The sequence below is a fragment of the Bacillus sp. Root131 genome, assembly GCF_001429475.1.
Lineage (GTDB): Bacteria > Bacillota > Bacilli > Bacillales > Bacillaceae_G > Bacillus_A > Bacillus_A thuringiensis_S.
Genome location: NZ_LMJQ01000001.1, coordinates 649,242 through 706,912 on the forward strand (window position 1 = coordinate 649,242; position 57,671 = coordinate 706,912).

Below are 57,671 nucleotides of genomic sequence, written 5' to 3' on the forward strand. Positions count from 1 at the left end.
AGTGACGAACTTTTCCTTCTTGTTTTAATTGTGAAAATGCCTTTGCCACTTCATTTGGATCCATAAAAGGGTCGGGACGATGAATAAGTAATACGTCAATATAATTTGTATGTAAATTTTTTAGTGATGCTTCTGCACTTTGAATAATGTGCTCTGCACTAGTATTGTAGTGAGCAACATATCGCTCTGGAAATTTTGGTGATGGGGGAGCGATTCCACACTTTGTAATAATTTGCATGTTTTCTCGTAAGGAAGGCTTTAATTGTAAAGCTTCGCCAAATAACCCTTCACACGTATATCCGCCGTAAATGTCAGCGTGATCAAAAGTAGTAATTCCCATATCCATACAATCTTCAATGAAAGAAAGTAATTCTTGTTTCGTCATATTCCATTCTGCTAAACGCCAAAATCCTTGAATAATACGAGAGAATTCGAGCGTTTCATTCATTTGAACTCGTTCCATTATAAGTACCCCCTTGATGAATGATTATTATTTTGAAAAGGCTTTCTTACTACGTATTATTATATAGTTTGGGGGGCGTACATACAATAAATATGTTTTGCTAAAAAAATGATTTTCTCTATATGCTATAATGTAGAAACATATAGCTATAAGGAGATGTAAGGAATGATTCCAGTAACAATATTAACTGGTTTTCTTGGATCAGGGAAAACGACTTTATTAAATCGTATTTTATCAGAAAATCACGGTAAGAAATTAGCGGTGATTGTAAATGAAATAGGGCAAATTGGCATTGATAATCAGTTGATTATGAATGTAGAAGAAGAAATTATGGAAATGACAAATGGCTGTTTATGCTGTACTGTACGTGAAGATTTACTTGTTGCTTTAAAACAGTTACTGGACGTAAAAGCAGAAGGGAAAATGGATTTTGATGGTTTAGTAATTGAAACGACTGGACTTGCAAATCCAGGGCCGATTATTCAAACATTCTTTTTAGATCCAGTCATTCAATCTGCATACCAAATTAACGGTGTTGTAACGGTGGTAGATAGTTATCATATACATAAACATTTTGAAAAAGGATTAGAGGCAAAAGAGCAAATTGCGTTTGCGGATGTCGTTTTAGTAAATAAATTAGATTTAATTGAAGAGAGTGAGAAAGAAAATCTCTTGCATGAAATTCAAGGAATTAACCCGACTGCAAAGTTAATTGAGGCGACTAACTGTGAGGTAGATATACCATCTTTATTACAAATCCAAACGTTTAAAACGAAAGATACGTTGCAAATTTACCCTCATAAAGAACATAATCACTTAGAAGGTGTGAAATCATTTGTATTACGTGAAGAACGTCCGCTGGATTTACAAAAGCTTAATGAGTGGATGTCAGCTGTCGTTCAAGAGCTAGGGGAATATTTATATCGTTACAAAGGAATTTTATCGATAGATGGAGTAGATAAACGTATCGTTTTCCAAGGTGTACATACTTTATTTGCCGCTTCGTACGATAGAGAGTGGCAAGAGGGTGAAGAGCGAGTAAGTGAAGTAGTTTTCATCGGAAGAGATATTAATAAAGAGTGGTTCCAAGAACATTTTCAGGAGTGTGTGAAATAAGTCTGCGTAAATTGCAGGCTTATTTTTTATGAACATTCTATTAGATTGCAAAACAGAATTAAATAAGGGAAAGAAATTAAAAATTGATAAATGTATAATAAAAAGCCTGTTTTCACAGGCTTGTATTTTCGTCTATTAGTAACTCCATTACAACACCTACAACTGGACCTTCATCATCAATATCACCATTTAAGCGGAAACCAAATGATTCATACAGTCCCATTGCAAGTTTGTTGTCTGGATGTAAACTTAAGTAAATTATTTTGCATTCAAATTTTTCTTGTAAGAATTGAATGAGTAAGCGAAGGAAACGTTTTGCGTATCCTTTTCCTTGATATTGTTGGTCAATCATAAAGCGATCGAGCCATACACTTTTATGTTTTACTGAATACCATCCATACATTGCATAACCTACAAGTGTTTCTCCATCATATAAACCTACTGACGTTCCGTTTCCTTCATATAATGATTCTGCTAAAGAAAACGCGTTACTTTCAATAAATTGTTGCTGATCTTTTGTGACGTTTAAAGCAACTACTGAACGCCAATTTTTTGCTGTTACTTCACAAATGTGAAGATTCATAATTCCAACTCACCTTCTAAATTAATATAGCTTTAAAGCTAATATGGATAATTTTACTTGTTATTTTGGTCAAGTCAAGGATAAATACATAAAAAGGCAGCTGAATACCAGATTCAGCTGCCTAGAAAATATAATGGATTAGTTTGTTGCTTCTTTCAATGTGTTTACGTTTTCTTCCATTAAAGTGAAGTAATCTTTATTATTTTTCGCATCATCTTCAGAAATAGTAGCTAAGTGATTTAAGCGTAAAACTTTTGTACCAGTTTCTTTTTGAATTACGGATGCTACTTTTGGAGTAGAGAACGTTTCGAATAAAATATATTTTAGACTATGTTCTTTTACTGTTTTTGTAATGTCAGCAAGCTGCTTTTGAGATGGTTCATCAGAAGCTGAAATTCCAGCGATAGGAATTTGTTTTAGGCCGTATCGTTGTTCCCAGTAACCATAGGCAGCATGAGAAACTAAAATTTCTTTCGTTTTTGCGTTCGCTACAGCTGCCTTAAATTGATCGTCTAAATCAGTAAATTTAGTTTGAAGTGCGGCGAAGTTTTTTTCGAATTCTTGTTTATGTTCAGGTTGTAATTCTACAAGTGCATTTTTAATTTTTTCCGCCTGTTTCATTGCTAGAGTAGGATCTAACCAAACATGCGGGTCTTTATCGTGATGATGTTCATCTTCTTTATGGCCATCTCCATGATCATGATGCTCTTCTTCAGTAGAAGCACGAAGCTCAATACCTTTAGATGCATTTACAATTTTAACATTTTCTTTTTGTAATGTTTTTTCCATTTTTTCAGCAAATGGTTCTAATTCAGCGCCGTTATAAACGAATAAATTAGCTTTTGCAACTTGTACTGTTTGTTTTTGACTTGGTTCAAATGTATGTGAATCTGCACCAGGTGGGTAAATTGCTTCAACATTTACATAGTCGCCACCGATTTTCTTTGCGAAATCAGCAAGTGGGAAAATCGTTGTATAAACTGTTAGCTTTCCATCTTTCTTGGCATTACTTTCTTTTTTATTTGAGCAGCCAGCGAAAATTAAGGTAAAAATAAGTAAGAATGAAAATATAGTCAATCTTTTAGGCATGAAGTTTTCCTCTTTTCTTTTTTACGGATATATTTTCCCCAATTATAGAAGAAAAATATCATTTTAATACAAAACGGAATAATTACGTTTTAGTTTGCGAACTTAGTATAATACATCTTTAATAAAGTTGCAATAAATAATAATCATTCCGATTTGTTTTTGTTATAAAGTTGTCAAATATAAGTGTATTATTTTTGCAAATGCATGCATATGTGACAACGCTGTTTTCATATATTGAAAAGGAGGTTAAAGAGGGGGGTGAGCGTTTGGGTTACTTAATGGAAGCTATTTTATTAATATTAGCGGTAGTATTGCCATTATCTTTTGTATTAATTTTTTTAAGAAGATTAATAAGTAATTTAGGGGACGCTACAACAATAACGAAATTACAAGAGAGAGATGAGAAAAAAGAGTAAGTAAAACACTATGCGTACGCATAGTGTTTTACTTGTGGTAAAATAAGATCAGGAAACTCCTAAAGGTTGTATTTTACTGAAGGAGAGAAAAGTAAAATAAGAGGTATATGCATATATGAATAAGCGAACAGCGTTAATACTTGGTGCAAGTGGTTTAGTTGGACAAGAGATAACGCGTCTATTACTTGAATCAGATTACTATGATTCGGTTACTATTTTTGTAAGAGATCCAATGCAATGGCAACATGAAAAGTTACAGCAGAAACAAGTTGATTTTTCGGTATTAGAGGAATATAAAGAGTTCTTTGCTGTGGATGATGTTTTTAGTTGCTTAGGAACAACAATAAAAAAAGCAAAAACAAAAGCAAATTTTAAAAAAGTAGATTATGAATATACGTTACGAGCTGCTTGTTTAGCTGAAAAACAAGGGGTACAAAATTTCCTTGTTGTGTCTTCTATGGGAGCGAATCCTAAATCATTTTTCTTTTATTCACAAGTGAAAGGAAAAATGGAAGAAGAATTGCAAAAGTTAGTGATCGGTGGTATTCACATTTTTAGACCATCATTATTAGTAGGAAATCGACAAGAATTTCGTTTCGGTGAACGAATGGCTGAAAAGTTATCTCGTATTATTCCTTTTATCTTTAAAGGGGCTTTCAAAAAGTATAAACCAATTTCAGCTAAAGATGTGGCGAAAGGGATGTATATAACCGCGCTGCGAGAAGAATCGGGTATCCATACTTATAATTCAAATGAAATTACAACGATAGAATAAATAAAGCCGAGAAGAATGACTTCTCGGTTTTATTTATTCGTATGAATTTTTCCTGGTGCTCGCTTATATTGGTGAGGTTCTTGCAATTCAAAGCCAAGTTCATTGGCTGCTATTCTCGGGAAGTACGGGTTGCGAAGTAACTCACGTCCGATGAAAATTAAATCTGCTTCGTTATCATTTAAAATTTGCTCTGCTTGAGATCCAGTCGTAATCAATCCAACTGCACCAGTTGCAATCTTAGTATACTCTTTAATATGTTTGGCGTATTGTACTTGGTAACCAGGATACACATCAATATGTGCTGGTACAACTGCACCAGAACTACAATCGATTAAATCTATTCCCTGTTCTTTCATCCACTTTGTATACTGAACATAATCTTGAACTGTTAGTCCGTCAGGGTGATAATCATTTGCTGAAATACGAACGAATATTGGTCCGTCCCAAACTTTATTTACAGAGTCGATGATTTCGCGTAAGAAGCGATAGCGGTTTTCAGGTGAGCCGCCGTATTCATCCGTTCGTTTATTAGTAAGTGGTGATAGGAATTCATTGATAAGGTAACCGTGAGCGCCATGTAGTTCGATAACATCAAATCCGGCTTGTTTTGAACGTAACGCGGCCCTCTGAAAAGCTAATATAGTCTCTTTGATTTGCTGTATATTCATTTCTACTGGTATTTTCATCGTATCACTAAAAGGAATTGCAGAAGGAGCGAAAGCATTCGTACCTAATTCAGCTTTTCTTCCGGCGTGAGCGAGTTGAATGGCAGCTTTTGCACCGTTATCATGTATAAAAGTAGTCGTTTTATGTAAGCCTTCAATTAGGTTGTCATCCCAAATGCCTAAGTCTTTGTTAGAAATTCGTCCTTCAGCTAAAACGGCAGTTGCTTCAACCATAACTAAACCTACTTGGCCAGCAGCGCGAGTTCCATAATGAATGAGATGGAAATTCGTAACGCGGCCATCTTCATTCCCCGATGAATACATACACATAGGCGACATAACGATACGATTTTTTAGTGTAACGTTCTTAATTGTATAAGGTGAAAAAAGCTTGGAATTCATCAAATAGCCTCCTTGATTGAATTTTCTTATATTTTACCATTCTCTTTTTTGTTTCTCTAATAAAACGCTTATACGAAAAATTTTGTTTATTCGTGTTACAATGACTAATATGAACTGAATTGGAGGATGACATATGTACCAGGCTTATTATGAAAGCGAAGTAGGTTTGCTAGAAATTACAGCAAATCAAGAAGGCATTACGTCTGTTATATTTGTTGATGAACGACAAGAAGAGAATAAAAATGAAATGATAGAACAATGTATAAATGAGTTAGATGAATATTTTAAAGGGAAAAGAAAAGAGTTTACGGTCCCGCTGTCTGCGGAGGGAACCGCATTTCAAAAAAATGTATGGGATGCTCTTTATACTATTCCGTACGGCGTAAGTGCTTCATATTTAGATATTGCAGAGAAGGTTGGAAATACAAAAGCTGTACGGGCAATAGGAGGGGCAAATAGTCGGAATCCAATTTCAATAATCGTTCCATGTCACCGTGTAATAGGAAAGAGTGGAAAGCTTGTTGGATATGCAGGTGGTTTATGGAGGAAAGAGTGGTTATTAAAACACGAAGGTATTTTGAAATGACGTATGTATGGGAAGAGGGATTGTTTTGAAATGTATAAATTGTGGGCAACCTTGCGAGGAGGAACAGTTAAATTGTGCAAGTTGTCAGCGAAACTTGGATAATGAACAAGATGAAGGCAGCTCGTTAATAGATAAAGAACTAGAAGTATATGTAGGGAGACAATATCCGTATTACAAAAGGAAATGGGAGCTTGAGAATAAGCGGATTGCTAGGTGGAGCTGGAATGGTTGGGCTGCTATTTTCAATATAGGCTGGCTAGGATATCGTAAGTATTATGTACCAGCTGCTTTATTTATGTTGTTATTAGTAGCGTGTGATGCATTTTCGTATTATATGGGATTTAATGTAGCGTTGCCAATCATTAATATGGTACCTCTTACGTTTTTATTACTCATTTTTATTCTGTTTGGAATGGGGATTTTTGCAAATGGATTATACTATCAATTTGCGGAAAGACGTATATACCGAATAAAAGCAAGAGAAATAAAAGATAAATCAGTTGAAAACTATCTAATCAATGATAGCGGCGGAACGAGCAAAATGGGAGCGACAATTGTTACTATTTTAGCAGTTGCTAGCATATTTTTTAGTCATTTCTTTTTTCCGACTGATCGAGACGTTATTCAAAAGGTTCGTACAAGCTCGCTTTATGAATATCCTTTCTTTTCAATAGGTGAATCTTTCGAAAATTATTTTCAAAATTCAGGTTGGATATATTATCGTGGAACGGAAGGGTTAGAATTAGTAGAATTCCAAGGATATAACGCCGGAACGCCAAGACAAAAGGTGAAGATTCAATTTGTTGTCGATTATAAATTAGGTGAAGTGGAACCATACTCACTTATGGTTAATGGTGAATCTAAAACTGAAGAAGAGTTTTTGAAGCTGATGGAAGAAATATTTAAAGTTCAAAATCCATTTGATATAGAGGATGGATTACAAGTAAATGCTATTCAAGGAAGCGACTGGAAAGAAATTTCCGATCGCTTTTTTCTATGTATGTTAAAATAAATATTTAAAATAATCAGAATTTTTTGTATAATAAAATATATTATATAGGATTTAACTTATACATATAGATTGGGGGAAGGAAGAATGAAGAGAAAGACAACAACAATTGCTGCACTTGCGTTAACGACGAGTGTATTGGTTGCAGGATGTGGGAATGGTGAGAAGGCTTCGACAACGAAGAAAGAATCGAATAAGGGAATGGCCGATAAACAAGTTTTAAATTTGCTAGAAACAGCTGAAATTCCTTCAATGGATACATCTAAATCAACGGATTCTGTATCTTTCCGTGTATTTGTAAATGCAATGGAAGGTTTATATCGTCTAGATAAAGATAATAAACCAACACCAGGTATGGCAAAAGATGTGAAGATTAGTGAAGATAAAAAGACATATACATTTGAATTACGTGATGCGAAATGGTCAAATGGTGATCCAGTTCGAGCACAAGATTTTGTATATGCATGGCAACGTACATTAGATAAAGCAATAGCGGCAGAATATGCATTCATTTTATTTGATGTGAAAAATGCACAGAAAGTAAATAAAGGTGAATTACCAGCAGATCAATTGGGTGTTAAAGCGAAGGATGATAAAACGTTGGTAGTAGAATTAGAGCAACCAGCACCTTATTTTCTTGAGCTTACGTCGTTCCCTACATTTTTCCCATTAAATGAAAAATATGTGAAAGAGCAAGGAGATAAATATGGATTAGAAGCAGATAAATTATTATATAATGGACCATTTACAATGAGTCAATGGAAACATGAACAAAATTATCAGTTAAAGAAAAATCCTAATTATTGGGATAAAGATACTGTAAAGTTAGACGAAATTAATGTAAGTATTGTGAAGGAAACAAGCACGGGAGTAAATTTATATGATAGTGATCAAGCAGATCGAGTTATTTTAACTTCTGAATTTGTTGATAAATATAAAAAGAATAAACCAGATGAATTTAAAACGAAGTTAGATCCACGCATATATTTCTTGCGTTTTAACCAAAAAAATGCAACATTTAAAAACCAAAAAGTACGTGAAGCAATTGATTTGGCATATGATAAAAAAGGAATTGCTGATGTCATTTTAAATGACGGTTCATTGCCAGCATATTTCTTAGTACCTGAAAAATTCACGACAGGTCCGGATGGAAAAGACTTCCGCTCTGTAAATAAAAACTTCCGTGATAGTAAAGATAATGCAGAGAAAGCAAAAAAATTATGGGAAGAAGCGAAGAAAGAGCTTGGTCAAGATACAATTACGGTTGAATTACTAAACGATGATAACGGTAGCCGTAAAAAAGTAGGCGACTTTATTAAAGAAGAACTAGAGAAAAACTTGCCTGGTATTAAAGTGAATTTGAAACAGCAACCATACAAGCAGAAGCTAGATTTAGAAAAGAAATTCCAATATGAATTCTCATTATCTGCATGGAGCCCTGATTATCCGGATCCAATGACTTATATTGATATGTTTGTTACTGGAAGCTCATTTAATGAAATGGATTATTCTAATCCGAAGTATGATGATTTAGTAGCGAAATCAAAAGGAGAGCTATTAAAAGATGATAAAGCACGCTGGAATGCACTTGCGGAAGCTGAAAAAATCTTAATTGGTCAAGACGCAGCAATTTCTCCTACGTACCAACAAAGTACAGCTTATTTAGAGAAGCCGTTTGTAAAAGGCATTGCTAACCATACGTTTGGCGGGGACTTCAGTTATAAATGGGCATATGTTACAAAAAAATAGTACAATAAAAGGTGAGTGAATTTTCGCTCATCTTTTATTTGTATAAGGAGGAATTATAGTTGTTAAGGGGAATCAATCATATTTGTTTTTCGGTATCTAATTTAGAAAACTCTATTATGTTTTATGAAAAAGTATTAGAAGGAGAATTATTAGTTAAAGGGAGGAAATTGGCGTATTTTAACATATGTGGAGTATGGATAGCGCTTAATGAAGAGACACATATTCCGAGAAATGAGATTCATCAATCTTATACGCACATTGCATTTTCTGTTGAACAAGAAGACTTTGAATATCTAATACAGCGATTAGAAGAAAATGATGTTCATATTTTAAAAGGAAGAGAACGTGATGTCAGAGATTGCGAATCTATATACTTTGTTGATCCTGACGGTCATAAATTTGAGTTTCACTCAGGGACACTGCAAGATCGTTTAAATTATTATAGAGATGAGAAACCTCATATGACATTTTATTAGGGAGGGATAGCATTTGCATGCACTTGTAATTGGTGGAACAGGAATGCTAAAGAGAGTTTCTATGTGGCTTTGTGAGCAAGGGTTTCATGTTTCTATTATCGGGCGAGATGAAGTGAAATTAGAAAATGTTAAGCGGATGAGTTCTACACTAGAAAATATTACATGCCTTTCGTTAGATTATCATAATGATGAAGATGTAAAGCTAGCTATTAAAAGTACAGTTGAGAAAAATGGCCCGATCACATTAGCTGTTGCATGGGTACACTCAAGTGCAAAGCATGCACTATCAAATATTTGTAAAGAACTAGATTTATCGTCTAAAACATATAGTTTATTTCATATTTTAGGTAGTAAAGCATCACGTATGACTGCACAAAAAATAGGGAGTACGCGATGTAGTTATCATAGAATTATTTTAGGTTTTATTTTAGAAGATACATATGGAAGATGGCTTACTCATGAAGAGATAGCTGATGGAGTTATAAAAGGGATTGAAAGTAAACGAGCGGAGTGGATTGTAGGGAGAGTTGAACCGTGGGAATTACGACCAACATGGTGAGGGGGAGTAAGAAATGAAAACAACTATATATGTAACAAGGCATGGTGAAACAGAGTGGAATGTAGTGAAGCGAATGCAAGGACGGAAAAATTCTGCTTTAACTGAAAATGGTATAGTTCAGGCGAAACAATTAGGGAATCGAATGAAAGATTTACCAATCCATGCGATCTATAGTAGTCCGAGCGAAAGAACACTTCATACGGCAGAGTTAATAAAGGGGGAACGTGATATACCCATTATAGCGGATGAGCATTTCTATGAAATCAACATGGGTATATGGGAAGGACAAACAATCGCGGATATAGAAAAGCAATTTCCAGAAGAAGTACATCTGTTTTGGAATGAGCCACATCTTTTTCAGTCAACATCAGGCGAAAATTTTGAGGCCGTTTATGAAAGAGTAATTGAAGGGATGCAGCTTCTTTTAGAGAAGCATAAGGGACAAAGCATATTGATTGTTTCTCATGCGGCAGCAGCAAAATTACTTGTAGGGCATTTCGCGGGAATTGAAATAGAAAATGTGTGGGATGATCCATTTATGCATAGTGCTAGTTTGAGCATAATAGAATTTGAAGAGGGTATTGGTAAAGTGAAACAATTTGCAGATATAAGTCACTTTCAATAAATGTAAAAAAGGCCGCAAAACGGCCTTTTTTTGGTGGTATAAAAACTAGCAGTTACGTTTTTTATACCAGAAGTGATCAAATTTCTTATTTTTGCAAGATGGGAATTTATGTCCGCCTTTGCAATCATTCCATTTGTGCCCATCATCGTGACAGTCTTTACCATGATCACATGAATCATCGCAAGAGCCGCCGTGTCCGTGAGGGAAGAATTCGCATTTTTTACAGTAACATCGTTTAGTCCAGTAAAATTTCTTTTCAAAACGTACACATTTTGTAACGAAAGTACAATGTTTTCTACGCGTACGTTTTGTAACTAAAACGCATTCTTTTCTACGTGTTACTTTCGTAACGAACGTCCATTTTTGAACGCGTACACGAGTACATTTCGTAACAAATGTCCACTTTTTAACGTGAGTACATTTTGTAACAAATGTACAATGTTTCACACGAGTACATCTTGTTCTTGGGCATTTACAATCGTCGCTACACTCAATTTTTGAAGAGCAATCGTCATCACATTCGAATGTGCTTGGATCTTGGTGTAAGAAATCCTCCATCCCAGCACTTTTGATTTCTTCAACAGCTTTTCTAATATCACGTTTCATAGAAATCCTCCTTATCATGTATTAAGTTGAAAAGGTATTCTTTTTCCTTAACATGATATGAGAGATGACGTCTTTCTGAACAGGACAAGAGTGTAATTTTCTATAAATAGATGATAGCGGATGTATGGACAAGACAAGGCGCATACATTGAATGAAGAGAACTGAGAAGGGATGAGAAAATATGTTACCTTCATATGATTTTTTTGTTCATCCAATGTACTTAGTGGAATTGAAAAAAGACATTTGGTCAGATAGTCCAGTGCCAGCAAAATTAACTTATGGAAAAAAGAAATATGACATTGATATCGTATACCGAGGAGCTCATATTCGTGAGTTTGAGAAAAAATCTTATCATGTTATGTTTTATAAACCAAAAAAATTTCAAGGTGCGAAAGAGTTTCATTTGAATTCTGAGTTTATGGATCCGTCTCTCATACGAAATAAACTATCGCTAGACTTTTTTCATAACATTGGTGTACTTTCGCCAAAATCACAACATGTATTTATAAAAATTAATGGTCAAATTCAAGGTGTGTATTTACAGTTAGAATCGGTTGATGAAAACTTTTTGAAAAATAGAGGATTACCGAGTGGTTCTATTTATTATGCGATAGATGATGATGCGAATTTTTCATTAATGAGTGAACGAGATAAAGATGTTAAGACGGAGCTCTTTGCGGGTTATGAATTTAAATATTCGAATGAAAATAGTGAAGAACAACTGAGTGAATTTGTATTTCAAGCGAATACTTTGACGAGGGAAGCCTATGAAAAAGAGATTGGGAAGTTTCTACATGTAGATAAATATTTACGATGGTTAGCAGGAGTTATTTTTACGCAAAACTTTGATGGTTTTGTCCATAACTATGCACTATATCATAACGATGAAACAAATTTATTTGAAGTTATACCGTGGGATTATGATGCGACTTGGGGGCGAGATGTACAAGGGAGACCGCTTAATCATGAATATATCCGCATTCAAGGGTATAACACGCTAAGTGCAAGATTGTTAGACATACCTGTGTTTAGAAAGCAGTATCGAAGTATTTTAGAAGAAATATTAGAAGACCAATTTACAGTTTCGTTTATGAGGCCGAAAGTAGAAGGATTGTGTGAATTGATTCGTCCATATTTACTACAAGATCCATATATGAAAGAAAAATTAGAAACATTTGATCAAGAGGCTGATATGATTTATGAATATATAAATAAAAGAAGAAAATATATACAAGACCACTTATATGAATTGGATTAATTTTGAAAGAGATTGAAACGTTATCAATCTCTTTTTTTTGTATAATAAAGATGTATCAATAAAAGTGAAGTAATATATTTGAAAGAGAATGGGGATGCGGATATATGACGATTAAATGGATTGATTGGGTAAAACAAATACAATCTATAACCCAAGCAGGTTTAACGTATTCTAAGGATGTGTACGATATAGAACGCTTCCAACAATTACGAGACATTTCGATTTCGATGATGTCACATTACACAAAAACTGATTGGGAAGTTGTAGAGAAATTATTTGCAAGTGAGACAGGCTATCAAACACCTAAAGTTGATATAAGAGCAGTTGTTTTTCAAAATGAAAAGTTATTATTTGTGAAAGAAAAAAGCGATGGGAAATGGGCATTGCCAGGTGGATGGGCTGATGTCGGTTATACGCCAACCGAAGTTGCAGCAAAAGAGGTTGTCGAAGAGACGGGTTATGAGGTAGATCATTTTAAGTTACTAGCTATATTTGATAAAGAAAAACATCAACCATCTCCATCGGCGACGCATGTATATAAGATTTTCATTGGATGCGAGATTATTGGTGGAGAAAAGAAAACTAGCATTGAAACAGAAGAGGTGGAGTTTTTTGGTGAAAATGAATTGCCTAATTTATCAATTGCTAGAAATACAGAAGACCAAATTAAAGAGATGTTTGCCTACATGAAAGACCCGCAGAAAGAGAAATTAATAGATTAATCCTGCTTGAATTGTACATATTGTTAAAATGAAGATATTGGCAGATTGCAGCCTTTATGTAATAATGGGATGGTATGTGAAGAAAAAAGGAGATAAAAAAGAACATGTTAGCAAACATAATAGATCAGTTATTGCAATTTTTTGCAAGCTTAGGTTACTTTGGAGTAGCTCTTGCTTTAATGATTGAAGTAATCCCAAGTGAAATTGTACTTTCGTATGCTGGCTTTTTAGTAGCGGATGGTAAAATTAGTTTTGTGGGTGCAGTTATCGCCGGAACGATTGGTGGTACTTTAGCCCAAATCTTTTTATACTGGCTTGGATACTACGGAGGGCGTCCGGTTGTAGAGAAATATGGGAAATATCTGCTTATTAATAAACACCATTTAGACATAGCGGAAGGTTGGTTTAAGCGTTATGGAGCTGGCGTAATATTTTCTGCGCGCTTTATCCCAGTAGTACGTCATGCAATCTCTATTCCAGCAGGACTAGCTAAGATGCCATTAAAACTATTTACGCTTTATACGGTTGTAGCGATCATTCCATGGTCAATTCTATTTATATACTTAGGTGAAAAACTTGGTGGGAATTGGCGACAAATTAAAGAGTATGCATCTGATTACACACATTACATAATTATAGGAGCTGTTCTTTTTATTGCTCTATACTTCGGTTTAAAATATTTGAAAAAGAAAAAAACAACACGCTAAAGTCAATGATAATTCATTGGCTTTTTTTATTTGTTTCGGTTCGGTTCTAAAAAAAAAGAGTTGTCCATAATGTATAATAATAAAGCGTAGCGGAGGAATGTGATGAAAGGGTCACCGTTTATACGTGGAACGATATTTTTAACGATGGCAACGATGATATCAAAAATGTTAGGGTTTATATATGTTATACCATTTACAGCAATGGTCGGTACGAGTGGGTACGTTTTATATACGTATGCATATCGCCCCTATACAATTATGCTCAGCATTGCGACAATGGGATTACCACTTGCAGTTTCAAAAATGGTATCAAAATATGATCAACTGAATGATTATCATACGGTTAAGAGAGTGTTGAAAAGTGGAATCGTGTTTATGTTTATAATGGGAGTCATTTCGTGTTTTACGTTATATATGCTAGCTCCGCATTTAGCTAAGCTTGTCATCGATGGAAATGATCAAACGGGGAATAGTGTAGGAGCGGTTACTACTAATATTCGAATTGTAAGTTTTGCGTTAATACTTGTGCCAGTAATGAGTTTATTAAGGGGCTTCTTTCAAGGATTCCAATCGATGGGGCCTTCTGCATTAAGTGTAGTTGTAGAGCAATTTTTTCGGGTTTTAACCATTTTAATAGGAAGCTTTGTCGTTTTATATGTTTTAAAAGCGTCTGTTTCATTAGCGGTTGGTATTTCAACGTTCGGTGCATTTATGGGAGCTGTAGGTGGATTAACTGTTTTAAGTGCATATTATATAAGAAGGAGAAGGCACTTAAAGAAAAAAGAGATGGCAAGTATACCACAAACAACAAAATCCTTTTTCTCATTGTATAAGGAGCTCTTTACATATTCTATTCCTTTTGTTGTGGTGGGCTTAGCAATTCCGTTGTATCAGACTATTGATACATTTACAATTAATAAACTACTTATACAAATAGGGTATATGCAAGGAGAAGCGGAAAAAATTAATGCGATAATTGGTCTTGTTCAAATGGTTGTGCTCATCCCGGTATCCGTTGCGACAGCTTTTAGTATGTCTCTCGTACCAGAGATGACGAAAGCTTACACAGCAGGAAATACGAAGCTATTGTACAAACATTTTACGAGAACAAATGTATTAGTAGTAGCGATTACGGTGCCGGCTGCAATTGGAATGATTGTGTTAGCCAAGCCTGTATATACTCTTTTATTCGGTGCTGGAAATGATCCAGAGATGGGGAGAATCATTTTACAGTATTATGCTCCTGCTTGCATACTATTTTCTCTTTTTACAGTAACGGCTGCTATGCTACAAGGAATCAATCAACAGCAGAAGACGGTGCTAGGACTAGTGATTGGAATTATTGTGAAAATAGTTTTAAATATTGTATTGCTTCCGTATTTCGATTATGTAAGTTTTATTATTTCAACATACGCGGGCTATACGATTTCAGTTGGGTTTAACTTGTGGATGCTTTCTAAATATGTTATAAAGGCAACATAAGCTTTTAAGGCAGAGAGCACTCTGTCTTTTTCTATGTTTATAATATTTTTCTTATAAAAACGTTTTCAAAATAATTTTTCTATTGAAATTTAAACGTATGTTTCATATGCTGAGAATGGCGGTTTAAAAACTGTGATTTAAGAGAGGTAGATTCCTACATGTAAAAAGAATCGGGGTGATAGTATGTTAAATATATATTTAACAGACCGAAACGGAAAACTACAAGAGATTGAGGAAATGCAAAAGGGGTGCTGGATTAATGTACTTCATCCAACAGAAGAAGAAATTCAATATCTAGTACAAACTTTAAATGTAGACTTAGATTTCATTAAAGACCCTTTGGATGATGAAGAACGCTCTCGTATTGAAAAGGAAGACAATAATACTTTAATTATCGTGGATATTCCGACAGTTAGACATGACGAAGAAGGAAATTCGATTTATGACACGATTCCAATAGGTATGATTGTGATGCCAGATTGCTTTGTGACAATTTGTTTAGAAGAAAACCCAATTTTTGAACGTTTTATTAATCAACGTATTAAAGAATTTTATACGTTTAAGAAGACGCGCTTTGCACTTCAGCTCTTATATACGATTTCTACTTATTATTTAAGATACTTAAAGCAAATAAATCGAAAAACAATTGATTTAGAGCATCAATTAAATCAGTCAATGAAAAATAAAGAGATTTTCACATTATTAGGCCTTGAGAAAAGTTTAGTATACTTTACAACGTCATTAAAGGCTAATAAAATTGTGATTCAAAAGTTAATGCGTAATAGTACATTTTTAAAAATGTATGAAGACGATCAAGATTTATTAGAAGATGTATTAATTGAAAATAAACAGGCTATTGAAATGGCGGAAATATATAGTCACATTTTAAGTGGAATGATGAATACTTTTAGCTCCGTTATATCAAATAATTTAAATAGTGTTATGAAACTGTTAACGTCAATTACGATCATTTTATCTTTACCGACGATGGTTTCTAGTTTCTTTGGAATGAACGTAAAGGTTCCGTTTGAAGGGGAAGCCCACGGTTTTGTAATTGTACTCATCATATGTGTAACACTATCTTTCACGTTAGCTTTTGTTTTTTGGAAGAAACGTTACTTTTAACGATAAAAAAGCTGCTCTAGCATAGTTATATAACTACGCTAGAGCAGCTTTTTTGCTATGAAATCTCAAATTTTGAATAGAATATAACTTGTACAATGTAATGTATATAAAGGGTATGTATTCCATATAAACCTTGTCCAATTAATGAAATGGGGTTAAAATTACATATTGTTAATGAAAAGTTGGAGGAAATACATCATGGAATTGTTTCAATTACCGAAAGCATTCCTGCAAATGAATACAATTTTTATCTCCATATTGATCGAAGCACTTCCTTTCGTGCTCATTGGTGTATTTATTTCAGGATTCATTCAAATGTTCGTGACAGAAGATATGGTAGCAAAATGGATGCCGAAAAACCGATTTCTGTCTGTTTTAGTAGCTACTTTTTTAGGGATGTTGTTTCCAGGTTGTGAATGTGGAATTGTTCCGATTGTAAGACGATTAATCGGAAAAGGGGTTCCGCCATATGCGGGGATTGCATTTATGTTAACTGGGCCAATTATTAATCCAGTTGTTTTATTTGCAACATACGTTGCCTTTGGAAGTAGTATGCACATGGTATGGTATCGTTCTATTGTAGCGATTATCGTAGCAATTATCGTTGGAATTATATTATCATTTATGTTTAGAGAACATCAATTAAGAGATGATCACTTCCCAGAAGTGAATCATAAGCGTCCATTACGTAAAAAAATGTGGGATGTATGTACGCATGCTGTTGAGGAATTTTTCTCGATGGGAAAATATTTAGTATTAGGTGCGTTAATTGCAGCTGCAGTTCAAACGTTCGTACAAACTTCAACACTTCTTGCTATAGGACAAGGGCCGTTCTCTTCACCAGCTGTTATGATGGGACTTGCTTACATATTATCACTTTGTTCAGAAGCGGATGCGTTTATTGCTTCATCATTCCAAAGTACATTTTCAACAGCATCACTTGTCGCGTTCCTTGTTTACGGACCGATGGTGGATATTAAAAATATGTTTATGATGCTTGCGACATTTAAAACGAAATTTGTAATTGTCGTTACAGTTACAGTTACACTTGTTGTTTATGCAAGCTCACTACTCATTTATGCGATGGGGTGGTAGGTTATGTTTCGAGCGTATATATTATTAGGTTTTACAATATTAATTGCGCAGCTTCATATTTCGGGTAACATTACGAAGTATATCAATATGAAGTATGCTTATTTATCAACAACAGCAGCAATTATTTTAGGTTTCTTAACGATTGTACAAATTATCGTCGTTTTCCAAAAAGAGCACCAAAAGGAAAAAGAGAAAAATGATTGCAGTTGTGACCATAGCCATTGCGGGCATGATCATTCAAAAGATGAGAATACATGGTGGAAAAAAGCATTTTCGTACTCATTGTTTTGTTTTCCGATTATCTCAGGCTTATTTTTCCCGATTGCAACGTTAGATTCAGATATTGTTAAGGCGAAAGGATTTCATTTTCCTGTTGCACAAGCAGAAAGTAAGGATCCATTTATGACAAGACAATTTCTAAGACCTGATACGAGCATTTATTACGGGAAAGAAGGATACCGCGGTGTAATGGAAAAAGGGAAGAAAGAGTTTGTTACGAAAGACAATATTAATTTGAAAGATGAAGACTTCCTAAAGGGTATGGAAACAATTTACAATTATCCTGGCGAGTTTACTGGGAAAAAATTATCTTTTAAAGGGTTTGTTTTTAGAGATGATTCTTCTAAAAAAGAACAATACTTCTTATTCCGTTTCGGTATTATACATTGTGTAGCAGATTCTGGTGTGTATGGTATGTTAGTGAAAAAACCAGAAGGTGTAGAATGGAAAAATGATGATTGGATTCAAATAGAGGGAGAAATTTCTACTGAATTTTATCAGCCGTTTCATGCGAATATTCCTGTATTAGAAGTAACGAAATGGAATAAAGTTGAACAGCCGAAAGAACAATATGTATTTAGAGGGGCCGATTGATAAGATCGGTTCTTTTTTGTGGACTAAAAGTTCTGAATGTTGTTAATATTAAACGTGTAGTTCATTTCGTATAGTGATTATTGAAATATTAGGGATAAATCATTAAAGGGGTGATAACAATGACAGAAGTAAAGGGGAAAACAGCCAATGAGTCAAGGGTGTTCAAAACGAGCCGAGTATTCCCAACAGATTTAAATGATCATAACACGCTATTTGGTGGGAAGATATTAGCGGAGATGGATATGGTTGCTTCTATTTCAGCATCCAGACATTCGAGAAAGGAATGTGTCACAGCATCTATGGACTGGGTCGATTTCTTACATCCTGTTCGTTCTTCAGATTGTGTTAGTTATGAATCTTTCGTAATTTGGACGGGAAGAACTTCAATGGAAGTGTTTGTGAAGGTAGTGGCTGAAGATTTAATCTCAGGTGAGAAGCGTATAGCGGCAACGTCATTCGTTACTTTTGTGGCACTTAGTAAGGAAAATAATCCAGTTCCTGTACCGCGTGTTATCCCTGAAACAGAAGAAGAGAAAGAATTACATCGTATTGCTGTGTTACGTGCAGAACAGCGTCATATACGTAAGGCAGAGAGTAAGAAAGTAGCCACATTGTTAACCTTTTGAGATGAATATTTAGCCATTTAATTTACTATAGTAGGCGGAAATGGTTTTAAAATGAAAAGCGGACACCTAAAAATAGGTGTCCGCTTTTATAGTTTTTTCATCCACATATCATATGACAGTAGCTACTTAGCAGAAGCAAGCAGCACCGACGATGATTAAGAGGATAAATAATACGACTAGTAGCGCAAATCCATTACCATGTGCGAAGCCCATTGTTATTTCCTCCTTTTATTTTAAGATACAACATACAATATGCAAATGAGCTATTGTTTGATATGGACATATATCATGCAATGACATATTTTCTTGAATGATAATGTAATAAAAAAGGGAAGATATAGAAATAACAGTAAGTGGAGAAAGGAATTTATCCATGAAGCACTTTTTCGCTATAATTCTTTGTTTAATAGGTGTATTCATTTGGATGAACATCGATGTGGAAATGGGGAAGGAAATGGCTAGTGAATATGAATTAGGACAAGTTCGATTAGGTGAATTTCAACTATATACGAACGGTGAAGAGTTATATAGAAAATTATTTGACGATATAAACGATGCAGAAAAGTATATATATATCCATTTTTATATTGTAGGAAAAGATGAAATAAGCCAAGAGTTTTTACAGTTATTAGAGAAAAAAGCATCTAGCGGAGTAGAAGTGAAATTGTCAGTCGATCGGATAGGCGGATATAAGTTGAAGAAAAAGGTAATTAGCCGATTAAAGGAAAACGGTGTGAAGTTTACATTTAGTAAAAAACTGAAACTGAAAAATGTGTTCTATTCTTTGCATCAACGGAATCATAGACGCATTGTTACCATAGATGGAAAGATATCATACGTCGGTGGCTTTAATATCGGAAAGGAGTACCTTGGACAAGATCCGAAGTTTGGGCCATGGCGTGATTATCACGTGCGCATCCATGGTGATGGTGCAGCGGATATGGAAAGAAAGTTCGCCGAAGATTGGAAAGAAGATACAGGAGAAAAAATGCCTATACATGAAAGTATACCTACATTAGGGAATGTGAAATATCAATATTTATTTTCAAATGGAAAAGGCTTATGGGAAAAGTATGGGACACTTTTAAAAAAGGCTAAAAAGTCTTTAATTATCGCTACACCATATTTTGTACCAAGTAAAGAAATGGTGAAAGAGTTAAAAGCTGCATTAAATCGTGGTGTTAATGTAAAAATTCTCGTGCCATTTAAAAGTGATGCCATATTGTTAAAACAAGCTGCCTATCCATATTTGAAAGATATGTTACATGCTGGAGCGGAGATTTATCAATATCGAAATGGATTCTTTCATGGGAAAGTAACAATCATTGATGGAGAAATTGTTGATATTGGGACAGCGAATTTTGATAATAGAAGTTTTTATTTAAATTGCGAGTCTAACTGTATCATATATGATAAAACAGTTGTTGATGAAGTATGGAGTCGATTACAGGTAGACTTTCATAAATCAAAACGATTTTCTGAAGAAGATTTTGAGAAAATTAGTGGATGGGATTGGTTTTTAGCAAGAATAGCGAATGTTTTAGCATCATATTTATAGCATATGGACAAAAGAGAAGGGAGGCGCTTTAATGGACTGTATGAAAGAATTAATGAGATATAGTTATATACTAATATACAAGGTTGGAGAGTATGCTGGAAAGGTCAGAGACGAAGAATTAAAAAATCTATTACAGCACCATTTACCATATATGTTACAAGCATATAATGAACAAGTAAATTTTCAAGAAGGAGAGAATGTGCAGCATATAACCTGTGAAACAACGGAGTTTGGTTTGCATGAAATGGAAAAGGAAACAGTTAGTAAATATACAGGGGATATTCATATTGCAACCTGTTATATTGCGCACTTGAAACGATTAGCTTTAAAGTTTGCTCAAGTTGCAGTGGAAGTTGCTAATCCGGAGTTTCGCTCATTTTTGGAAAATTGTTTCTTGAAAATGAACCGTTACGCTTATAGTGTGTGGCAATATGTTATGAAGAAGGAATATAAGATTACACATCTATATGAAAATGAAAAGTTTGCATGAGAAACTAAGGCGGAATGGTATGCGCCTTAGTTTTTTTACGTCCATTGAGAGGGGAAAACTAGTTTTATTGTGTATCAATTGGAAATGAAATATATAAATTTAAATTAGGTTTTGTTATCAGAAAATTTACAAAAATTTACCGTATATTTACTGTTTTTCAATCTCTTCTTTAAAAATAGAGAGTAATATGAGGTTGTACATATTCTATCACAAGGGGGAAACGCAAATGAATAAATGGGTTAAATCATTAACTGCTATGGCACTTGCAAGTTCTTTATTAATGGTAGGTTGTAGTAAAGGTGAGGACAAGAAGAAAGAAGACGAAACAACAACACAACAAGAGGACAAAAAGGATAAAGAAACAAGCGGAACTGAGAAGTCTACGGATTCTAAAGAAAAGAAATAATGTAATAATAGAGCTTCCTCTTTTATATGAGGAAGCTTTTTTGTTGTAAATTGATTGAGATTATTGAAAAATAGAAAGAGAATGAAAGAGGGGGAAAACAAATGAAAGTATGTATATTGGGAGCAACAGGACGAGTAGGTTCAAATATAATTAATTTAGCATTAAAGGATTCAGCTGAAGTGACTGCATTAGCGCGTGATTTAAATAGAATAGAAATACAACATGAAAGGTTACGAGTTATAGAAGGTAATGTATTGAACGAAGAGGATATAAAGAAAGCGATAGAAGGAAGTGATATAGTAATTAGTGCACTTGGAACGGATCAAAATAGAACATTAGCGAAGAGTATGCCACAAATTATAAAGCAAATGGAAGAAGCAGGGGTTCATAAAATTATTACAGTAGGAACAGCCGGTATTTTACAAGCAAGAACAAATCCAAATTTATATCGTTTCCAATCAACGGAATCCAAAAGGAAAACGACAACAGCAGCAGAAGATCATTTGGCTGCATATAAGGTACTAAGTAATAGTAATAATTTATGTTGGACAGTTGTTTGTCCGACACATTTAATAGACGGTGAGGCGACAGAGGTATATCGAACTGAAAAAGATATATTGCCAGAAGGTGGATCAAAAATTACAGTGGGTGATACGGCACACTTTGCATGGGATCTATGTAAGAAAAACATATATGAAAATAGCCGAGTAGGTATTGCATATTAAAAAACCATCCCGAAGTCGGGATGGTTAAAAGATGATATAACATACGAAGATGATAATCATAATGATTTGGAGAATTGCTTTCGCTACTGTACTGCTTAAAAAACCAACTACAGTAGCGACTCCAACTAGAAAGGCATCTTTTGGCGCTTTTTTATGCACTAGTTCTGTTATAAATACTGATAAGAACGGTATGATAATAAGTCCGAATGGTGGGAAGAAAAACGATCCAACAATGATAGAAATCATTCCGACACGTTCGCCCCATTTAGAACTACCGTATTTTTTTAAGAAATATCCATTTGCAATAAAATCAGCAACGAAAATGAAAAGAGTGAAAATGACTTGAATAATCCAAAAAGAAGTTGTTAATTCTCCTCCATTTATACCGAAATGGTAAATCAAATATCCAGCCCAGACAGCTAGTATGCCAGGGATAATGGGATAAATAAAGGCGAGAAATGAAACAATGAAACAGGCAATGATACAAATTGTTAATAAAACAGTCACTTTATAGCTCCTTTTTAATATCTAGTTTATGTACAGCAACTTTTTTGACTTGATGTCCATCAAGTTCTAATACTTTAAATTGAAAACCAGCATATTCAATGGAATAGCCAGCTTCAATATTTAAGTCAACTGCTTGAGAGAGAATCCACCCTCCGATTGTATCTAAATCACTATCATCAATATGTAGGCCAAACATATCATTTACTTCAGAAATAAGTACCTTTCCATCTACAACAGTAAGCTTAGGTGTACGTTTTTCAATCATAGGTGGTTCATCCGCATCGAATTCATCTTGAATTTCTCCAATGATTTCTTCAAGAATATCTTCCATCGTTAAAAGTCCGGCAGTGCCACCATATTCATCCATAACGATTGCCATCTGAACGCGATTTTTTTGAAGGTGGACTAACGTTTTACGAATTGGAACTGTTTCAAATACAGTTAGAACAGGATGTATATAAGATTCAAGTGGTTTATAAATACCTTTCGTTTGATCATGGAATACTTCTTTCGTATTGATCATCCCAATGATATCATCTTTATCTTTTTCAATGATTGGATAGCGTGTATATTTCTCAGTAGCGACGATATCCATATTTTCTTCTAACGTATTTTCAGTAGATAAGCAAATCATTTCGGTACGAGGAACCATAATTTCTTTCGCAACTCGATCATCAAATTCAAAAATGTTATTTACATATTTATATTCGGTTTGGTTTATTTCACCGCTTTTAAAACTTTCACCTAAAATGAGTCGCAATTCCTCTTCAGAATGAGCAAGTTCATTTTCTTTCGCAGGTTCTAATCCGAGTAGTTTTGTGAAAAATATAGCTGCACTATTTAGTAGCCAAATGAATGGATACATAATTTTATCAAATAAAATAAGTGGTCTTGCAAATTTGAGTGTGATTGCTTCTGCTTTTTGAATTGCGAAAGACTTTGGAACTAACTCACCTAATACAACGTGGAAAAATGTAATAACACTAAAAGCAATAACAAAAGATAAAGTGTTAGCCATTGTTCCAGTAATATTAATTTTTTCAAAGAGCGGTCGTAGTATATGCTCCACAGTCGGTTCACCAAGCCAACCAAGCCCTAAAGAAGTGATCGTAATGCCGAGTTGACAAGCTGATAAATAAACATCTAAATTAGATAGGACACTTCTTGCAGCTAAAGCTTGTTTATTACCTTCATTTGCAAGTTGGTCAATTCGACTTTTACGTACTTTTACAACAGCGAATTCTGATGCGACGAAAAAGCCAGAAATAAGAATAAGTACAAATATGAGAAAAATATTTAATATGTCCAAGTGTGTTCTCTATTCCAAGGTTTGGAATAAAGATGTCACCTCCTGCAATTATGTTATACTTTTATAATAAATCCAAATGAAAAGAATAGTCAAAGGAAAAGGGTAAATATTGGTATGTTTCTGTAATAGTTTTTGAATTTGCTGTTATTTTGTCCGCTATACAAAAGGAATAACCCCTTACTTTTAGATTATAGAGGGTAATTTCAAATTAAGGTTTTGGAACACTTCTTGTTAAAGTATATGACTGTTGCTTGGAGTAGTTTGTGGTCCATAGTGTTTGAAGAAAAGAAAGTATGCTATATGGGATATAGAGTAGTAATAAGCCTATTGTAACAATTATGGGTGAATTTCCGCCAAATTGAACGATAAATTGTAACAGTCCACTTGTATGAAAAACGCATTCCATAAAAACGAATGAAAGAATAATGGAACCTAAAATTGATTTATGATTCGAAGTAAGCGCCAAAAACAATGTATCCACAAGAAAAGAATCATGTTTTATTTCATATTCATTTGTGTTTTTCAAGAAAGGAATCCATTTTTTTATTGCTTGCATAACGATAATCATGGAAGTACTACATACGATGATAAAAGATGAGTAGTAAGGAAGGTTTATAAATTGTGCGACGTATAGAAGTAGTAATAAGACTGAACATTGTAATACTACAGTGCAAAAAGAGTAAGGTATCCAATTCAATACAGTAGTAAACTTTTTAAACGAGTTAGGTACTTTGAAAAATAAATGGCCGATACCCAAACTTATGAAAAATCCGATCGCAAGGGTAAAAGTAAAACGAACAATCGATATAAAATATATTTCCCATATGTAAGGGAATAATGGTGTTGAATGATTAGAAGTATGTATCATTTGATTTGCTGAGAAAAAGATAGATTCATGCATCCAATCAACCTTTGGAATTGATATAGAAGAAAGCTGTGCGAAGTTTTGAAAAATGCTAATAAATCCATTTTGATAAGAGTAATTGTGTGTAATAAAAAGAGCTGGAATTGGACTTATGGCAAAAATAACAATAACACCAATTATTAATTTGTATATATGTGAGCGTAATAAGGACATATAACCACCTACTCTTGGAATATTCAGAAAATTCTTATTCTTATTTTAGCCGTTTTTGGAGCAAGTTACAATATATTTTTCTTCATGTATGGGCATATGGATAATTTTAAATTGTATTTAGAAATCTATTTTATGTGTGGAATATAAAGCAGAAACTGGTATGTAACAGTACAAATACAAAAAGCGTGAACAGTTTTGCATTTTCACGCTTTTTGTGTGGAATGAAGAGAATGTAGGGAAATGTTGAAAGGATTAAATAGATTTTTAAAATTGGAAAGTGATACCATAAAATTAAACGATGTTTAACTGATACATTCTAGAGGGGGGAGATAAATTGGGGGGAAATGAAAACGTATCAACGAAAGAAAAGATTTTAAATACAACATTGGAATTAATTAAAAAAGAAGGTTTTGAAAGGGTAACGATAAGAAAAATTGCAGCATTGTCAGATGTAAATATCGCGCTTGTAAATTACCATTTTGGTTCAAAAGAAAAGTTGATTAGTGAGACGATTAGAGTCTTATTAATTAGCTTTCAAGGCACTTTTTCTATTTTAGATAATATTACAGTGCCAGCAAAAGAAAGATTAAAAATATTTTTATTGGATTATGTACTAGTAATTCGGCAATATCCGAAGTTAGTTAGGAAGATTATTGCAATGGGAACTACGGCATTTACATCTCAATACGAATATGGGGATTTTTTGAAGAGGCTAGGTTTTAGTAAAGTGAAGAATATTTTGAGCGAAATAACGAATGAAACGGATCAGGAAATTTTAATGATGATGACAGTACAAATATTTGGATCTATTTTTCTTCCCACATTAATGATGCCAATTCTCGAATCAGGGGCAGATATAAAAGTACCATCTGTAGAAAAACAGATTGATTTCCTATTTGAACGCTATTTTTATAAAAATTGAGATAGTGGGTGATAGAGATGGCTAGTTTCTTTAGAAAGCATTGGTGTGATATAGGATTAGTGGTCGCTATTGTTGTCGTAGTTTGTTTAGTCGCGAATTTGGGAGAAATGAGTGAAATGAAAGTACTGTTATGGTTAAGTTTTGTGGCCATTTTAGTGCATCAATTTGAAGAGTATCGTTGGCCAGGTTATTTTGCTGGTCTATTTAATGTAGTTATATTTAAAAGTGATATACCAGATCGCTATCCATTAAATACGCAATCTGCTATGGTAATAAATATTTTGATTACGTATGTTTTTTATTTACTCCCGGTTTTCTTTCAAAATATAATATGGCTTGGGTTGGCACCTATTTTAATGGGATTTTTTCAATTCATATGGCATGGTATTTTTGCGAATATAAAAGCTAAAACAATATATAATCCGGGATTAGGTGCGGTTGTATTACTACATGTTCCAATTGGTTATGTATATATGAGATATATTCTTTTACACAATCTGGCTACAAATTTGGATTGGTTATTTGGGGTGATCTACTTTCTAATAGCTACCTATTTTTTAATTATAAAAGGAAATATATTAATGAAAAGTAAGGAGACAAATCATTACTTTTCTAAAAAGCAACTAGGTCCGTACAAATGATACATTGAAGTGATTCAGAATTCAGAGGAAGGGTTTTAGATGCTGAAGAAAGTGCAAGTGAAGGATTCATGAATAAATTATGACAAGAAAATGGAAAATTTTCAGAAAAATAAAATAAATTATTTATTTTTTTCTGAAAATATAATATAGTTATGGCACAGAAAGTATTTTAACATAAGGAGGCTTTTTATGAGGATTAAAGGGAATTACGTGCCGAAAAGGGAAGTTTTACTGTGCTCAAGTTCGATTACGATAGGGGAAGCGTTAGAGCATTTAAATAAAACGGGGTATCGTTGTGTACCAGTTTTAGATGAAAAAAAAGAGAAATTTTTAGGGAATATATATAAAGTAGATATTTTAGAATATAAAGGATCGCTTGATGAGAGTGTAATACAATTATTAAACGATAAAGAAGGATTTGTGAGAGAAGATTCATCTTTCTTTAAAGTATTTTTTACAATAAAAAAATTGCCATATTTATCAGTAGTTGACGAAAAAGGGATTTTCCTTGGAATTTTAACGCATAAAAAAGTTTTTGAGTTATTAGAGGATGCATGGGGCGTTCACTCTAGTAAATACTCTGTCATGATTGGAACGCAAGACTATAATGGAGCAATTCAAAAGTTATCGACAGTTTTAAAGAAATACACTGGTATTCAAAGTTTGATGACTTTTGATAATGATGCCTTATTAGTTCGGAGAATTATGTTTACATTAGGAGAAGAGTTTAACGACGGTGAATTAGAGACATTATTGAAAGATTTAGAAGATCACGGATTTAGAGTTGTGTATGTGGAAGAGATGAAAAATCCACGTGAAGTTGAAACGATAGAGTAACATACAAAAGCCATCTAATTATCTTGGATGGCTTTTGTTATGTTACGTGTGTAAAGTTATTTGAAAATAACGATAGGATAATAGGAGAGATTGTAACAATATTTGTGTAAGAGAATAAAAATTGTAGATAATTTCGATTTTCAAAAAAATCAATTTGAAAATATGTTTTTATTTTGCAACTAAATATGTTACTATATGTGTGATAAAAACAAAGAGGTCTGACAACTATACTCCACGTAATAACACTCTAATGATGTAAAAATTCAAAAAAATCAAAATTCGAAAATAACAATTGTATTAATGATTAGAGTAAAAATAAGGGGAATGGAGAAATTATGGAGAAAGACACTGCTTTGTAAGGGGCATATTTTATCATCTTGAGCAGAGAGGAGGATGCATAGCATATTGTAAAATATAGAGATAAACAATGGAAAAGTGCTATGCAAATGAAGAGCATGAAGGGACGTTTAAGGCCAGGTGATACGGTAGCAATTGGTTTAATGCTATTTGCATTATTTTTAGGAGCAGGAAATTTAATTTTTCCGCCAGTTTTAGGTCAACAAGCAGGAGAGAATGTTTGGATTGCTACAATAGGATTCCTTGTAACGGGAGTCGGATTACCCCTACTAGCTGTAACAGCTGTCGCGTTTGTAGAGGGGGACTTGAAAGCGCTGTCTTCTAGAGTCCACCCTATATTTGCGTTTATTTTCCCATTGATTAGTTATTTAGCAATTGGACCATTTTTCGCAATCCCGCGTACTGGAGCTGTTTCGTTTGAAATGGGTATGAAGCCGTTTTTATCAGAGGCAATGGTTTCAGAGTGGTACATGCTATTTCTTTTCACGATAGTTTTCTTCGGAATAACGTGGTATTTATCATTAAATCCATCTAAATTAGTGGATTGGTTCGGAAAGTTTCTTACGCCACTATTGGTATTAATTGTCGCTGTTATTGTCGGAAAGGCAATTATTGATCCAATTGGAGAGCCGGCTGCGCCGTTAGCTGCTTACAAAGAAAATGCTTTCTTTGGTGGATTTATTCAAGGATATTTAACGATGGATGCAATTAGTGCTCTCGTATTTGGAATTGTCGTTGTACAAGTTATTCGCTCTAAAGGGATAAAAGAGAGTAGTCAAATTGCAAAAATAACAGTCGTATCAGGTATTATTGCTGTACTTGGTTTAACGTTAATTTATTTATCACTTGCTTATCTTGGTTCAACAAGTACATCACTTGGTGTCTCAGAAAACGGTGGTCTTATTTTAACGAATGTTGTAAATGAGCTATATGGGACGAGTGGTAAAATTTTATTGGGGCTTGTTATTATACTCGCTTGTTTAACAACTTCTGTTGGGTTAACATCTGCGTGTGCGGGTTTCTTTACAAACTTATTCCCAAAACTTTCACATAAAACGATTGTAACAATGGTATGTGTATTTAGTTTAATTGTATCTAACCTAGGTTTAACACAATTAATCGCCGTAACATTACCTGTGTTAATGATCATTTATCCAGTTGCAATTGTATTAATCGTACTTTCGTATTTCCATAAGTGGATTGGGAAGCGTAATACAATTTATATTGGAGCTATTTTAGGTGCATTGTTAATTAGTTTCTTTAACGGTTTAGAAAGTGCGAACATTAAAATTGACGTGATTTCTAATGTACTACAAATGTTACCGTTATATAACGAAGGAATCGGATGGTTAATTCCATCATGTATTGGCGGGATTCTCGGTTTCTTCCTCTATAAATCAAATGAATCAAGTAAATTACAAAAGAAAGGTGCTTAGGCACCTTTCTTTTTTTGAAGGGGATTTTTATATTTTGTCTAAGTAATAATTGGGAGGAATGATAAAATGGCTAATTTTGAAGATTTTTTAAATTTGGATTTGCGAATTGGAACTGTAATACATGCAGAGGAATTTAAAGAAGCGAGAGTTCCAGCGATTAAACTAGAAATTGATTTTGGAGAAATTGGGATAAAGCAGTCAAGTGCTCAAATTACGAAAAGGTATAGCCCAGAAGGTTTAGTCGGTCAACAAATTGTTGCTGTTGTAAATTTCCCGCCAAAGCGTGTAGCTGGATTTAAATCGGAAGTGCTTGTGCTTGGCGGCGTTCCTGAAGCTGATGATGTTGTGTTGCTTCAGCCTAATATGGAATTGCCAAATGGAACAAAAATTAGCTAGGGTGAAGGCAGGGGCTAATATGGGTATCGGACGAGAATATTTACAATGTGCGATTTCGAACTTTAAAGCAACAAAGAAGCAAGGGGAACGGGCACTTTCTCAATTATCATACGAACAAATACAATGGTCTTCTCATGAAGAAACAAATAGTATAGCGATTATTATAAAGCATCTGCATGGTAATATGCGTTCTAGATGGACGGATTTTTTAACATCTGATGGTGAAAAAGTTGATCGTGACCGAGATGGTGAATTTGAAGGAGGCTATTCTTCAAAGAAGGAAGCCCTTGCAGCGTGGCAAGAAGGATGGGAATACGTTTTTAATACGATGAATACGATATTGCCGGAACATCTATTGAAGACGGTATACATTCGTGGTGAAGCTCATACGGTCCTGCAAGCAATTGAAAGGCAAATTTCTCATTATGCATTGCATATTGGACAGATTATTTACATCGGTAAAATGTTAAAAGAAAATGAGTGGCTATGTTTAAGCATTCCTAAAGGACAGTCAACTCGTTATGTAGAGAAAAAACGTTCAACATAATAATAAGAAAGAAACCGATAAAAAATGGGGAAAAAGAAAGTCAGCCAAATAATAGATGGTTCTGTAATCATAAGAATACTGCCAAAAATAAGTCCATATACAATAAGAAAGAAATTGAAAAGTGTATTCACAGGGAGAAACCGTGAGATGAACACTTGCTGTCGTTTAAAACAATCACTGTGAAATAAATAAAAGCGGAAGCACCATGTGGCTGTAATAAGATCTTTCTTTCTTACAATTCTTTTTTTGCATGTATGACAGATAAATGGTGGTTGCATTTCATTACGCTCCATTTTTTATTTTCATAATAATGTGAGACAAAAGTAGGTACAAAGTGTAAGTTCCTATATACGCTCCTGCAATAAGGAAAAATGGATTCAGTAAAATTCCATGAATGCTTGTCATGAAAACTAAATCTTGTATTAAAACATCGTATATATTAATGGAAATAATTGTACCGAGTACATACAGTGCCAAGTACGCAGAAATATGTAGCACAATAGAGACTTTTGGATGCTTAGCGGACAAATAAAAAATGAATGATAGAGCGATTGGTAATATTCCTATTAATAGCTTCAATTCATTTCACCTCATTAACAATATAGCCGAAATTTTAACGGTCTATTCTCTAGGGCTTGTACATAACTTGAAATAGAGAGGTGATAGTATGAATCGGGGCTTTTTTTTTATGAAGTTTACAAGCATGCGTAAGTTAGTTTTATTTGTTATTACTACAGTGCTAGCGACTTTTTTTCTTATTAGTATGATGGTAACCTCTATGAAAGAGACGAAGTCAACGTATTTATATAATTGGTTAAATGAGTTATCGATGAATGGTTACATGTATGTACTTGGAAAAGAGAATCATTATTTTACACAGGAGTATCGAAATTTGAATCAAGATTTTTCAATTTCTTCTTTTCTCTTTTCTATGGCTACAAATATTCGCTTTAATGATGTACGCAGTTTTGTCGGGAAAGAGCTCCCTGGGTTTGGTAAGTACGATACAGAAATTGTTATTGCGGGTGAGGGTACAAATTATTCTAACTTACCGATAGAGTCGAGTGTCCCTCTTGAAGAAGTAGTGAAGGAACGGACTAGTGGAACTGGACAAGCACCTAAACAAGATACGAGTAAAGAGAAAAAACAGCCGTCCCAAACGACCGGGAAAAGACAAGTTGCGTTTATTTATCATACACATAGCTGGGAATCCTATTTACCTTTACTTAACTTAACGAATGACCCGAATCCGAATAAAGCAACGAGTTCTGTATCGAATATTTCTATATTAGGAGACCGTTTCCGTGAACAACTAGAAGGTGAAGGAATTGGCGCCACTAACGATAAGAGTGATGTTGGTCAAAAGTTAATAAGTAAAGGTTTAAACAGTAATAGTTCGTATAAGATGTCACGAGAAATTGTGCAGCAAGCTATGGCTGGAAATAAAGATCTTCAATACTTTTTTGATTTGCATCGTGATAGTGCCCGAAAGAATGTAACGACAAAAACAATTGGAGATAAATCATATGCAAAGCTTGCATTTGTAGTAGGGAAAGGAAATAAAAACTATGAAAAAAACTTACAATTAGCGACAGCTTTACATGAGGCGATTAATAAGAAATATCCAGGAGTGAGTCGTGGGGTCATTCAAAAAGGGTTCCAGACAGGAAATGGAATCTATAATCAAGACCTATCAGGACAAGCGATATTAATAGAAGTTGGCGGTGTAGATAATACAGAGGAAGAATTGAATCGATCAATTGATGCACTTGCTAAAGCATTTGGTGAATATTTTTGGCAGGCAGAAAAAGTGAATGGATAAAGTGAAATTTAAATTGGTGAGAGACCTCACCTGATGAAGATGAGTTCACAGTATTTTTGAAAAAACGTAAGTGTAATGCTTGCGTTTTTTCTTTGTAATGATGAGACGTCACAGAATAGACATAATTTGTCGTTGTTATAGTAATATCGAAATTTGTCAATTTATAGTAGGAGATTTACAAAGGGATTTTCGGGAAAGTAGAGAAAATCTTTTTATAAGGAAAACTTTTTATTATGAAACTGGTAGGGTGATTGAAGTGATTAGGGAAATCAAAATAGAAGATGCAGCATCATTTTTGCAATTAAGTAAGCAATTAGATGAAGAAACGAAGTTTATGTTATATGAACCAGGAGAAAGAAAAACTACAGCTGAGCAACAAGAAAAAATGATCCATCGCTTTATAGAAAATGAATATGCAACAATATTTGTAGCAGTTGAAGATGAGAGGATAGTAGGTTTTATATTAGTGAATGGAAATAACATTCAAAGAAAGAGGCATGTAGCAACCATTGTAATTGGTATTTTGCAAGAGTATAACGGGCGAGGTATTGGGACGAGATTGTTTAAAGAGGTTGAGAAGTGGGCAAAATTACATGATGTATGGCGTTTAGAATTAACAGTAATGGCCCACAATACAAGAGCTCAGGCACTATATAAAAAAGCTGGATTTGAGAAAGAAGGTGTCAAAAAAGCTGCTCTTATTATCGATGGAAAGGGCATCGATGAGTATGAAATGGCCAAATTATTAAAATAAGAGGTCGTTATATGAAAAAAAGATGGGCACTACTTGGTATCATAGCTGCAATAATTATTGTTGGAGTAGCAGGAATCAATTATAAAATGTATAAGGATAAGCAGGCGCGGGAAGTAAGTGTAAATAGCATATTTCCGAAAGCAAAAGAAACGATTGCTAATATGGATGGGGATATTGCGGTAATTAATAATCCGAATTCAATGCTTGTACTTGTGAATAAAAGTAGGCGTTTACCAGATGGGTATAGACCGCCAGATTTAGTTATTCCGAAAGTGCGCTACTCTAGTGAAGGTGATCAAGAAAAGAAAAAGATGAGAAAAGAGGCAGCGAGGGCGCTTGAGGATATGTTTCAGCAGGCTGACAACGAGCGTATTTTCCTGTTTGCAGTTTCTGGATTTAGATCTTTTGATCGACAAAAAGCATTAAATACGATGTATAAAAAACAAGATGGAGAAGCAAAAACAGCAATGTCTAGCGCGGTTCCTGGTACAAGTGAGCATCAAACTGGACTAGCTATGGATATTACGTCTCAATCTGCTAAATTTCAGTTAGAGACGGTTTTTGGGGAAACGAAAGAAGGTCAGTGGCTTTCTGAAAATGCCCATAAATTTGGTTTTGTGATTCGATACACAAAAGCGAAAGAGACGATTACGGGCTATCGGTATGAACCATGGCACGTAAGGTATGTGGGAAATCCACAAGCTACATATTTGTATGATAATCAACTGACGCTTGAAGAAGTAACAGAGTGAACAATTGAGGGGAGAGGCGTACAATGACGATGTTATATAAGAAAAAAGTACATGCATATATTACAAGAGAAAAAGAGGGGGTTATGCAATTACTTGTTTTTAAACATCGTGATATACATGAAGCTGGTATTCAAGTGCCAGGGGGAACGGTTGATGAAGGTGAAACGTTAGAAGCGGCTATATTGCGTGAAGTACAGGAAGAATCCGGATTGCGTCATTTATGCATAGAGCGTTTTTTAGCAGATTACATTATACATATGAAAGAAAAACAGGAATATGAAAAACGCCACTTTTTCCATGTAACTTTACTAACAGATGTAAAGGATACTTGGGAACATATTGTAAGTGCTGGTGAGGAAGATAAAGGATTAGTATTTTGCTACGAATGGATTAATATTGCAAAATGCCCTGAATTAGCTGGGAAACAAGGTGAGTTTTTAAATTTGTTAGATGAAGTATACGCACAGTAATGTAAGAGTCTGAAGCGAAGGTTAATCCGTTTCAGACTTTTTTTATTTTTCGGGAAATTAAAGGTGTTTAAATAAGGAAATTGAATTTCTTTAAAGGGATATTAATTTAGGATGTGTTGAGGTGAAAAAATGAAAAAGTAAGGGGTATACGCTAAAAAAGTTCATATAAGGGAGAATATAAATGGAAATTCAGTTTAATCCAATCTTAAAAACGGAACTAACAATTCAAGATATTCAAAATGAAATGGAATCTGGAAAGTTAACTTCAAAAGAGCTAGTGATGTATTATCTCTATAGAATCGCAAAGTATGATCAAGACGGACCGAAAATCAATTCAATTTTAGAAATCAATCCAGATGCTATTTTTATTGCAGAAGCGTTAGATCATGAAAGAAAGACAAAGGGTGTAAGGGGTCCGCTACATGGTATACCTGTTTTGGTTAAGGATAATATTGAAACGAATGACTCCATGCATACAAGTGCAGGTACGATTGCTCTAGAACAAAATATAAGTAGTGAAGATGCATTTCTCGTTACTAAACTGCGAGAAGCAGGGGCCGTGATAATAGGAAAAACGAATATGACAGAATTAGCAAATGCAATGTCTTTTAAAATGTGGGCTGGATATAGTGCAAGAGGTGGTCAAACACTTAATCCATACGGAACGGGTAAGGATGGTATGTTTGTTGGGGGCTCAAGTACAGGCTCTGCGATAGCAGTTGCCGCTAACTTTACAGTAGTATCTATTGGGACAGAAACCGATGCTTCTATTTTGAGCCCCGCTGTTCAAAACTCTGTAGTTGGCATTAAACCGACTGTCGGTCTAATTAGTCGTAGAGGAATTATTCCATTCACTTATTCGCAAGATACAGCTGGACCATTTGCTAGAACAGTAACAGATGCCGCTATTTTACTAGGGAGCTTAACTGGAGTGGATGAGAAAGATGTAGCAACTCGTAAAAGTGAAGGTAGGGCATATCCGGATTATACATCTTACCTTGATGCTAATGGTTTAAATGGAGCGAAAATTGGTGTGTTTAACGACGCACCAAAAGATTATTACGAAAATGGTGAGTATGATGAAAAATTGTTTAAAGAAACGATCCAAGTATTACGTAATGAAGGAGCGGCAGTAGTAGAGAATATTGATATTCATTCTTTTCATAGAGAATGGAGTTGGGGAGTTCCGCTTTATGAACTGAAGCATAGTTTAGATAACTATCTTTCTAAATTACCTTCTACTATTCCGGTACATTCTATTTCGGAGTTAATGGAGTTTAATAAAAACATGGCAGAAAGAGCTTTAAAATATGGACAAACTAAGTTAGAGAGAAGAAAAGATTTTCCTAATACGTTACGAAATCCAGAATATTTAAATGCGAGATTAGAAGATATATATTTTTCTCAAGAACAAGGCATTGATTTTGCATTGGAAAAATATAATCTTGATGCGATACTGTTTCCTTCCTATATAGGTTCTACTATATGTGCGAAAGCGGGTTATCCGTCTATAGCAATACCAGCAGGGTATATGGAAAGCGGGAGACCTTTTGGAATTACGATTGCAAGTACTGCCTTTAGTGAAGGGATATTAATTAAGCTAGCTTACGGTTTTGAACAGGCGACAAAACATAGAAAAATCCCGAACTTGTCATGAACAGAATAAACAAAAAGGACAGGGAATTCCTGTCCTTTTTGCTGTGTTGACTACAGTGATAGATTATTCTACTCTGGTTTATAATATTTTAATAAACTGAAAGATAAACAAGCGGAACATAAAATAAGAATAGAAGCGATTATATAAATTGTACGGACACCGAACATATCAGTAATAATGCCAACGCTAAGCATAGAAAGACCAGAAGTTGTTGAAAGAAGGGCGCCATGTGCTGTATACATTTTTGATAATAAAGAAGGGGCGACACTTGATTGTAAAACTGTCGTTTGAGAAATATCTCTAATTTGATAACATGGTCCCATTAGAACACATAGAAAAAGCGCAATAAATCCGCTGCTCGTCATACCATATAAAAATGTAAGAATGCTAAACATAAGAGAGCCAATCGACATGGAGCGTATTAAATTGTTTTGAATATAGGAACTCATTTTCCATGCTAATAGACCACCGATTAACGTACCAACATAATAACTTGTATTAATATATCCCCACCATTCTTCGCTTTTATGAAGAATAGACGTAACATATGCCATTGTAATAGCACCAATCCATATTGTCCCTGCGAAAGTTTCAATTAAGTCCATATATGTAACGGTACGGAGAGAAGGATTTTGAAATAAGAGTTTCCAACCTTCCGATAAAGCAGTACTTTTTGAAGAGGGAGGGTCTGCTATTCGTTCAGTATGTATGGTATGTAATGAAAAGTGTAATGCAATGCATCCAAAAATCATCAACATGTTATTAATCATGAGTGTAGATGTAGCGCCAATGAGAAGAACGATAACACTCGTAAATGAATAAGCGGCGGCTTGCGCAATTTGTGTTGAAAAGGAAAAGATACTATTTACTTTTACTAATTTTTCTTTTGGTGTAAGGCGCGGAAGAATGCTGTATAGTAATGGAGCACTCCATCCACTACATAATGAAATGAAAAAAATAAAAGTTAATAGAGCTATAATATTTGTGGATAAGACCGGAAATAAAATCATTAATAATAGTAAAAAGACTGTTTTTAGCCATTGTAGCGTATATAACAACGTATAAGGTGGAAAACGATTTACTATAAGAGGTGCAGAGATGTTAGCAATTAGATTTGTGATAACTTGTAATAGTGGAAAAAGAGCAGTAATAGTAGCTGATTTAGTTGCTATATAAATATGAGTTGTAATAATCATTACATATACGATGTCAGCAAGAGTAATGCATATTTTGGAACCTAAGTAGTAAGTTAGTGACTGGTTTTTCAATAAGAATACCACCTCTAAAAAATAGTATTTAGTAATTAGAATAATTGTAGTTTAAAAATTAAAATTTTTAAAGAATTTCATTTTTTGTCACTTTTTGAAAGGAATTTTCATGTATAATGAAGAATATATTGATATAGTATTATATTAATAATCATTGTAACAGTGAGTATGTACAATAGCTTGTAGCAAACGCCCAAGTGTAAGAAAGGGCGGATAAACCATTCTTTTCTTCATATACATATAGAAAATGAGAAAGAAAGTGAGGGTTGCATATGGCTGCTTGGGTAATTTGGTTTATAATAGCTGGTATTTTATTTATCGCAGAAATGTTGTCGATTACATTTTACATGCTTTGGCTTGGAATTGGGGCTGTTGTCGGAGGTCTTATTGCTTTGTTTGCTCCTGATGCACTACTGTTACAAGTTACTGTTGGTGCAATTGTAAGTTTAACTTTGACATTCTTTACGAAAAGAATTTCAAAAAACTTTCGAGAAGCAAAAGGTTTTACTGATACAGTAGATATGCTTGTTGGTAAAAAAGGGATTATTATGCAAGCGATTACAAATGAAGCGAATGGTATTGTAAAGGTGGATGGAGATACTTGGACAGCTATTGCAGATTCTTCAATTGATGCTGGAGAAAAAGTCGTTGTTATAAAGAGGCATAGTACTATATTACAAGTGAAAAAGGAGAGTGAATAAATATGGTAGCATTAACGTTAACGATTATATTCGCACTAATTGTAGTTACATTTATCGCATTAACAATTAAAATTATTCCTCAGCAAAAAGTTGGGGTTGTTGAAAGATTTGGTAAGTTTCAACGTATCATGCACCCTGGGTTAAATATTTTAATACCAATTGTAGATCGTGTCCGTGTATATCATGACTTACGTATTCAACAAACGAATGTACCACCGCAAAAGGTAATTACGAAAGATAATGTTCAAGTAGAAATTGATACAATTATTTTCTATCAAATTGTTGAACCAGAACTTGCGACATATGGTATTTCAAACTATGAATATGGTGTTCGTAATATTACTTCAGCAACGATGCGTCAAATCATCGGTAAAATGGAACTAGATGAAACGTTATCTGGTCGTGAAAAAATTTCAACAGAAATCCGCTTAGCGCTTGATGAAGCAACAGAAAAATGGGGCGTACGTATTGAACGTGTCGAAGTTGTTGATATTAACCCGCCAAAAGATGTGCAAGCATCAATGGAAAAACAAATGAAGGCTGAGCGTAATAAACGTGCGATTATTTTAGAAGCTGAAGCAGCAAAACAAGATAAAGTTCTTCGCGCTGAAGGGGAAAAGCAAAGTAAAATCTTGATGGCTGAAGGGGATAAAGAAGCGCGTATTCGCGAAGCTGAAGGTTTAAAAGAAGCGAAAGAATTAGAAGCGCAAGGGGAAGCAAGAGCAATTGAAGAAATCGCAAAAGCAGAACAAAACCGTATTGAATTGCTTCGTGAAGCGAATATAGATGAACGTATACTTGCTTATAAATCATTTGAATCATTAGAAGAAGTTGCAAAAGGACCAGCAAATAAAGTCTTTATTCCGTCTAATGCAATTGAAACACTTGGTACTCTTGGGGCAATTGGAGAAATATTTAAAGAAAAACAAGCGAAGAAACTACCTTCAAATGATACAGGAAAAGAACAATAAAAGTGAGGAAGAGAAATGGGATACCATTTCTCTTTTTTTGTGCGTATATTCCGAAAAGCTTGTACATATCCATGTATAAAGAAGGTGATGCAGTGAAAAAGTATGCAACTCGAATACATGGGAAGAAACTAATTTCGTTACTCCTTTTATATGCGCTAATAGTAATTATGATAGCGTCGATTCTGACGTCACTTTTACATACAATGAAATCGAATTATGCAAATCAATGGTTTGGAAAAGTATCGATGCAAGGTTTTGTTCAAATGATAGAAAGTGAGAATCGCTATTATGGATTTGATTATTTTAAGCAGAATAAACGAGAGTCAGTTGGGAATTTAATGTTCTCTATTGCGACAGATTTGAAGATTAAAGATTTAAGAACATTTGTCGGTAAAGAAGTACCTGGTATGTCAAAGTATTATTCTAACATTATCGTAGCTGGGGAAGGGACAAACTTGACGAATATCCCAAATGAATCTAGTGTACCGATTGAAGAAGTAACGAAAGAGCGGAAAGTAGCAAAAGATAAAGTTACAGAAGCGGAAAAGAATAATCCGGTTCAGAAAAAGAACGGAGCGAAAAAAGGTGAGAGTGCAGTATATATTTATCATACACATAGCTGGGAATCCTTCTTTCCATTATTACCAGGGGCAACTGATCCATCTAGCCCAGATGTAAATGTGTCCTTACTAGGAAAACGTATGAAGGAACAACTTGAGGGGCAAGGAATTCCAGTAATTCACGATAAAACGAATATGGGTGATTTATTAGCGAGTAAAAAGTGGGTATGGTATCAGTCATATAAAGCGTCTCATGAATATGTAAAAGAAGCATTAGCACAAAATAATAAAATTGCGTTTCCGATTGATATACATCGTGATGACCAGCGTAAGAAAGTAACAACAAAAGTAATTAACGGGAAATCGTATGCAAGATTATATTTTATAATTGGGATGGAAAATGAAAGGCGTGCTGAAAATGAAAAAATTGCAAGAGCAATCAATAGTTATTTAGATGAAAACTACTACGGATTAAGTAGAGGGATTTTTCCGAAGTATAAAAAAGATGGAAATGGCGTTTATAACCAAGATTTATCGAAAAATGCGATGTTAATTGAAGTTGGTGGTGTTGATAATACGTTAGATGAATTATATAACACAATTGATGTGTTAACAGAAGCGTTTAGTAAATATTATTGGAATGATGCGGAAAAAGTGAATGGATGAGGGACGGGAGACCGTTCCTTTTTTATTTTGAAATCTTAAAATGTGATATAATGGAATTTTATGAATGTTAAATAAAGGGAGAGAGAAACATGCAAATACTACTAATACGCCACGGAGAATCAGAAGCTGATATTTTACATGTGCATGAAGGACGAGCTGATTTTGAGTTAACTGAAAAAGGGAGACAACAAGTACAAAAACTTGTACAGAAAGTGAAAAAAGATTTTGCACCAGATTTCATTTGGGCAAGCACATTAAAACGTGCTCGTGAAACGGGTGAAACATTAGCAGAAGTAATTGGTTGTCCAATTCAATTAGAAGAGGAATTAATGGAGTTTAATAATGGAATACAAGCTGGCTTATCATTTGAAGAAGCAAAGAAATATCCAGAACCAAAGTTTCTTCATGACCGTTTTGAAAACGGAGAGTCATTTATTGAGTTTCGAATGAGAATAGAAGGGATTTTTTCTAAAATTGTGACAGAGAATACATATGATCGAATTGCGATTGTTGCCCATGGAGGCGTAATTAATAGTCTATTACGTGCATTTTTCAATATGCCAATTTCAATGGACTACTATTTCAAAATGGGAGATACGGGAATAAGTTTAATTGAAATTGAGGGTGAACAAAAAACGGTGCATTTCATTAATGATACGAATCATTTGGACGGGATGTAAAGACTTATGTACAAAGTTGCATTTTTTGATGTTGACGGTACGCTTTTAAGCGAGATTGATAGAAGTATGCACGAAAGTACAAAAGAAGCGGTACAAAGATTAATAGATAAGGGGATTCACGTAGTTGTTACAACAGGGAGACCATATAGTTTATGCTCACAATTTAAGGGGTTAGGCATAAATACGTATATTTCTGCAAATGGTGCACATATAAAATGTGGGGAAGAAGTTATACATAAATCAGTACTTTCAAGCGAAATCGTTCATGATATTTCAAATTTTGCTGAATTACATGGTCACAGTGTTTCTTACTTTACAGAAGAATTTGCAATGAATGATATTGCCTCCAAAGATGAACGTGTCATACGAGCGTTAAATGAAACTTTAAATTTAGAGCGGTATCCTGACAAAGTTAAAAACTTGTCAGATGAGATGTATTGCATATGTCTGTATGCCGATGAAGCAGAAGCTCAAAAATTCATTGAAAGATATCCAGCACTTACGTTTGACCGTTTTCATGGTTACGTTATAAATGTATTGGAAGATAGTAAAGTATCGAAGCTAACTGCAATTCAAAAAGTATTGGAACATTTAAATATTAGTAAATCAGAAGCCATTGCTTTTGGTGATGGTGGAAATGATATTGAGATGTTGCAGTATGTAGGATTAGGAGTTGCGATGGGAAATGGTGGAGAGGAGTTGAAGAGAAGGGCTGATTTCGTTACAACGAAGGCGAGTGAAGGCGGAATTTCTTATGCCTTAAAGAAGTTACGCATTATTTAAAACTGATAGCTAGTCAGTGTGAAAAATCCTGTTTTAATAATAGGATTTTTTTGTTCAACAATGTGCTTGCAATAAAAGGAAAAATATGAGTATAATGAGAAAGTAATTAGGTAAGCTAATTATTAACGAGAAAGGAGAGTGAAGATGAATGGATTCAAGAAAAGATTCTCTTCCTTTAGGGATTGAGCCGTACGCAGAGTTAATCAAAAAGACAGCATCAGCGGAAACGGATCCAATCGCAGCAAAACTTGGTTTGTTAATGTTATGGACGTCTGATAATGTTCTTGATGCTGTTGACGTAGATTTAGCTCCACTTGGTATTTCAGAGAGTAAATTAGATTTTTTACTATTGTTTATTTTGCGTGAAATGGAAGCGAATGGGGAAGAAGTGAACATGAGTCCTTCGGATATTGCGAGTCGATTAGGGATTACACGTGCTTCTGTCACTGGCTTATTAGATTGGATGGAGAAACGAGAGTTAATCGTAAGATTCCACCATTCTAAAGATCGAAGAAGATTAAAGGTGAAAATTACTCCGAAAGGAAAAGAACTAGTTACACATTCTTTACCAACTTTTTGGTTATCTTGCGCTTCGTTAGTTGATGGCTTTAATCAAGAAGAGCGTCAAGTTTTAGAAAAGCTATTAAATAAAATGCAAGCAACTATGCAGGTGAAATTAGGAGAAGGTAGGTAAATAAGTTGATTATGAAGATCAACTTATTTATTTGGACATATAATTAGCTTGCCTTATTATATGTTTAACTAACTTTTTGCACGGTGATAATTTTTGCTATGTAATTAAAATAAATAAGAGTTAAAGGAATGCTATTTTAGTGATCTAGAGGTTTTAAACTAATAAAAATAAATGGTAATAAGGGAGAGAGTTTATGATGGAAATAGGAAAGGAAGTAAATAGTGAAAAGAATTATACAATAATGACAGCTGTATTATGTTGGTCGGGTATGGTAGTTATGTCTAGCCTATATGTAACAATACCTTTAATCTCTCTATTTTCAAACATTTTTAATACGTCATTAACACACTCGGCAGCTACAGGAAGTATATTTTCTGTTGGCTTTGCTATAGGGTGTTTGTTATTTGGGGCAATCTCTGATAAATATGGACGAAAAAAAGTGATTTTTATTGGATTGCTTGCACTGTCGATAGTTTCTTTTTGCTTAGGGTTTGTAGATAGTTTATTTTGGCTTGTTATTTTTAGAGGTATACAGGGGATAGCCGCAGCTACATTTTCTCCAGTAGCGTTAGCCTACGTTGTAGAAATGTTCCCAGTAGAAAAAAGGGTTACAACAATAGGGTTTGTTAGTATCGGTTTTTTAGTAGCTGGAATTGTAGGGCAGGTAATAAGTATTGCTGTTAGTCAGCATTTTGGATGGCATATGGTTTTCTTTCTTCTTAGCATTGTCTATATAAGTACTGCTATATGGGTTTATTATTCTCTTCCGAAAGGAGAGACGTCTCAATCCTATACTGATATTTTGGAACCAATTAAACAGATGGGTAAAGTTTTTACAAATAAAAGCTTAGTATTAAGCTATATAATTGCATTCGTTTTATTAATGGCTTTTGTTAATATGTATACTGTTTTAGGGAATTATTTGAGCTCTCCTACTTACAATTTAACTGCGGAACAAATCCTTTATTTTCGCTTAGCAGGGCTGTTTGGTATGTTGCTGTCACCACTTGCAGGTCGTTTAACAAAGAGGTTTGAAATAAGGAAAGTTCTTCAAGGAGGATTGTTGATTGCTATTTTTAGTCTAAGTTCAATGGGCTTTGTTTCGTATCTATTTCTACTTGTAATGATGAGTGTCTGTTTTGTAATAGGTATTGCTATATCCGTTCCGTCTTTAGTTTCTCTTGTAGGTCAATTAGGAGGGAAAGCAAGGGGAATAGCGGTATCTATTTATACTTTTATTTTATTTTTAGGTACTAGTATAGGGCCTATCATTTCTATTTATCTTATGAAAATAGGAGGTTATGCTCAAACATTTATTTTATTAGGAATGATACTTTTTATTGGTTTTGTAGCTTCTCTATTTATAATTAATGAATGAGTGGAAAATCACTCAAATAAAGGAATGCGAGGATCTTTCATATGCTCGCATAATAAAATATGAATTTGTCCACGATGATGATAAAAGTGTGCAACGATTTCAAGTAACCATTCAAAGCGCGAATAAGAAATCCCCCAATAGGCAGTCATAACTTCTGCTAATTCTATTTGGGAGTAGGAAAGAAATGTTTTAGAGAGAAGGTTGTATCCTTCAATCATCGTTTGTTGCATGTGAGCAACTGTTACGGGCGTATGTTCTATATAAAAGGTATGTAATTCTTTTTCTGAAATACCATTTAAAATGAGTAAATCAGCATGACAAATAAGAGAAAGATGTGCATACATTTCAAATAATGATCGTTTTGAGTGAATCGGTTGTATTTTTAAATCGTTTTCACTATATTGGTTAAGCATATCAATAGAAGTATCAATAGCAACTTTTAGTTGATGTAATGCAGATTGAACAAACATTGTAATTCTCCTCGTCTCCGTATATAATAGTTTCTTGAGGATATTATATCATACTCAAAATTCCGAAAATTCTAGTAGTTTGACTAGCATAATGAAAAGTATTATATTGTAAAAGGTCATATGAAACGTGAAATAGAATGGAATGCAATTATTGAGTTAGGAGTTAGACCAATGAGTTTGAAATATGGAAGAGATACAATTGTAGAAATTGACTTAAATGCTGTAAAACATAATGTAAACGAATTTAAAAAACATGTAAATGATGAAAAAATTAAGATGATGGCTGCTGTAAAAGCGAATGGGTATGGCCATGGGGCAGTTGAAGTTGCCAAAGCTGCAATTGAAGCAGGAATAAATCAACTTGCAGTTGCATTTGTAGATGAAGCGATAGAATTAAGAGAAGCAGGAATTACTGTGCCGATTTTAATTTTAGGATACACACCAGTTGCGGCTGTAGAAGATGTAATTCAATATGACGTTATGATGACTGTTTATAGAGTAGAAGATTTACATGGTATAAATGAAATTGCAAACCGTCTTCAAAAGAAAGTACAAATTCAAGTGAAAATTGATACAGGAATGAGTCGTATCGGTTTACAAGAAGAAGAGGTTAAACCATTTTTAGAAGAATTAAACCGTATGGAGTATGTAGAGGTAGTAGGGATATTTACGCATTACTCTACGGCAGATGAAATCGATAAATCATATACGAATATGCAAACAAGTTTATTTGAAAAAGCTGTTAATACAGCGAGAGAATTAGGAATTCAAATACCATATATTCATAGTTCAAATAGTGCAGGATCAATGGAATTAAGTAACACATTTCAAAATATGGTACGCGTTGGAATAGGAGTATACGGTATGTATCCGTCAAAAGAAGTGGATCATACAATCGTTTCTTTACAGCCTGCGTTGTCGTTAAAATCAAAAGTAGCTCATATTAAACATGCGAAGAAGAATCGCGGTGTAAGTTATGGGAATACGTATGTAACAACTGGTGAAGAATGGATTGCGACTGTACCAATTGGTTATGCTGATGGTTATAATCGTCAATTATCTAATAAAGGCTATGCGTTAATTAACGGGATTCGAGTACCTGTTATCGGCCGTGTTTGTATGGATCAGTTAATGCTGGATGTTTCAAAAGCGATGCCAGTACAAGTAGGAGACGAAGTAGTATTCTACGGTAAACAAGGTGAAGAAAATATCGCAGTAGAAGAAATAGCGGATATGTTAGGTACAATAAACTATGAAGTTACATGTATGCTAGATAGAAGAATTCCGCGTGTCTATAAAGAAAATGACGAAACAACTGCAGTTGTAAATATATTAAGAAAAAACTGAATCATTTCGATTCAGTTTTTTTATTTTTGGCAAGTGAAAAATGCTCTATTTGTACCGTGGAATTGAATGTTCTTAAAACCTACGGATTCCAATGAAGAAATTATTTCTTCATTGGAATAACAAGCTTCTTCAAAAGAAAAGTCACTTCTTGTCCAATTATTATCTATGTCATGGTGAAATAGTATAAAGTTCATTTCTGCTTTTTTATTTTCATTATTATATGTAGAATCAATCGTACAAACATATTCTTTCTCTGAAATATGAAATGAAGCAATCCAGTTTTTAAGAAATCCTTTTTCCATATTCATATCAAATGCGAATATACCCTCGTTATGTAATACGGAGTAAACTTTCTGAAACACACTTTTTAGTTCATCTAAATTCATAATATGGTTTAAACTATCACCGGCAGAGATGACGTAGTGGAATTGCTCATTTATATTGAAATAGCGAGCGTCATCGACGATAAAGGTTGCATCTGGCGCATTTTTACGTGCATACTCAATCATTTGAGTAGAACCATCTATACCAGTTACTACAAAATTATGATCAAGTAGTTTCCTAGTAAGATGACCAGTCCCGCAACAAAGATCTAAAATATGAGAACGTGGTTGTGCATATTGTAAAACGAGTTGTTCAAAAGCTGGATAGGAGTGTTCAGAAAAATGCCCCCAATGTTTATTATAAATAGATGCGAAAATATCATAATTAGAATAAATAAGTTTTTTAGACATAAATATTCTCCTTGCTATTCATTAAATTATAATAATCATGCTTCATCATAATTTCAAAACCGCATTGTGTATAAAGCTTCAAAGCATTGTTATTCTTTGTTTCAACTTGTAATTCAATTGTTGTAGCACCATTTGTGAAGAGCTTATGTGTCATATAGTTTAAAATAGCTTTACCGTAGCCTTTACCTTGATAGGAAGGGTGGACAGCGAATCCTGATAATATAGTAGAATGATCTTGCTCAGTAACTGTAATCGTTCCTATCATTTTTTTATCGACAAGAGCACTGTAAACTTTATGAGAAGGTGAAGTCATCATTTTTTGTAACCATGTAGCCGTATTTTCTACTGAATCACCAAAAGCTTTACTAGAAATTTCAATAAGATCAAGAAGTGATTCTGAAGTTGCAAGAGTAAGCTGTATATTATTATCTGTTGTTTTTTGAAGTTCGTTTGTCTTGAACTCCATACTATATTCACTATATAAATATGGTAACTTCATATGTTTTACAAATTCATTCCCAGAAATAGAATCCCCATTGATAATAAGAAGAGCTTCATCTGTCTCTCTATTTTGTATTTCTTTCATTGCAGTTTGTAAAAGGATAGTTCCGAAACGTTGTTTTCTAAAATGAGGATGTACAAAGCCTATTAGTTCAAGCTTTGTTGGTCTTTCAAAATCATACATATTTAAAGCGCCAATTAATTGAGTGCCGTTATAAAGAAGAAAATCGTTTATATAATCTTCATTTCGATTTTTTAAAAAGTTGATATGTAAATCTGAAGAGTAATCAAGGTTGTCTTGTTGCCCGCAAATATAAGCCAAATCCTTCATTTGCTGTATTTCACTTTCTGTTACAGAACGCTTTTTCCGAATATCCATTGTATAATCCCTCTCATTCGTATTTAAAAATAGGATGGGTGACTTAACCATTTCTTTAATTCCACATTACCTTGCACAGATAACAGTCGGTATAAATAACGATAAGGCTGTCTATATTCTTCTAAGTGAGGAATAGACATAATTGTTTCGTAACCACTTTGAAAGGCATGTGCTTCTTTTTCGGTAAGTACATATTCTAGTCCGATAAAATCAAGCTCTCGCGGAGCAACAGCGTAAGCTTCAGTATCTACTAAACCCGTAATAGTTGTACCGTCAGATAAAAATTGAGTAGGATCCATATCAATTAAGACGAGTGTAGATTCCTTTGGTACGGACAGGGAAGAAAGTTGTGATTCAAAGGTAGGGAATGCATTTTGTATGCTTTCATCATCAGAATAAAACATATTCACAAGCTCTTTACTTACGTTTAAAATATGTGATTGGAATTCATCTAGTGGAACTTGGAACGTGCCTGACGGATTTCCTATGAAATCGGCTTTAAATTTATGTATTTCTGCAAGTCCTTTTCCTAGGCTGAATAAAATAGAATCTGGTTGCTCGATAAAAGATTGAACTGTGTTACCTACTAACTTTTCAACCACCACAAATTCACGGCCATTTAAAACATGTTTTTCTAATATTGTTGGGATAGGAAGATTCGTATGTTCTTGCAACAATGTATGTACCGTTTCTAAATGATGGACGTTCCTTGGATCAATTCCAAATAAATTTTTACATCCCCACCAAAAATCATTATTTGGTTCTTCATTCATTTTAGAAGCACGAACGATAACTTCTGTATCTTCTGTTTGAACGAGAAAAACATCACTTGCATGATCTTCATAACCTGGGTGCAAGGCTTGAACGGATAGAATAGGTGAATTGAATAGTTGTTGTAACATGAAAAGACCTCTTTTTCTGTAAATTCTATAAATTTATTATATAACAGGTGATGTGTTATGGGGATAAAGATAAAAAATTGAAATCATAGTTACATTTATAGTGAGAACTTATTAAAAATATTATATTTCTCCATTTTTGTGTGAATTGTCAAAAAAAACAGAGTGATAGTATTTGAATGTAAAGCTCGTATCTTTAAAGCTATGAAGAGTAAAAGTAGAATTAAGCATTCGTTTATAAGATTGTGAATCAGAATAATGTAGACTATTGAAAATATTTCTCAATAATAAAATGAAGAGAAAAGCATGAAGAAGTAGAATGCATTCATTTATAATAGATTTAAATTAATTAATATAATTAATTGTTAATTTTATTATATTAAATGGATAGGAGAGAATATTATGGCAAATGTACTCGTAATAAATTTCCCTGGGGAAGGTCATATTAATCCGACTTTAGCTATTGTAAGTGAGTTAATTCAGCGAGGGGAAACAGTTGTTTCTTATTGTATTGAAGATTATAGAAAGAAGGTTGAAGCAACAGGTGCGGAATTCCGAGTGTTTGAGAATTTTCTCTCTCAAATTAATATTATGGAACGAGTAAATGAAGGTGGGAGCCCTTTGACGATGCTATCTCATATGATTGAAGCATCAGAGCGTATTGTTACTCAAATTGTAGAGGAAACAAAAGAGGAAAAATACGATTATTTAATATATGATAATCATTTTCCAGTAGGACGTATTATAGCGAATATTTTACAATTACCAAGCGTTTCATCTTGTACAACGTTTGCTGTTAATCAGTACATTAATTTTCATGATGGGCAAGAATCGAGACAAGTAGATGAAATGAATCCATTATATCAATCTTGTTTAGCGGGAATGGAAAGATGGAATAAGCAGTATGGAATGAAATGTAATAGTATGTATGATATTATGAACCATCCTGGTGATATTACGATTGTATATACTTCAAAAGAATATCAGCCGCGTTCAGATGTATTTGATGAATCGTATAAATTTGTAGGTCCATCAATTGCTACTCGAAAAGAAGTGGGGAGTTTTCCTACTGAAGATTTAAAAAATGAAAAAGTAATTTTCATTTCTATGGGAACAGTTTTTAATGAGCAACCTGCTCTGTATGAAAAGTGTTTTGAAGCGTTTAAAGATGTAGATGCCACAGTCGTATTAGTCGTTGGTAAGAAGATAAATATAAGTCAATTTGAAAATATCCCGAAAAACTTTAAGTTGTATAATTATGTCCCGCAATTAGAAGTTTTACAGCATGCTGATGTATTCGTGACACATGGTGGTATGAATAGTTCGAGTGAAGCGTTATATTACGGTGTTCCATTAGTTGTAATTCCGGTAACAGGAGATCAGCCATTCGTTGCAAAACGATTGACTGAAGTAGGGGCAGGCATAAGACTTAATCGTAACGAGTTAACTTCTGAATTGTTATGTGAGACTGTAAAGAAAGTAATGGATGATGTGACGTTTAAGGAAAATAGTCGTAAAGTGGGAGAGTCGCTTAGAAATGCTGGTGGATATCAAAGGGCAGTTGAGGAAATACTTGAATTAAAAATGAAGCCGTACGTAAAGATTAAATAGATGTTAAAAACACACTTACTTTTAATTGGTAAGTGTGTTTCTAGTATTACGCGCTAAATGTGTTACATAAAAATAGCGATAAAGGTGAAACTTTTGTGTATATAAACTGATATCTTTGTCTTAGCAGAAAAATTACGTTAAAATAATACTAAGAAAATATATAAGCTTTGGGGGTAATGAATGAAGAAAGTATTTGAATACGTATTATTAACAATTGGCTCAATTATAGTAGCAGGTTCATTAGAGCTTATTTTAGCACCTAATGGATTAGTAGATGGCGGGGTAACGGCTATTGCTATTATGGCAAATAAAGTTGCAGGATTGCCGCTTTATGGCGTTTTCTTAGGAATTAATATCCCAATTTTATTATTTACTGCAAAAGTAATGGGAAAGAAATTTTTTATCCGTACATCTTATGCGAATGTAGTTACAACACTCGGATTAATTTATTTAAAACCATTTCCAGCAATTACGACTTCTGAGTTATTAATTGTACTTTATGGTGGAGTGCTGTTCGGAATTGGTGTTGGGATTGTTGTTAAAATGGGTGGAGCAATTGACGGTTCGGAAATGTTAGCAGTTTGGATGAATAAACACTTTAATGTACCAATTAGTACATTTTTACTTGCAGTAAATGCAGTTATTTTCATCTTTGTTGCAATTTTATTTTCAATCGAACAAGCGATGTTCTCATTAGCAATTTTCTATATTGTTACGAAGATGATTGATTTTATATTAGATGGTATTAATCAAGGTAAGAGCGTTATGATTATTTCTGGTAAGAATAAAGAAATAGGCGATTTACTTATGAAAGAATTGCAACTATCTGTTACGTATCTACATGGAGAAGGTGGTTTTTTAGGGGAGCATAAGAGAATCATTTATTGCATTACAAACCGATTCATTTATCCGAAAATGAAAGATCTCGTTCTCTCTGTAGATCCAACCGCTATAATTGAAGCTTCCTATTCAACAGAAACGACTGGTGTGAAACGTCCGGGAAGGAAAGCTAGGTCAGGTGAGTAACTAGAAGAAGGCTGTCCAAAAAGTTATTTTGGAACAACCTTCTTTTTTATTTTGTTGAATTGTTAGTATGTTACAAGTTAAACCCACTGTTAACAAGTTTCCTTGCAACTAGGGAACCAAGCGTCTTTCAATAATGTAGCCAACGTCTCAATTTTATTTTCCGGAATACTACCAAAACCGAGTAATACATATGATTCCTTGCGTAAATCATTCATGAAATCATATGGAGAAAGTGGGTATAATTTAACGCTTTGTTTTTTAGCGGATTCAATCATTTCATTTTCATTCATACTGTTATGTACACATAAAACAATATGAAGTCCGGACTGTTCGCCAAGAATTTGAACATTAGCCCCCATTTCTTTCATAATGGATTTTACTAACGCATGATGTTTTCTTTTATATAGTGTACGACTCCGATTAAGGTGACGTTCCCAATCCCCGCTTTGTATAAAGTTAGCAAAAGCAAGTTGTTGTATTGTAGCCACTGTTTGTTTAAAAATTCCATACAGTTCTTGATATATTTTTAAAAGATGTGGTGGTAAAACAACATATCCCATTCGTAAAGAAGGTAAAAAAGATTTTGAGAAAGTCCCCATATAAATAACGCGTTCATTTGAATCAAGACTTTGTAAAGAAGGAATCGGCTTACCAGCGTAGCGAAACTCTCCGTCATAGTCATCTTCAATAATGTATCCATTGCAATCATTAGCCCACTTTAACAATTCTAACCTTCTAGGTAAAGGCATAATAATCCCAAGTGGAAATTGGTGTGATGGTGTAACGTATGCGACATTGGCATTTGTATTGTATAAGCTAGAAATATTAATCCCTTTTTCATCCAATGGTATGGGATGGATTTGTCTATCACAGCTTTTAATGATTGCGTGTATACGGTGAAATCCAGGGTTTTCAATGCCGTATTCTTTTGTAGGGCCAAGCAGTTGAAGTAGTAACCAGAGAAGTGGCTGCGTTCCGGCACCGATCACAATTTGATCAGGTGAAGAATGTACACCGCGAGAATGATATAAATATGTTGATATATGCTCTCGAAGAGCGAATTCACCTTGAGGGTCTTCTTTGGCAAATAGTGCATTTTCGTATGTAAGTATGGATTCTTGTAATGCCCGTTTCCAATTTGTAATCGGAAATTTATTTTGATCAATAAGCCCTTGGCTACAATCGTATTCGAATTTTTCGTCTATCAAATTGCTCGTCTTCTTTGCTGCATTTCGTTTTTTATTTGGGATAACGTCAATATCGAAATTTGCTACAAAAATACCACGTTTCGGTTTACTTTCTACATAACCTTCAGCTAATAATTGTTGATAAGCTGATTCAACAGTAATGCGGCTAATATTAAGTTGTGATGCTAAATTTCTGTGTGAGGGTAGACGTGTGCCAACAGAAATAGTCCCTTGTATAATTTCAGCTTTTATATATTCGTAAATTTGCAAGTAAATAGGTGTGTTACTTTGTAATTGCAATGGGATAGTAAAATCCATATAAAACTCTCCTTTAAAACTGACCTTATAAAAAATACTGAAACTGCCACTTAAGTAAAGGGCAGTCACTTTCTATAATAATGATATAACATTTAGAAAATTAAATAAATAGTTAAGGGAGAGTTAAAAATGAATGTTAAAGAAGTAGTAACAGAAGAGCAATTACATGAAGTATTACCTGTTTTACAGCAATTACGAACACAACTTTCAAAAGAGGAAACAGGCACTTTATTTCGAAATATGAAAGAAGAAAATTATAAACTATTCTCGCTGCGTAATGAAGATGATGAAGTTGTTAGCCTTGCAGGTGTAGCGATTTGTACGAACTTTTATAATAAGAAGCACGTTTTCGTATATGACCTTGTAACGGCAGACGCACATCGTTCAAAAGGACATGGAAATGTATTACTTTCGTATATAGAGAACTGGGGAAAGGAAAACGGATGTGAGTCTATCACCCTCACGTCAGCATTTTCAAGAATTGATGCTCATCGTTTTTATGAAAGAGAAGGGTATGATAAGGTGAGTTATTCTTTTCATAAAGAATTATAAATAATAAGAAGAAGCTGTCTCGAAAAGTTGGGAACAGCTTCTTCTTATTATTATTTCTCAAGTTATTATTGAACCGTAAATAGGTTGTAAGTTATGGTATATGTATTTGAAAAGGTTATATAGTGTTATTGGATCGAATTGTTTTAAGTAATAATAAAGAGAATGATTGGAGCGCTTATACTTGAAAAAAATAAAGAAACTATCAATCCCTAATGATGCTAGAGTTATTGTCATATCGGATATTCATGGAGAATTAAATCTTTTAAAAGAAGCACTACATAAAGTTAACTTTAAAGATGAAGATTATTTAATTATTAATGGAGATCTTTGCGAGAAAGGACGAGATAGCGTAGGTGTAGTAAACTACGTTATGAATCTTGTAAAGAACAATTCAAAGGTTCACGTTGTTGAAGGGAATTGTGAAGTTTTAGTTGATGCTCTTCTAAATGAAAATCCTCGTCTTATTAATTATTTATGTACGAGGAAGCATTCAATTTTTAATGAATGGCTAGAGCAACTGGATTTTTCAGTTCATGAAGGTACTTCAATTCGTGAAGTGAAAGAAGCATTGCTAAGTGAATTTTCACAAGAACTATATTGGCTAACGGAGTTGCCAACAGCGATTGAAACAGAAGATTATATTTTTGTGCATGCAGGGCTAGAAGATAGAGTAGATTGGAAAGAAACAGAGCGCAAAAATGCGATAGCAATGCCGGAGTTTTTTTATAAATCACATAAAGCAAATAAGTATGTAATAGTTGGTCATTGGCCAGTCGTGAACTATTCTGAAGAAGCACCGTCTAACAATCCAGTTGTTGATGAGGAGAAAAAAATTATTGCAATTGATGGAGGAAATGCAATTAAAGAAGCAGGACAATTAAATGCATTTATTATTCAGAGGAAACAAACGGGCGATACATTTTCTTATACATATGTAGACTATTTCCCACAGTATGAAGTAATAGCGGATTTTAATGCGAATTCAGAAATGCAGGGCGGAGTGACATATCCGTATTATTACATAGAGCCTATCGAGAAGATGCAAGATTACACCGTATGTAAGCAAAAGGAAACGAATAATTTGCTCACTGTAAAAAATGAATATATGAAACAACTTGAGTCAGGTGAATATACAGTGAAAACCGATATTTCTTGTGCGCAAATAAGCGTTAGGAAGGGAGATATCGTTTCTCTCATTGATGATAGCTGTTCAGGATATGATTTAATTAAAAAAGATGGCGTAGAGGGTTGGATAGAGAAAGGGATTTTGCTTGAGGTGAATAAAAAGGGAAATAATATATTGAGCTGAAATAGGAGGGGATAACCTCCTATTTTTTATTACCTATTTTACAATCACATATTTCAATTAACCTTTTAAATTAGTGGACTGCTTGCTGTCTTTAATAAGTAAATAAATCGTAGTCGGCAGAATGATAAGCGTCATTCCTAAAAGAATTGCTAGTATGCCATAACCTCTATAGGGAGCAGAAACGATAAAAGGAAGTATCGCTAAAAAAATCCCTGCTATCATCATTGAAATACTACTAATATTTGAAGCTCTTTTTTCAAGGTGCTTATCATTCCATTCTAATGAAACGGTTGATTTAGTCGTATCAATTTTGGAACTGAAATAACCTATTAATATAAATAAAAGCCCTAATGCTAAAAATATGAAATGATCAAGAGGGAGTGAAAAGCCAAGAGCGATGAGGGCGATGACAATATCGACAAAAAATAAGAATAGTAATATTGTGTTGCCGATCCAATGGAGAAATTTCTGGTTACTCGCTGCTTTAGATAAAGCTAAAAATATAAAGAATAAGAAGGAACATATAATTATATTTACGATTACAAAAGTGCTTTTATCCATTGTTGATGTAGGCGTTCCATTGAAGTCCCATTTCGTAACAATATTTGATGGTAAGAAGAAATATAGAATAATATTTGTGGTAACCATAGTGAGAAATAAAGCAATACTAAATCGATTATTCACTGAATCACCAGCTTTCTAAATCAATAATTGGTATCTAATAACAAAATTATACAATATAATATATGATATTAGTTTTGATTTTTCTGAAAAAACATTATAATTATATATGAAATAAAGAGGAATGCAGGAGGGAATTATGCAAAACGTTGTATTAAAGGGGAAGAAAGTTACAATTCGTACAATAGAAGAATCGGATATAAAAACATTATGGAATATCATATTTAAAGAAGAAAGCCCAGAATGGAAGAAATGGGATGCGCCATATTTCCCGTTCTCAATGCAAGAATACTCTTCCTATAAAGAGAAGATGCAAAATCGTTTGAAAGAAGAACCACTGTCAAATTTAATTATAGAAAATAACGGTCAAATCATTGGGACAGTCGGGTTTTATTGGGAATATAAAATGACGCGTTGGTTAGAGATGGGAGTTGTGATTTATGAGCCAACATACTGGAATGGTGGATATGGTACAGAAGCATTAAAATTATATAGAGATTTGCTATTTGAAAAAATGGAGATTGGTAGAGTAGGAATCACGACTTGGTCTGGCAATGAACGAATGATGAAAGTAGCAGAGAAAATAGGAATGAGCTTAGAAGGTAGAATGCGAAAGTGTCGTTATTATAACGGAACATACTATGATTCTATTCGAATGGGCATGATTCGTGAAGAATGGGAAGCGCTATGTGTAACGAAGGGGTGAGAAAGATTGTACGCTATCATTGCTACATTTGATCGTGTGTTTACTAATAAAATTACAGAATTACAAAATAAATTAACAAATGTAATTGGAACAAATCAATTAGCTGGAGTAGAACCTCATATAACGATTGCGGATTATAATGAGTTGGATGTTAATTTGTATATTGAAAAATTAAAGGAATTTGTAGCTATTCAAGAAAACATGTCTGCAGTCACTTTTCCTTCTGTTGGAACTTTTCCTACTAACGGTACGGTTTTTCTAGCGCCGACTGTTACCGATGATTTATTGAGACTTCATCATTTTTATCATGATCATTTCAAAACTTTTCATGATAATTCAAATTCATATTATGTACCAGGAAAATGGGTTCCGCATTGTACGATTGCGAATCATTTGAATTTAACTCATTTTTTAAGTGTGATGGAGTATATATATGAGAATTTTGATGTTACAACAGCTTCGATTGAAAAGTTAAAATTAATTAAGGTCAATTATGAAAATGGTTCTGCCGTTTCTTCTAGTATATTAGCAGAATATAATTTAAAGAGAATGGAGACATCGAGATGACATATATAATTAGAGAAATGAAGCAAGAAGATATTCAGGCTGTACAATCAGTAGCGAAAATAGCTTGGCATGATACATATGAAGGCATTATTCCGAGAGAGATTCAAGATAGTTTTTTAGACGAGGCATATTCTGATGAAAAAATGAAATATCGCCTTAAAAATACACATTTATTCGTTGCGGAAGAAGAGGGAGAAGTAATAGGATTTGCGAACTTTTCACCTGTTAGACTACAAAACGAAGCAGAATTAGGGGCAATTTATTTGTTACCAGATCAGCAAGGAAAAGGGATCGGAAGTGCTTTATTACAAAGAGGGATTAAGGCATTAAATGGGATACGGAAATTGTACATACATGTAGAAGCTGCAAATGAAAAAGGAAAACGCTTTTATGAAGCGAAAGGTTTTGCTGAATTAGAGCAATTTGAAGAAGACTTTGAAGGACATATGATGCAGACAGTAAGGATGGTTTTATACGTATAAGGAGGACTAGTAATGAGAACTTTTGATTTTAGTGAAAAAGTAGGAAAGCACTTATCAGTATTTCAATCTAATTTCATCATGTCGAAAATAGTAAACCATCAAGGAAATGTACATATCGGTGCTATGCATTTACAAGCCAATGGAATAATCTGATGTCATGAAGCAGTTGTATCTCAACTGCTTCTTATTGTGGACGGAGTAGGATATGTGTGTGGGGCAAATAAGGAAAAGGTAAAGATAGAGGCGGGACAAGCTGTGTTTTGGGAGAAGGGAGAGCTTCATGAAACAAGTACAGAACAAGGATTAACGGCAATTGTTATGGAAGCGGAGAATCTTGAACAAGGGATAGTAATGCCTATTATTCAAGGGGAGTTGTGAAAAATGATAATTAAGGCGAATCAAGAAGATACCAATGAAATATTAAAATATGCGGCTCAATCGCTTTTTGAAGGGACGAGAGGGAATTGTCAATTAAGTACCGAGAAAGCGGTTGAAATTACAAAGCCGATTGTAGAAAAAGGAGCATACTATTTAATCATTAAAGAAGAAAATAAAGTAATGGGATGGATATTAATAGGGGAAAATACAGACTATTTTTCTCGTGAAAAACTTGGATTTATATATGAATTGTACGTTTTCCCAGAATATCGCGGGAGAGGATTATCGCGAGAACTGATGGAAGCTGGTATTAAGGAATTAAAGGAGAAGTATTCAGAAATTAGGTTGAATGTATTTGCTGGGAATTTTGCAAAAGAGATGTACGAAGAGTTTGGGTTTGTTGAAAGGCAGGTAATTATGACTTTGAAGTGAGTATTATAGTCGGAATGGGAGAAGAGAAAATAATGATTTAGTGGCTACTTTATCGCTGGAATTTAAAGCCAATAAGTCCTTATAAATATATAAAATAGATGGTTTGCCTTTATTTTATAGTAGATTGATAGTGTATGCTTAAAAATAAATAAATTACTATTATACAATATATCGTTATTATAGTAAAAGAGAAATTTTGGAAAAATATCATTTTTTTGTTTAGAAATTTTTAAATTATTGATATAATCAATTTGTAGAATTGATTATTGGTTAATTTTACTATTTTTAAATTTTAAGGGGGATTTAATAATGGCAGGACAAATTCGTATGTCACCAGAGGAACTTAAATCGAAAGCTACTCGATATGGACAAGGTGCAAATCAAATTGAGGACATTTTACGTCAACTACAAAACTTACAAAATGAATTAAGAGGAGAATGGGAAGGTCGTGCTTTCGAAGGTTTTGACCAACAGTTCAATCAATTAAAGCCAAAAGTACAAAACTTCGCACAGTTATTACAAGAAATTAATATGCAGCTTAATAAAACTGCAGAAGCTGTTGCTAGACATGACGAAGATCTTTCTCGTAATTTCGGTCTACAATAAGACAGATAAAAAGAAATATATAATTTAGCCATGCAACCATACGTTGTATGGCTAAATTACTTTAAAACTAGAGTAAGATACGAAGTCTTTCATTAGATAGACTCGCAGTCGCAG

At 33.9% G+C, this 57,671-nt stretch carries 67 protein-coding genes and 1 pseudogene (1 of these 68 only partly in view); 50 read left to right on the top strand and 18 right to left on the bottom strand.

Annotation, left to right across the window (positions count from 1 at the left end; translation table 11 throughout):
* A protein-coding gene (locus tag ASE54_RS03300; protein WP_000442823.1) for an aldo/keto reductase crosses the window boundary here: on the bottom strand, positions 1-463 show its 5' portion. The gene continues 440 nt to the left of window position 1, outside the view; only the first 463 of its 903 coding nucleotides appear in the window; the start codon lies at positions 461-463; its stop codon lies off the left edge, out of view.
* Between the two features lie 165 nt (positions 464-628).
* On the opposite strand from ASE54_RS03300, the gene ASE54_RS03305 reads away from it, so the two are divergent.
* Positions 629-1,579, top strand: a complete 951-nt coding sequence (locus tag ASE54_RS03305; protein ID WP_000613427.1) for a GTP-binding protein — start codon at positions 629-631, stop codon at positions 1,577-1,579.
* 112 nt (positions 1,580-1,691) lie between these two features.
* On the opposite strand, the gene ASE54_RS03310 is transcribed toward ASE54_RS03305, so the two are convergent.
* Positions 1,692-2,162, bottom strand: coding sequence for a GNAT family N-acetyltransferase (locus tag ASE54_RS03310; RefSeq protein WP_001048684.1), 471 nt, complete (start codon positions 2,160-2,162; stop codon positions 1,692-1,694).
* Positions 2,163-2,300: 138 nt separating this feature from the next.
* On the bottom strand, positions 2,301-3,251 hold the full coding sequence (locus ASE54_RS03315; RefSeq protein ID WP_001126157.1) for a metal ABC transporter substrate-binding protein: 951 nt from the start codon (positions 3,249-3,251) through the stop codon (positions 2,301-2,303).
* 266 nt (positions 3,252-3,517) lie between these two features.
* Here ASE54_RS03315 and ASE54_RS36185 point away from each other — a divergent pair, with 266 nt between their 5' ends.
* Together ASE54_RS36185 and ASE54_RS03325 are read left to right on the top strand one after the other, a co-directional pair.
* On the top strand, positions 3,518-3,667 hold the full coding sequence (locus tag ASE54_RS36185) for a hypothetical protein (RefSeq protein WP_000540932.1): 150 nt from the start codon (positions 3,518-3,520) through the stop codon (positions 3,665-3,667).
* 115 nt (positions 3,668-3,782) lie between these two features.
* A complete protein-coding gene (locus tag ASE54_RS03325) occupies positions 3,783-4,442 on the top strand; it encodes an oxidoreductase (RefSeq protein ID WP_001042730.1) in 660 nt (219 codons plus the stop codon).
* 29 nt (positions 4,443-4,471) lie between these two features.
* Here ASE54_RS03325 and namA read toward each other — a convergent pair whose 3' ends face one another.
* Positions 4,472-5,509: an NADPH dehydrogenase NamA gene (gene namA, locus ASE54_RS03330; protein ID WP_001086172.1), complete on the bottom strand. Its 1,038-nt coding sequence runs from the start codon at positions 5,507-5,509 to the stop codon at positions 4,472-4,474.
* A gap of 133 nt (positions 5,510-5,642) precedes the next feature.
* Here namA and ASE54_RS03335 point away from each other — a divergent pair, with 133 nt between their 5' ends.
* The 6 genes from ASE54_RS03335 to ASE54_RS03360 all read left to right on the top strand — a co-directional run bounded on the left by ASE54_RS03335 (position 5,643) and on the right by ASE54_RS03360 (position 10,513).
* Complete coding sequence (locus tag ASE54_RS03335; RefSeq protein WP_000283913.1) at positions 5,643-6,095, top strand: methylated-DNA--[protein]-cysteine S-methyltransferase; 453 nt, start codon at positions 5,643-5,645, stop codon at positions 6,093-6,095.
* A gap of 25 nt (positions 6,096-6,120) precedes the next feature.
* On the top strand, positions 6,121-7,107 hold the full coding sequence (locus ASE54_RS03340) for a DUF2628 domain-containing protein (RefSeq protein WP_014895226.1): 987 nt from the start codon (positions 6,121-6,123) through the stop codon (positions 7,105-7,107).
* Positions 7,108-7,191: 84 nt separating this feature from the next.
* On the top strand, positions 7,192-8,853 hold the full coding sequence (locus tag ASE54_RS03345; RefSeq protein ID WP_000824270.1) for a peptide ABC transporter substrate-binding protein: 1,662 nt from the start codon (positions 7,192-7,194) through the stop codon (positions 8,851-8,853).
* Between the two features lie 59 nt (positions 8,854-8,912).
* Complete coding sequence (gene fosB / locus ASE54_RS03350) at positions 8,913-9,329, top strand: FosBx1 family fosfomycin resistance bacillithiol transferase (protein WP_000943764.1); 417 nt, start codon at positions 8,913-8,915, stop codon at positions 9,327-9,329.
* A gap of 13 nt (positions 9,330-9,342) precedes the next feature.
* Positions 9,343-9,888, top strand: a complete 546-nt coding sequence (locus ASE54_RS03355; protein WP_000543153.1) for a short-chain dehydrogenase — start codon at positions 9,343-9,345, stop codon at positions 9,886-9,888.
* A 13-nt stretch (positions 9,889-9,901) separates the two neighbouring features.
* Positions 9,902-10,513, top strand: a complete 612-nt coding sequence (locus ASE54_RS03360) for a phosphoserine phosphatase 1 (RefSeq protein WP_000858837.1) — start codon at positions 9,902-9,904, stop codon at positions 10,511-10,513.
* Between the two features lie 45 nt (positions 10,514-10,558).
* Here ASE54_RS03360 and exsB read toward each other — a convergent pair whose 3' ends face one another.
* Entirely contained in the window at positions 10,559-11,119 is a 561-nt protein-coding gene (gene exsB, locus ASE54_RS03365; protein WP_000817480.1) for an exosporium protein ExsB, read from the bottom strand.
* A gap of 181 nt (positions 11,120-11,300) precedes the next feature.
* On the opposite strand from exsB, the gene cotH reads away from it, so the two are divergent.
* The 8 genes from cotH to ASE54_RS03405 all read left to right on the top strand — a co-directional run bounded on the left by cotH (position 11,301) and on the right by ASE54_RS03405 (position 19,007).
* Positions 11,301-12,377 carry a spore coat protein CotH gene (cotH, locus tag ASE54_RS03370; RefSeq protein WP_000938005.1) on the top strand — a complete coding sequence of 359 codons (1,077 nt, stop codon included), beginning with the start codon at positions 11,301-11,303 and terminating at the stop codon, positions 12,375-12,377.
* Between the two features lie 104 nt (positions 12,378-12,481).
* Positions 12,482-13,099, top strand: a complete 618-nt coding sequence (locus tag ASE54_RS03375) for an NUDIX hydrolase (RefSeq protein ID WP_000153595.1) — start codon at positions 12,482-12,484, stop codon at positions 13,097-13,099.
* A gap of 104 nt (positions 13,100-13,203) precedes the next feature.
* Positions 13,204-13,806 carry a DedA family protein gene (locus tag ASE54_RS03380; protein WP_000880690.1) on the top strand — a complete coding sequence of 201 codons (603 nt, stop codon included), beginning with the start codon at positions 13,204-13,206 and terminating at the stop codon, positions 13,804-13,806.
* A gap of 102 nt (positions 13,807-13,908) precedes the next feature.
* Positions 13,909-15,288, top strand: a complete 1,380-nt coding sequence (locus tag ASE54_RS03385; RefSeq protein WP_000678844.1) for a polysaccharide biosynthesis protein — start codon at positions 13,909-13,911, stop codon at positions 15,286-15,288.
* 183 nt (positions 15,289-15,471) lie between these two features.
* Entirely contained in the window at positions 15,472-16,413 is a 942-nt protein-coding gene (locus ASE54_RS03390) for a magnesium transporter CorA family protein (protein ID WP_000932389.1), read from the top strand.
* Positions 16,414-16,611: 198 nt separating this feature from the next.
* A complete protein-coding gene (locus ASE54_RS03395) occupies positions 16,612-17,508 on the top strand; it encodes a permease (RefSeq protein WP_000418726.1) in 897 nt (298 codons plus the stop codon).
* A 3-nt stretch (positions 17,509-17,511) separates the two neighbouring features.
* A complete protein-coding gene (locus ASE54_RS03400) occupies positions 17,512-18,381 on the top strand; it encodes a TIGR03943 family protein (protein WP_000488058.1) in 870 nt (289 codons plus the stop codon).
* Between the two features lie 119 nt (positions 18,382-18,500).
* On the top strand, positions 18,501-19,007 hold the full coding sequence (locus ASE54_RS03405; protein ID WP_000141164.1) for an acyl-CoA thioesterase: 507 nt from the start codon (positions 18,501-18,503) through the stop codon (positions 19,005-19,007).
* Positions 19,008-19,133: 126 nt separating this feature from the next.
* On the opposite strand, the gene ASE54_RS33560 is transcribed toward ASE54_RS03405, so the two are convergent.
* On the bottom strand, positions 19,134-19,220 hold the full coding sequence (locus ASE54_RS33560) for a YjcZ family sporulation protein (protein ID WP_000505094.1): 87 nt from the start codon (positions 19,218-19,220) through the stop codon (positions 19,134-19,136).
* Positions 19,221-19,380: 160 nt separating this feature from the next.
* Between ASE54_RS33560 and cls the strand changes: the two genes are divergently transcribed.
* The 4 genes from cls (at position 19,381) to ASE54_RS03425 (ending at position 22,186) form a co-directional block, all read left to right on the top strand.
* Entirely contained in the window at positions 19,381-20,565 is a 1,185-nt protein-coding gene (gene cls, locus ASE54_RS03410) for a cardiolipin synthase (protein WP_000680093.1), read from the top strand.
* Between the two features lie 31 nt (positions 20,566-20,596).
* Complete coding sequence (locus ASE54_RS03415; protein WP_000340536.1) at positions 20,597-21,055, top strand: spore coat protein; 459 nt, start codon at positions 20,597-20,599, stop codon at positions 21,053-21,055.
* Positions 21,056-21,281: 226 nt separating this feature from the next.
* Complete coding sequence (locus ASE54_RS03420) at positions 21,282-21,461, top strand: hypothetical protein (protein WP_001045962.1); 180 nt, start codon at positions 21,282-21,284, stop codon at positions 21,459-21,461.
* Between the two features lie 101 nt (positions 21,462-21,562).
* The gene (locus ASE54_RS03425) at positions 21,563-22,186 is read left to right on the top strand and encodes an SDR family oxidoreductase (protein WP_000861641.1); all 624 of its coding nucleotides are present in this window, start codon (positions 21,563-21,565) and stop codon (positions 22,184-22,186) included.
* Between the two features lie 24 nt (positions 22,187-22,210).
* On the opposite strand, the gene ASE54_RS03430 is transcribed toward ASE54_RS03425, so the two are convergent.
* The 3 genes from ASE54_RS03430 to ASE54_RS03440 form a co-directional block, all read right to left on the bottom strand.
* Entirely contained in the window at positions 22,211-22,693 is a 483-nt protein-coding gene (locus ASE54_RS03430; RefSeq protein ID WP_000217335.1) for a DUF456 family protein, read from the bottom strand.
* 1 nt (position 22,694) lies between these two features.
* Positions 22,695-24,002 carry a hemolysin family protein gene (locus ASE54_RS03435; protein WP_000353734.1) on the bottom strand — a complete coding sequence of 436 codons (1,308 nt, stop codon included), beginning with the start codon at positions 24,000-24,002 and terminating at the stop codon, positions 22,695-22,697.
* Between the two features lie 208 nt (positions 24,003-24,210).
* Entirely contained in the window at positions 24,211-25,080 is an 870-nt protein-coding gene (locus tag ASE54_RS03440; RefSeq protein WP_000055306.1) for a hypothetical protein, read from the bottom strand.
* A gap of 334 nt (positions 25,081-25,414) precedes the next feature.
* Between ASE54_RS03440 and ASE54_RS03445 the strand changes: the two genes are divergently transcribed.
* From ASE54_RS03445 to ASE54_RS03470, 6 genes are all read left to right on the top strand, one after another.
* Positions 25,415-26,002 carry a TetR/AcrR family transcriptional regulator gene (locus tag ASE54_RS03445; RefSeq protein ID WP_003260685.1) on the top strand — a complete coding sequence of 196 codons (588 nt, stop codon included), beginning with the start codon at positions 25,415-25,417 and terminating at the stop codon, positions 26,000-26,002.
* Between the two features lie 17 nt (positions 26,003-26,019).
* Entirely contained in the window at positions 26,020-26,643 is a 624-nt protein-coding gene (locus ASE54_RS03450; protein WP_000135769.1) for an HXXEE domain-containing protein, read from the top strand.
* Positions 26,644-26,832: 189 nt separating this feature from the next.
* A complete protein-coding gene (gene cbpA, locus ASE54_RS03455) occupies positions 26,833-27,480 on the top strand; it encodes a cyclic di-AMP binding protein CbpA (protein ID WP_001220522.1) in 648 nt (215 codons plus the stop codon).
* 440 nt (positions 27,481-27,920) lie between these two features.
* Complete coding sequence (gene brnQ, locus ASE54_RS03460) at positions 27,921-29,273, top strand: branched-chain amino acid transport system II carrier protein (protein WP_001178100.1); 1,353 nt, start codon at positions 27,921-27,923, stop codon at positions 29,271-29,273.
* Positions 29,274-29,339: 66 nt separating this feature from the next.
* Complete coding sequence (gene csaA / locus ASE54_RS03465) at positions 29,340-29,669, top strand: chaperone CsaA (protein ID WP_001263021.1); 330 nt, start codon at positions 29,340-29,342, stop codon at positions 29,667-29,669.
* Positions 29,650-30,216, top strand: coding sequence for a DUF1572 domain-containing protein (locus ASE54_RS03470; protein WP_000435822.1), 567 nt, complete (start codon positions 29,650-29,652; stop codon positions 30,214-30,216). Before csaA ends, ASE54_RS03470 begins: the two co-directional genes overlap by 20 nt.
* Here ASE54_RS03470 and ASE54_RS33565 read toward each other — a convergent pair.
* Together ASE54_RS33565 and ASE54_RS03475 are read right to left on the bottom strand one after the other, a co-directional pair.
* A complete protein-coding gene (locus ASE54_RS33565; RefSeq protein ID WP_043333388.1) occupies positions 30,189-30,494 on the bottom strand; it encodes a hypothetical protein in 306 nt (101 codons plus the stop codon). The genes ASE54_RS03470 and ASE54_RS33565 overlap by 28 nt on opposite strands.
* 4 nt (positions 30,495-30,498) lie before the next feature.
* Positions 30,499-30,795: a hypothetical protein gene (locus ASE54_RS03475; RefSeq protein ID WP_000770731.1), complete on the bottom strand. Its 297-nt coding sequence runs from the start codon at positions 30,793-30,795 to the stop codon at positions 30,499-30,501.
* Between the two features lie 88 nt (positions 30,796-30,883).
* Between ASE54_RS03475 and ASE54_RS03480 the strand changes: the two genes are divergently transcribed.
* From ASE54_RS03480 to ASE54_RS03500, 5 genes are all read left to right on the top strand, one after another.
* Positions 30,884-32,038: a stage II sporulation protein P gene (locus tag ASE54_RS03480; protein ID WP_001079284.1), complete on the top strand. Its 1,155-nt coding sequence runs from the start codon at positions 30,884-30,886 to the stop codon at positions 32,036-32,038.
* Positions 32,039-32,294: 256 nt separating this feature from the next.
* Positions 32,295-32,792, top strand: coding sequence for a GNAT family N-acetyltransferase (locus tag ASE54_RS03485; protein ID WP_000617583.1), 498 nt, complete (start codon positions 32,295-32,297; stop codon positions 32,790-32,792).
* Positions 32,793-32,803: 11 nt separating this feature from the next.
* Positions 32,804-33,544: a M15 family metallopeptidase gene (locus ASE54_RS03490; RefSeq protein WP_000747643.1), complete on the top strand. Its 741-nt coding sequence runs from the start codon at positions 32,804-32,806 to the stop codon at positions 33,542-33,544.
* Between the two features lie 23 nt (positions 33,545-33,567).
* Positions 33,568-34,014, top strand: coding sequence for an NUDIX domain-containing protein (locus ASE54_RS03495; protein ID WP_000178283.1), 447 nt, complete (start codon positions 33,568-33,570; stop codon positions 34,012-34,014).
* A gap of 181 nt (positions 34,015-34,195) precedes the next feature.
* On the top strand, positions 34,196-35,671 hold the full coding sequence (locus ASE54_RS03500; RefSeq protein WP_000405405.1) for an amidase family protein: 1,476 nt from the start codon (positions 34,196-34,198) through the stop codon (positions 35,669-35,671).
* A gap of 68 nt (positions 35,672-35,739) precedes the next feature.
* Here ASE54_RS03500 and ASE54_RS03505 read toward each other — a convergent pair whose 3' ends face one another.
* A complete protein-coding gene (locus ASE54_RS03505) occupies positions 35,740-36,939 on the bottom strand; it encodes an MFS transporter (protein ID WP_000795939.1) in 1,200 nt (399 codons plus the stop codon).
* Positions 36,940-37,211: 272 nt separating this feature from the next.
* Here ASE54_RS03505 and ASE54_RS03510 point away from each other — a divergent pair, with 272 nt between their 5' ends.
* The 7 genes from ASE54_RS03510 (at position 37,212) to ASE54_RS03540 (ending at position 43,372) form a co-directional block, all read left to right on the top strand.
* Positions 37,212-37,640: an NfeD family protein gene (locus tag ASE54_RS03510; RefSeq protein ID WP_000741972.1), complete on the top strand. Its 429-nt coding sequence runs from the start codon at positions 37,212-37,214 to the stop codon at positions 37,638-37,640.
* Between the two features lie 2 nt (positions 37,641-37,642).
* A complete protein-coding gene (locus ASE54_RS03515; RefSeq protein ID WP_000226256.1) occupies positions 37,643-38,611 on the top strand; it encodes an SPFH domain-containing protein in 969 nt (322 codons plus the stop codon).
* Between the two features lie 71 nt (positions 38,612-38,682).
* A complete protein-coding gene (locus ASE54_RS03520) occupies positions 38,683-39,837 on the top strand; it encodes a stage II sporulation protein P (RefSeq protein ID WP_003277922.1) in 1,155 nt (384 codons plus the stop codon).
* A gap of 89 nt (positions 39,838-39,926) precedes the next feature.
* Positions 39,927-40,517 carry a histidine phosphatase family protein gene (locus ASE54_RS03525; protein WP_001166447.1) on the top strand — a complete coding sequence of 197 codons (591 nt, stop codon included), beginning with the start codon at positions 39,927-39,929 and terminating at the stop codon, positions 40,515-40,517.
* A 6-nt stretch (positions 40,518-40,523) separates the two neighbouring features.
* On the top strand, positions 40,524-41,300 hold the full coding sequence (locus tag ASE54_RS03530; RefSeq protein ID WP_000278724.1) for a Cof-type HAD-IIB family hydrolase: 777 nt from the start codon (positions 40,524-40,526) through the stop codon (positions 41,298-41,300).
* Between the two features lie 148 nt (positions 41,301-41,448).
* Positions 41,449-41,994, top strand: coding sequence for a MarR family transcriptional regulator (locus ASE54_RS03535; RefSeq protein ID WP_000378334.1), 546 nt, complete (start codon positions 41,449-41,451; stop codon positions 41,992-41,994).
* A 196-nt stretch (positions 41,995-42,190) separates the two neighbouring features.
* Complete coding sequence (locus ASE54_RS03540; protein ID WP_003309395.1) at positions 42,191-43,372, top strand: MFS transporter; 1,182 nt, start codon at positions 42,191-42,193, stop codon at positions 43,370-43,372.
* 8 nt (positions 43,373-43,380) lie between these two features.
* On the opposite strand, the gene ASE54_RS03545 is transcribed toward ASE54_RS03540, so the two are convergent.
* Positions 43,381-43,842: a hypothetical protein gene (locus tag ASE54_RS03545; protein ID WP_000497993.1), complete on the bottom strand. Its 462-nt coding sequence runs from the start codon at positions 43,840-43,842 to the stop codon at positions 43,381-43,383.
* Positions 43,843-44,013: 171 nt separating this feature from the next.
* Between ASE54_RS03545 and alr the strand changes: the two genes are divergently transcribed.
* Positions 44,014-45,189 carry an alanine racemase gene (alr, locus tag ASE54_RS03550; RefSeq protein ID WP_014895227.1) on the top strand — a complete coding sequence of 392 codons (1,176 nt, stop codon included), beginning with the start codon at positions 44,014-44,016 and terminating at the stop codon, positions 45,187-45,189.
* A gap of 20 nt (positions 45,190-45,209) precedes the next feature.
* Here alr and ASE54_RS03555 read toward each other — a convergent pair whose 3' ends face one another.
* The 3 genes from ASE54_RS03555 to ASE54_RS03565 are packed head-to-tail and all read right to left on the bottom strand — an operon-like array spanning position 45,210 to position 47,705.
* Positions 45,210-45,923, bottom strand: a complete 714-nt coding sequence (locus ASE54_RS03555) for a class I SAM-dependent methyltransferase (RefSeq protein ID WP_000038499.1) — start codon at positions 45,921-45,923, stop codon at positions 45,210-45,212.
* Positions 45,916-46,803, bottom strand: a complete 888-nt coding sequence (locus ASE54_RS03560) for a GNAT family N-acetyltransferase (protein ID WP_000354633.1) — start codon at positions 46,801-46,803, stop codon at positions 45,916-45,918. Before ASE54_RS03560 ends, ASE54_RS03555 begins: the two co-directional genes overlap by 8 nt.
* A gap of 23 nt (positions 46,804-46,826) precedes the next feature.
* A complete protein-coding gene (locus ASE54_RS03565; RefSeq protein WP_000941370.1) occupies positions 46,827-47,705 on the bottom strand; it encodes a nitrate reductase in 879 nt (292 codons plus the stop codon).
* A gap of 399 nt (positions 47,706-48,104) precedes the next feature.
* Between ASE54_RS03565 and ASE54_RS03570 the strand changes: the two genes are divergently transcribed.
* Both ASE54_RS03570 and ASE54_RS03575 read left to right on the top strand, forming a co-directional pair.
* Positions 48,105-49,313, top strand: a complete 1,209-nt coding sequence (locus ASE54_RS03570; RefSeq protein ID WP_000024469.1) for a macrolide family glycosyltransferase — start codon at positions 48,105-48,107, stop codon at positions 49,311-49,313.
* 180 nt (positions 49,314-49,493) lie between these two features.
* Complete coding sequence (locus ASE54_RS03575; RefSeq protein ID WP_000755126.1) at positions 49,494-50,339, top strand: YitT family protein; 846 nt, start codon at positions 49,494-49,496, stop codon at positions 50,337-50,339.
* A gap of 89 nt (positions 50,340-50,428) precedes the next feature.
* Here the strand turns inward: ASE54_RS03575 and ASE54_RS03580 are convergent, their stop codons facing one another.
* Positions 50,429-51,844 carry a PLP-dependent aminotransferase family protein gene (locus tag ASE54_RS03580; protein WP_000348040.1) on the bottom strand — a complete coding sequence of 472 codons (1,416 nt, stop codon included), beginning with the start codon at positions 51,842-51,844 and terminating at the stop codon, positions 50,429-50,431.
* Positions 51,845-51,973: 129 nt separating this feature from the next.
* On the opposite strand from ASE54_RS03580, the gene ASE54_RS03585 reads away from it, so the two are divergent.
* Complete coding sequence (locus tag ASE54_RS03585; RefSeq protein WP_001101124.1) at positions 51,974-52,396, top strand: GNAT family N-acetyltransferase; 423 nt, start codon at positions 51,974-51,976, stop codon at positions 52,394-52,396.
* A gap of 181 nt (positions 52,397-52,577) precedes the next feature.
* On the top strand, positions 52,578-53,705 hold the full coding sequence (locus tag ASE54_RS03590; RefSeq protein ID WP_000721390.1) for a metallophosphoesterase: 1,128 nt from the start codon (positions 52,578-52,580) through the stop codon (positions 53,703-53,705).
* 57 nt (positions 53,706-53,762) lie between these two features.
* Here the strand turns inward: ASE54_RS03590 and ASE54_RS03595 are convergent, their stop codons facing one another.
* Positions 53,763-54,389 carry a DUF1648 domain-containing protein gene (locus ASE54_RS03595; protein WP_001065178.1) on the bottom strand — a complete coding sequence of 209 codons (627 nt, stop codon included), beginning with the start codon at positions 54,387-54,389 and terminating at the stop codon, positions 53,763-53,765.
* A 136-nt stretch (positions 54,390-54,525) separates the two neighbouring features.
* On the opposite strand from ASE54_RS03595, the gene ASE54_RS03600 reads away from it, so the two are divergent.
* From ASE54_RS03600 to ASE54_RS03625, 6 genes and pseudogenes are all read left to right on the top strand, one after another.
* Entirely contained in the window at positions 54,526-55,092 is a 567-nt protein-coding gene (locus tag ASE54_RS03600; RefSeq protein ID WP_001181851.1) for a GNAT family protein, read from the top strand.
* Positions 55,093-55,098: 6 nt separating this feature from the next.
* Positions 55,099-55,659 carry a 2'-5' RNA ligase family protein gene (locus ASE54_RS03605; RefSeq protein WP_000270896.1) on the top strand — a complete coding sequence of 187 codons (561 nt, stop codon included), beginning with the start codon at positions 55,099-55,101 and terminating at the stop codon, positions 55,657-55,659.
* Positions 55,656-56,141, top strand: coding sequence for a GNAT family N-acetyltransferase (locus tag ASE54_RS03610; RefSeq protein WP_000221053.1), 486 nt, complete (start codon positions 55,656-55,658; stop codon positions 56,139-56,141). Before ASE54_RS03605 ends, ASE54_RS03610 begins: the two co-directional genes overlap by 4 nt.
* 12 nt (positions 56,142-56,153) lie before the next feature.
* A pseudogene (locus ASE54_RS36685) lies at positions 56,154-56,519 on the top strand (cupin).
* 3 nt (positions 56,520-56,522) lie between these two features.
* Entirely contained in the window at positions 56,523-56,951 is a 429-nt protein-coding gene (locus ASE54_RS03620; RefSeq protein ID WP_000584244.1) for a GNAT family N-acetyltransferase, read from the top strand.
* A gap of 309 nt (positions 56,952-57,260) precedes the next feature.
* Positions 57,261-57,557 (top strand): WXG100 family type VII secretion target, encoded by a 297-nt coding sequence (locus tag ASE54_RS03625; protein WP_000918601.1) that lies wholly within the window; start codon positions 57,261-57,263, stop codon positions 57,555-57,557.
* The last annotated feature ends 114 nt before the right edge of the window (positions 57,558-57,671 follow it).

Coding starts and splice junctions, on each gene's coding strand:
- ASE54_RS03305 (WP_000613427.1), top strand. CDS start 629: ATGATTCCAGTAACAATATTAACTGGTTTTCTTGGATCAGGGAAAACG.
- ASE54_RS03310 (WP_001048684.1), bottom strand. CDS start 2,162: ATGAATCTTCACATTTGTGAAGTAACAGCAAAAAATTGGCGTTCAGTA.
- ASE54_RS03315 (WP_001126157.1), bottom strand. CDS start 3,251: ATGCCTAAAAGATTGACTATATTTTCATTCTTACTTATTTTTACCTTA.
- ASE54_RS03325 (WP_001042730.1), top strand. CDS start 3,783: ATGAATAAGCGAACAGCGTTAATACTTGGTGCAAGTGGTTTAGTTGGA.
- namA (WP_001086172.1), bottom strand. CDS start 5,509: ATGAATTCCAAGCTTTTTTCACCTTATACAATTAAGAACGTTACACTA.
- ASE54_RS03335 (WP_000283913.1), top strand. CDS start 5,643: ATGTACCAGGCTTATTATGAAAGCGAAGTAGGTTTGCTAGAAATTACA.
- ASE54_RS03345 (WP_000824270.1), top strand. CDS start 7,192: ATGAAGAGAAAGACAACAACAATTGCTGCACTTGCGTTAACGACGAGT.
- ASE54_RS03360 (WP_000858837.1), top strand. CDS start 9,902: ATGAAAACAACTATATATGTAACAAGGCATGGTGAAACAGAGTGGAAT.
- exsB (WP_000817480.1), bottom strand. CDS start 11,119: ATGAAACGTGATATTAGAAAAGCTGTTGAAGAAATCAAAAGTGCTGGG.
- cotH (WP_000938005.1), top strand. CDS start 11,301: ATGTTACCTTCATATGATTTTTTTGTTCATCCAATGTACTTAGTGGAA.
- ASE54_RS03375 (WP_000153595.1), top strand. CDS start 12,482: ATGACGATTAAATGGATTGATTGGGTAAAACAAATACAATCTATAACC.
- ASE54_RS03380 (WP_000880690.1), top strand. CDS start 13,204: ATGTTAGCAAACATAATAGATCAGTTATTGCAATTTTTTGCAAGCTTA.
- ASE54_RS03385 (WP_000678844.1), top strand. CDS start 13,909: ATGAAAGGGTCACCGTTTATACGTGGAACGATATTTTTAACGATGGCA.
- ASE54_RS03390 (WP_000932389.1), top strand. CDS start 15,472: ATGTTAAATATATATTTAACAGACCGAAACGGAAAACTACAAGAGATT.
- ASE54_RS03395 (WP_000418726.1), top strand. CDS start 16,612: ATGGAATTGTTTCAATTACCGAAAGCATTCCTGCAAATGAATACAATT.
- ASE54_RS03400 (WP_000488058.1), top strand. CDS start 17,512: ATGTTTCGAGCGTATATATTATTAGGTTTTACAATATTAATTGCGCAG.
- ASE54_RS03405 (WP_000141164.1), top strand. CDS start 18,501: ATGACAGAAGTAAAGGGGAAAACAGCCAATGAGTCAAGGGTGTTCAAA.
- ASE54_RS33560 (WP_000505094.1), bottom strand. CDS start 19,220: ATGGGCTTCGCACATGGTAATGGATTTGCGCTACTAGTCGTATTATTT.
- cls (WP_000680093.1), top strand. CDS start 19,381: ATGAAGCACTTTTTCGCTATAATTCTTTGTTTAATAGGTGTATTCATT.
- ASE54_RS03415 (WP_000340536.1), top strand. CDS start 20,597: ATGGACTGTATGAAAGAATTAATGAGATATAGTTATATACTAATATAC.
- ASE54_RS03420 (WP_001045962.1), top strand. CDS start 21,282: ATGAATAAATGGGTTAAATCATTAACTGCTATGGCACTTGCAAGTTCT.
- ASE54_RS03425 (WP_000861641.1), top strand. CDS start 21,563: ATGAAAGTATGTATATTGGGAGCAACAGGACGAGTAGGTTCAAATATA.
- ASE54_RS03440 (WP_000055306.1), bottom strand. CDS start 25,080: ATGTCCTTATTACGCTCACATATATACAAATTAATAATTGGTGTTATT.
- ASE54_RS03450 (WP_000135769.1), top strand. CDS start 26,020: ATGGCTAGTTTCTTTAGAAAGCATTGGTGTGATATAGGATTAGTGGTC.
- cbpA (WP_001220522.1), top strand. CDS start 26,833: ATGAGGATTAAAGGGAATTACGTGCCGAAAAGGGAAGTTTTACTGTGC.
- brnQ (WP_001178100.1), top strand. CDS start 27,921: ATGCAAATGAAGAGCATGAAGGGACGTTTAAGGCCAGGTGATACGGTA.
- csaA (WP_001263021.1), top strand. CDS start 29,340: ATGGCTAATTTTGAAGATTTTTTAAATTTGGATTTGCGAATTGGAACT.
- ASE54_RS03470 (WP_000435822.1), top strand. CDS start 29,650: ATGGAACAAAAATTAGCTAGGGTGAAGGCAGGGGCTAATATGGGTATC.
- ASE54_RS33565 (WP_043333388.1), bottom strand. CDS start 30,494: ATGCAACCACCATTTATCTGTCATACATGCAAAAAAAGAATTGTAAGA.
- ASE54_RS03480 (WP_001079284.1), top strand. CDS start 30,884: ATGAATCGGGGCTTTTTTTTTATGAAGTTTACAAGCATGCGTAAGTTA.
- ASE54_RS03490 (WP_000747643.1), top strand. CDS start 32,804: ATGAAAAAAAGATGGGCACTACTTGGTATCATAGCTGCAATAATTATT.
- ASE54_RS03495 (WP_000178283.1), top strand. CDS start 33,568: ATGACGATGTTATATAAGAAAAAAGTACATGCATATATTACAAGAGAA.
- ASE54_RS03500 (WP_000405405.1), top strand. CDS start 34,196: ATGGAAATTCAGTTTAATCCAATCTTAAAAACGGAACTAACAATTCAA.
- ASE54_RS03510 (WP_000741972.1), top strand. CDS start 37,212: ATGGCTGCTTGGGTAATTTGGTTTATAATAGCTGGTATTTTATTTATC.
- ASE54_RS03515 (WP_000226256.1), top strand. CDS start 37,643: ATGGTAGCATTAACGTTAACGATTATATTCGCACTAATTGTAGTTACA.
- ASE54_RS03520 (WP_003277922.1), top strand. CDS start 38,683: ATGTATAAAGAAGGTGATGCAGTGAAAAAGTATGCAACTCGAATACAT.
- ASE54_RS03525 (WP_001166447.1), top strand. CDS start 39,927: ATGCAAATACTACTAATACGCCACGGAGAATCAGAAGCTGATATTTTA.
- ASE54_RS03530 (WP_000278724.1), top strand. CDS start 40,524: ATGTACAAAGTTGCATTTTTTGATGTTGACGGTACGCTTTTAAGCGAG.
- ASE54_RS03535 (WP_000378334.1), top strand. CDS start 41,449: ATGGATTCAAGAAAAGATTCTCTTCCTTTAGGGATTGAGCCGTACGCA.
- ASE54_RS03540 (WP_003309395.1), top strand. CDS start 42,191: ATGGAAATAGGAAAGGAAGTAAATAGTGAAAAGAATTATACAATAATG.
- ASE54_RS03545 (WP_000497993.1), bottom strand. CDS start 43,842: ATGTTTGTTCAATCTGCATTACATCAACTAAAAGTTGCTATTGATACT.
- alr (WP_014895227.1), top strand. CDS start 44,014: ATGAGTTTGAAATATGGAAGAGATACAATTGTAGAAATTGACTTAAAT.
- ASE54_RS03555 (WP_000038499.1), bottom strand. CDS start 45,923: ATGTCTAAAAAACTTATTTATTCTAATTATGATATTTTCGCATCTATT.
- ASE54_RS03560 (WP_000354633.1), bottom strand. CDS start 46,803: ATGGATATTCGGAAAAAGCGTTCTGTAACAGAAAGTGAAATACAGCAA.
- ASE54_RS03565 (WP_000941370.1), bottom strand. CDS start 47,705: ATGTTACAACAACTATTCAATTCACCTATTCTATCCGTTCAAGCCTTG.
- ASE54_RS03570 (WP_000024469.1), top strand. CDS start 48,105: ATGGCAAATGTACTCGTAATAAATTTCCCTGGGGAAGGTCATATTAAT.
- ASE54_RS03575 (WP_000755126.1), top strand. CDS start 49,494: ATGAAGAAAGTATTTGAATACGTATTATTAACAATTGGCTCAATTATA.
- ASE54_RS03580 (WP_000348040.1), bottom strand. CDS start 51,844: ATGGATTTTACTATCCCATTGCAATTACAAAGTAACACACCTATTTAC.
- ASE54_RS03585 (WP_001101124.1), top strand. CDS start 51,974: ATGAATGTTAAAGAAGTAGTAACAGAAGAGCAATTACATGAAGTATTA.
- ASE54_RS03600 (WP_001181851.1), top strand. CDS start 54,526: ATGCAAAACGTTGTATTAAAGGGGAAGAAAGTTACAATTCGTACAATA.
- ASE54_RS03610 (WP_000221053.1), top strand. CDS start 55,656: ATGACATATATAATTAGAGAAATGAAGCAAGAAGATATTCAGGCTGTA.
- ASE54_RS03620 (WP_000584244.1), top strand. CDS start 56,523: ATGATAATTAAGGCGAATCAAGAAGATACCAATGAAATATTAAAATAT.
- ASE54_RS03625 (WP_000918601.1), top strand. CDS start 57,261: ATGGCAGGACAAATTCGTATGTCACCAGAGGAACTTAAATCGAAAGCT.